Source organism: Burkholderia sp. Bp9016 (assembly GCF_003857765.1).
Taxonomy (GTDB): Bacteria; Pseudomonadota; Gammaproteobacteria; order Burkholderiales; family Burkholderiaceae; genus Burkholderia.
On the sequence record NZ_QTPY01000004.1, the window covers coordinates 170,970 to 226,263 of the forward strand.

Here is a 55,294-nt window from a genome sequence, read left to right on the forward strand (position 1 = left end):
GCGCTCGGCCATCGCGAGGATGTCGGCGATCGTCGTCGGGCACGCGGAAATTGCCATCACCATGTGGCGCAGGCCGTCCTCGATCCGCTTCGCGATCTCGATTTCGCCTTCGCGCGTGAGCAGCTCGACCGTACCCATTTCACGCATGTACATCCGGACCGGATCGGTCGTGCGACCGAATTCCGAATCGACGGTGGACAGCGCGACTTCCGCTTCCTCTTCGACTTCATCGTCGGACGACGCGGCCGGCGCGTTGTCGTTCAGGAGCAGCGTTTCCGCGTCCGGCGCCTGCTCGTAAACCGCCACGCCCATGTCGTTGAACGTGCCGATGATGCCTTCGAGGGCTTCAGTCTCGGTGAAGTTGTCCGGCAGGTGGTCGTTGATTTCGGCATACGTGAGGAAGCCGCGCTCCTTGCCGAGCTTGATCAGCGCGCGCAGCTTCACGCGGCGCTCTTCGAGCTCCTCGGCCGTGCCGGGCGTGCTCGTCGCGAACGCTTCCTTCAGCAGCGCCTTTTCCTTGGCGCGACGATCACGCACCTTGGATTTGCCCGGAGCAGCCGCGGCTGCGGGCTGCTCGTCGCTCTGATTTGCGTCGTCATCGACGGATACTTCGTTCAGCTTTTTGGTCATGGAGTTCGCCGTACCGGCTATATCGACTCGCGGCTGCTGGACGACAGCCGGTTGAACCGTTGGTGCATGAGTAGTACGTACTGCCGTTTCGTCCGCGGCGGCAGTCGTGTCCCTTGCGCTTTTCGCACTTGCCCGCTTCGCCGCCGGCTGGGCCGGCCCGGAGTCGGGTCTAGCGGCAGCCCGTGTTCTGGCTGCCGGCGCCGGCGCAGCCTGAGCAGTGCCGGCCGCGGTTTTTTTTCCTGCAGGGGCTGACGTGGCTGAAGACGCTGTCCTGATGGAAGAAGCAGACTTGGCCGCTGTGACCTTTGTGGTCGGCTCCGTCGAGCCCTTGCCTGTTGCTTTCTTTCCGCCTGTCGTCTTTGCCATCGCGAATTTCGCCTCTGCTTAGAAAACAAACCGCTGGAAACCTTATATTATAGCACGCTGGGGAACCCTCTCCTGGCGCCCCGGCCGCCTACAGCCCGAGCCGACGCTTCATGTCGGTTCGCTGCTGGTTCAATTCCGTCAATTCCGCCAGTTCCTCGGGTGTGAAAGTGGATTGCCGCGCCAGCCTGTCGAGCCGGTCGCAGCAAGCGTCATAGCGCATCTTGAGCACCGCTGCCTGCAGTTCCTCCCCCGCGATCCGTTCCTGTTCACGCTGCCGCTCGGGCACCGTCTCGTCTTCCGGATTCTGTAACAGCAAGTCGCGGACGTTTTCATCATAGTCCAGAATTTCGCGGAAGATTTCCTCGTAAGTCGCCCCATTAGAGGACGTCCGCAGGACATCCGACAGCAGCCGGAACTCGGCACCGTCGCCCAGCGCGCGCGCATGATCGACGACCTCCGCGAACAACTCGCCGATGCGCGGCAGCGTACGCAGGGTCGCAATCTGATCGTCGTCGAGTTGCGATGCGATCCGCGGATGCATGACGAGCGTGCGCAATGCCCGCTTTTCGCTGTCGGTCACGCGTCGCCGCTCGCTGCGCGGGGGTGCCTGGCGCGGCGGCGCGGCGATCCGCGAATCGACGTCGGACAGCGCGGCCACTTCTTCGAACGGGATATCGAGCCGGTCGGCGAACATGTGCATGATCTGCGCGCGCAACGCGTTCGCCGGCAGCGCCTGCAGCAGCGGCTTCGCATCGAACAGCGCCTTCGCACGGCCTTCCGGCTGATCGAGCGCCTTGCCGGCAATTGCTTCGTTCAACAGAAATTGCGACAACGGCATCGCGCGCTCGACCTGTTCGGAGAACGCATCCGCGCCGAATTCACGTACGTAGCTGTCCGGATCATGCTCGGACGGCAGGAAAAGGAATCGGATCGTGCGATTGTCCGCCGCATGCGGCAGGCATGCCTCGAGCGCGCGGCGTGCCGCACGCCGGCCGGCCGAGTCGCCGTCGAAGCTGAAGATGACCGTGTCGGTCTGGCGCAGCAGCTTCTGTACGTGAATCGGCGTGCACGCCGTGCCGAGCGTCGCGACCGCGTTCGGGAATCCGAGCTGCGCGAGCGCGACGACGTCCATGTAGCCTTCGACGACCAGCACGTACTTGCGCTCGCGAATCGCGAGACGCGCCTCGAACAGCCCGTACAGTTCGCTGCCCTTGTTGAACAGCGGCGTTTCGGGCGAGTTCAGGTACTTCGGCTCGCCGCTGCCGAGCACGCGGCCGCCGAACCCGATCACCTGCCCCTTCACGTTGCGGATCGGGAACATGATTCGCTCGCGGAACCGGTCATAGCGTCGAGCGACACCTTGCCCGTCGGTCTTCTCGCTGACGATCACGAGCCCCGATTCGACGAGCGAATCGTCACGGTAGTCCGGGAACGCGGCTTCGAGGTTCTGCCAGCCGTCCGGTGCATAGCCGAGCCCGAAGCGCGCAGCGATCTCGCCGGTCAGGCCCCGGTTCTTCAGATACTGGATCGCGACGGTCGCGCCGCGCAATTGCTTGCGGTAGTAGTCGCACGCGGCCGACATCACGTCGGACAACGCAGTCGCGACCGACTTCGATACGGGCGCCGGATAATCGCCACCGCCCCCACCGCCACCGCGCATCGACGGCTCGTGCGGCACGGTCAACCCGACCGATTGCGCGAGTTCCTGGACCGCTTCCGGGAACGTGAGGCCGGCGTGCTCCATCAGGAAGCCGATCGCCGTGCCGTGCGCGCCGCAGCCGAAGCAGTGATAGAACTGCTTGGTCGGACTGACGGTAAACGACGGGCTTTTCTCGTTGTGGAACGGGCACAGCCCCATGAAGTTCGCGCCGCCCTTCTTGAGCTGCACGTACCGGCCCACCACGTCGACGATATCGACGCGGTTCAGCAAATCCTGCAGGAACGAATGCGGAATCACCGTGGGATCGAGCGAAAAAAACGATACGACGCCCCGGCGCACGCGCATGCGGCGCGCCGGGAAGCGGGATTTACTTAGAAAGCGCGGCCTTGACCTGCGCGGAAACGGCCGTCATGTCGGCACGGCCGGCGAGCTTGCCCTTCAGCACGCCCATCACCTTGCCCATGTCCTGCGGGCCCGCCGCGCCCGTTGCCGCGACCGCGGCCTGGACTTCGGCAGCCACTTCGGCGTCCGACAGCTGCGCGGGCATGTAGGCGCCCAGCACGGTCAGCTCGGCCTGTTCCTTCGCGACGAGATCGTCGCGGCCAGCGGCCTCGAACTGGCTGATCGAATCCTTGCGCTGCTTGATCATCTTGTCGATCACGGCCGTGATGCCCGCGTCGTCGAGGGTCACGCGATCGTCGACCTCGCGTTGCTTGATCGCGGCCATCAGCAGGCGAATCGTCGCCAGACGCTCGCTTTCCTTCGCGCGCATCGCGGCCTTCATGTCTTCGCTGATCTGCTCTTTCAAACTCATCTTGCACCCGGGATGGAAGTGTGACTTCGACGCCCACAAAAGGGCGTCAACACAAAAACCCGCTTGGGACTATGTCTCAAGCGGGTTGCTCGAATCCGGCATCGGCGACTCGCCCCGCAATCGTGACCGACCGTGCGGAATCGCCGGTGCGCCGCTCGGTGAATCGCGCGGCGCTCAATCGTTCAGTACAGCTTCTTCGGCAACGTCTGGCTGCGGATCCGCTTGTAATGACGCTTCACCGCGGCAGCCTTCTTGCGCTTGCGTTCGGCCGTCGGCTTCTCGTAAAACTCGCGCGCACGAAGCTCGGTCAACAGACCGTTCTTCTCGATCGTGCGCTTGAAGCGACGCATGGCGACTTCGAACGGCTCGTTCTCTTTAACGCGAATGATCGTCATGATCCGACACGAATAAAGGTTTGCAGGGAAGATTTACGAGTATAGCAGAGCACCGCACAAAGACATAAGGGCCGGGTCCCGCATACACGGGCAGGCCGCGGGCCGTCACGCGCCGCGCGCGAACTCCGCCGCCGCCTGCCCGGCCGCCGTGCCGGACGCCCATGCCCACTGGAAGTTGTAGCCGCCGAGCCAGCCCGTCACGTCCACGGCTTCGCCGATGAAGAACAGCCCCGGCACCCGCGCGCTCATCATCGTCGCCGACGACAGTTCGCGCGTATCGACACCGCCCTTCGTCACCTCGGCCTTCTTGTAGCCCTCGGTGCCGTTCGGCGTCAGCGTCCAGCCGGACAGCGCATCGCCGATCTGGCGCAGCGTCTTGTCGGGCAGGTCCGCGAGCCGCGCATCGGCCGTGACGCGGTGCGTGTCGAGCCACACGTGCGCGAGACGCGACGGCACCCAGTCCGCGAGCAACGAGCCGATCTGGCGCTTCGACGAGCGCTTCGCGTCCAGTAGTTCGGCCACCGCGTCGCGCTGCGGCAGCAGGTCGATGCGAATCGGATCGCCGGACTGCCAGTAGCTGGATATCTGCAGAATGCCGGGCCCCGACAGGCCGCGATGAGTCAGCAGCAGATCCTCGACGAATTCGCCGCCGCGCTTCTTGTCGCCGGTCGACACGCGCACCTCGAGCGACACGCCGGACAGCGCCGCGAACGGCTCCCAGTCCTGCTGCGCGAACGTGAGCGGCACGAGCGCGGGCCGCGTATCGACGAGTTTGTGGCCGAACTGCTTCGCGAGCCGGTAGCCGAAGTCCGTCGCGCCGATCTTCGGGATCGACAGGCCTCCCGTCGCAACGACCAGCGCGCGCGCGCGGATCGGCCCCGCCTGCTGCGTGTCGAGCGTGAAGCCGTCCTCCGGCGCGTGGCGCACCGCGTCCACGACCACGGGCCGGCGCCACGCGACGCCGCCCGCGTCGCACTCATGCTTCAGCACGTCGATGATCGCGTCGCTGCCGTGGTCGCAAAAGAGCTGGCCCTTGTGCTTTTCGTGCCAGGTGACATGATGGCGCTTGAGCAGCCCGAGGAAGTCGCGCGGCGTATAGCGCGCGAGCGCCGAGCGCGCGAAATGAGGATTCGACGACAGGTAGTTGTCGGGGCCAGCGTACAGATTCGTGAAGTTGCAGCGGCCGCCGCCCGAGATGCGGATTTTCTCTGCGAGCCGCGGCGCGTGGTCGATCAGCACCACACGGCGGCCGAGTTGCCCGGCGACCGCGGCGCTCATCATCCCGGCGGCGCCCGCGCCGATCACGGCGATGTCATAAGTTTCCATGGCGCGGATTGTACCTGCCCAGCCCGGGACCGGGCCGCCCGCGGCGGCGGCCAGCCCTCGCCTGCTATAATTTAAGGTTACGTTGACCTTCCTGCGGCACGTCCGATACGGCGCGCCCTGCCCGCACCCATGCTCGTTCTCGGCATCGAAAGCTCCTGCGACGAAACCGGCCTCGCGCTCTACGACACGCAGCGCGGCCTGCTCGCGCACGCGCTCCATTCGCAGATCGCGATGCATCGCGAATACGGCGGCGTCGTGCCCGAGCTCGCCTCGCGCGACCACATCCGCCGCGCGCTGCCGCTGCTCGAGGAAGTGATGACCCAAAGCGGCACGCACCGCGACGACATCGACGCGATCGCCTTCACACAGGGCCCCGGCCTCGCCGGCGCACTGCTGGTCGGCGCGAGCATCGCGAATGCGCTCGCGCTCGCGTGGAACAAGCCGACCGTCGGCATCCATCACCTCGAAGGCCATCTGCTGTCGCCGCTGCTCGTCGACGCGCCGCCGCCGTTCCCGTTCATCGCGCTGCTCGTGTCGGGCGGCCATACGCAACTGATGCGTGTGACCGACGTCGGCGTGTACGAGACACTGGGCGAGACGCTCGACGATGCGGCCGGCGAAGCGTTCGACAAGACCGCGAAGCTGATCGGCCTCGGCTACCCGGGCGGCCCGGAAGTCTCGAAGCTCGCGGAAACGGGCACGCCGGGCGCCGTCGTGCTGCCGCGTCCGATGCTGCATTCCGGCGATCTCGACTTCAGCTTCAGCGGCCTGAAGACGGCCGTGCTCACGCAGATGAAGAAATTCGAGGCCGCGAAGCTCGAAGGCGAGGCGCTGGAGCGCGCGAAGGCCGACCTCGCGCGCGGCTTCGTCGATGCGGCCGTCGACGTGCTCGTCGCGAAGTCGCTCGCCGCGCTCAAGAAAACGAAGCTCAAGCGGCTCGTGGTCGCCGGCGGCGTCGGCGCGAATCGCCAGTTGCGCGCGGCGCTATCGGCCGCCGCGGCCAAGCGCGGCTTCGACGTGCACTACCCCGACCTCGCGCTCTGCACCGACAACGGCGCAATGATCGCGCTCGCCGGCGCGCTGCGACTCGGCCGCTGGCCCGAGCAAGCAAGCGCCGACTACGCGTTCACGGTCAAACCGCGCTGGGATCTCGCGTCGCTCGCACGCTGAGCCGCACAACGCGATAACCCCGCGCCGGCCGGCACGCTCCGAAAAAAAGCCGCTCAATTCGAGCGGCCTTCTTCATTGCAGCGGCGAATCGACGCAGCGTTACGCGGCGTGGCGCTTGTCGCGCTCGATCAGCGCATACGCGCTGTGATTGTGGATCGACTCGAAGTTCTCGGCTTCGAGCACATACGCGATCACGCGCGCATCCGCATCGAGACGCTGCGCGACGTCGCGCACCAGATCCTCGACGAACTTCGGGTTTTCGTACGCACGCTCCGTGACGAACTTCTCGTCCGGACGCTTCAGCAGGCCCCACAGCTCGCACGACGCCTCTTCTTCCGCGATGCGGATCAGCGCTTCGACCGGCAGGTCGGCCGCGAGCTCGGCGTCGATCGTCACGTGCGAGCGCTGGTTGTGCGCGCCGTACTGCGAGATCTTCTTCGAGCACGGGCACAGGCTCGTCACCGGCACGAGCACCTTCAGGAACAGGCGCGTCTCGCCGTCGCGGCTTTCGCCCGCGAGCGTCACTTCATAGTCGAGCAGGCTCTGCACCCCCGACACCGGCGCCGTCTTGTTCACGAAATACGGAAACGTGACCTCGATGCGGCCGGCCTCGGCTTCGAGCTTCTCGAGCATCGATGCAAGCATCGCGCGGAAGCGTTCGACCGTCAGCGGCGCACGGTTGTCTTCGAGCAGCGCGACGAAGCGCGACATGTGCGTGCCCTTCTGATCGGCGGGCAGACGCACGTCGAGGTTCCAGACGCCGACGGTCGGCTGCACGTCGCCGCTCTCGGTGCACACCGTCAACGGATGCCGGACCGCCTTCACGCCCACGCGCTGAATCGGAATCTGGCGGGTATCCACCGTGCTCTGCACGTCGGGCATCACGAAGGCGGGATTCATCTGGTTCATCTTGTTCAATCCTTGTAAGCCGCGCGTTCGACGACGCGCACGCCGCGTCATGCGGCAGCCGGAAAAGCAACATGGGCCCGCAGGCCCATGTTTTCCGAATCAATGAAGACCGGTTATGCCAGTCGCACCGACGCCGCCCGCGGGCGGCGCCAGCTTACGCGACGCGCTTCGCCTGACCGGCGACATCGGCCGCCGGGCTCAGGAAGCGTTCGCGAATCGATTTCGCGATGCCCGCGCCGTCGAGGCCGCATTGCGACAGCAGCTTCGCGGGGTCGCCGTGATCGATGAACTGGTCAGGGAGGCCCAATTGTATTACGGGTCGGATAACCCCACTCTCCATCAGGGCTTCGACGCAGGCCGAGCCCGCACCGCCCATCACGCAGCCTTCCTCGACCGTGACGAGGTAGTCGTGCGTCTCGGCGAGTTCACGCACGAGCGCCGCATCGACCGGCTTCACGAAGCGCATGTTCGCGACCGTTGCGTCGAGCTCTTCACCCGCCACGAGCGACGGCGCGACCATCGTGCCGAACGCGAGGATTGCGACGCGCTTGCCTTCCGGCTGCGACGTACGGCGACGCACTTCGCCCTTGCCGAGCGGGATCCCGGTGAGTTCCTTCACCGTCGCCACGCCCGTGCCCGCGCCGCGCGGATAACGCACCGCGGTCGGGTTCGGCTGCTGAAGCGCCGTGTGCAGCATCTGGCGGCACTCGTTCTCGTCGGACGCAGCCATGACCGTCATGTTCGGGATGCAGCGCATGAACGCGAGATCGTACGCGCCGGCGTGCGTCGCGCCGTCAGCACCGACGAGGCCCGCACGGTCGATGGCGAACACGACCGGCAGATTCTGCAGCGCGACGTCGTGAATCAGTTGATCGTAGGCACGCTGCAGGAACGTCGAGTAGATCGCGACGACGGGCTTCAACCCCTCGGTTGCGAGGCCGCCCGCGAACGTCACCGCGTGCTGCTCGGCGATGCCGACGTCGTAGTAGCGATCCTTGAAGCGCTTCTCGAATTCGACCATGCCCGAACCTTCGCGCATCGCGGGCGTGATGCCGACGACGCGCGAATCGCGCTCGGCTTCGTCGCACAGCCATTCGCCGAACACCTGCGTGTATGTCTTCTTCGCGGGCGTGGTCGACGGCTTGATGCCTTCTGCCGGGTTGAACTTGCCGGGACCGTGATAGAGCACGGGATCGGCTTCGGCGAGCTTGTAGCCCTGGCCTTTCTTCGTCACCACGTGCAGGAACTGCGGGCCGCGCAGTTCGCGGATGTTCTGCAGCGTCGGGATCAGCGAATCGAGATCGTGACCGTCGATCGGGCCGATGTAGTTGAAGCCGAACTCTTCGAACAGCGTAGCCGGTACGACCATGCCCTTCGCATGCTCCTCGAGCTTGCGCGCGAGTTCGAGCACGGGGGGCGCGACGCTCAGCACGCGCTCGACGCCTGCGCGCGCGGCCGCGTAGAAGCGGCCCGACATCAGGCGTGCGAGATGGCGATTCAGCGCGCCGACCGGCGGCGAAATCGACATGTCGTTGTCGTTGAGGATCACGAGCAGCTTCGCATCCTCCGACACGCCCGCGTTGTTCATCGCCTCGAACGCCATGCCGGCCGTCATCGCACCGTCGCCGATCACCGCGATCGAGAAGCGATCGTCGCCGTTCAGCTGGCTGCCGATCGCCATGCCGAGCGCCGCCGAGATCGACGTGCTCGAGTGTGCGGTGCCGAACGTGTCGTATTCGGATTCACTGCGACGCGGAAAACCCGAGATGCCGCCGTACTGGCGCAGCGAATGCATCTGGTCGCGGCGCCCCGTCAGGATCTTGTGCGGGTAGGTCTGGTGACCCACGTCCCAGACGATCCGGTCGTTCGGCGTGTTGAACACGTAGTGCAACGCGATCGTCAGCTCGACCGTCCCGAGGTTGGACGACAGATGGCCGCCCGTCTTCGACACGCTGTCGAGCACGAACGCGCGCAGTTCGTCCGCGAGCGGTTGGAGTTGGCGACGATCGAGGCGGCGCAAATCCGCCGGGTCGTCGATGGTTTTCAGCAAGTCGTACATCGTCGTTCCATTGTAGGAAATCAAACGCGCCCGCATTCTATTGCACGCACCGTAGCGTGTGCGCAGCGGCGGGCTTTCGCGTCAGCTGACCCGGTTCACCACCAGGTCGGCAAGTTCGGCGAGACGCTGTGCGCGTGCGCCGAACGGTTTCAGCGCGTCGTGCGCTTCGGCGCGCAGCTGGGCTGCGAGCTCGCGCGACGCGTCGAGGCCGAGGATCGATACGTAGGTCGGCTTGTCGTTCGCCGCGTCCTTGCCGGCCGTCTTGCCGAGCGTCGCCGAATCGGTCGTGACGTCGAGAATATCGTCGACGACCTGAAAGGCCAGACCCACGGCCCCCGCGTATACATCGAGCGCAGCCATCGCTTCCGCCGACGGCGCCTCGCCAGCCAGTGCCCCCATCCGCACGGCCGCACGCAGCAGCGCGCCCGTCTTCATCCGGTGCATCGTCTCGAGCTGTTCACGCGTCAGCTTGAGGCCGACGCTCGCCAGGTCGATCGCCTGACCGCCGGCCATGCCGATCGAGCCGCTCGCGAGCGCAAGCTCGCGCACGAGCGCGGCCTGCTGCACCGGCGACAGCGCAGCGGCGTCGGTCAGCGCGACGAATGCCTGCGACTGCAGCGCATCGCCGACCAGCAGCGCCGTCGGCTCGTCGTACTGCACGTGCACGGTCGGCTTGCCGCGTCGCAGCGCGTCGTCGTCCATGCACGGCATGTCGTCGTGCACGAGCGAGTAGACGTGGATCATCTCCAGCGCCGCCGCCGCCGCGTTGCGCGCCGCTTCCGTCGCGCCGGTCAGTTCGCCTGCCGCATGGCACAGCAGCGGGCGAACGCGCTTGCCGCCGCCGAGGACCGCGTAGCGCATCGCTTCGTGGAGCTGCGTGGGCACCACGTTTTCAGCCGGCAAATAGTGGCCGAGTGCGTCCTCGACGCGGTCGAGCACGGACCGCATCCATTGTTCGAATGTCATAGATCGTCGTCTTCGCCGTCCGTGGCGGCCGTTCCGGACGAAAGCGGCTTCAGCGTCGCGCCGTCGAGCACGCGGACCTGCTGCTCCACCTTCTCGAGTTGCTGTTGGCAAAATGCAACGAGGGTCGCACCGCGGCGATACGCCGCCAGCGAATCCTCGAGGCTCAGTGCGCCGCCTTCCATCCGGGCAACCAGCGTCTCGAGTTCCGCGAGCGCCGCTTCGTAATTATCCGGCAACGGCTCGGTGCCATTACCGGGCGGGGTAGCGCCTTGGGATGCGGTTTTCGCCATGGACGAGGGTGTCAAATTTCAAAACAAGTCGGACATTCTACGGCAAAAGAGAATTTTCCGACCTGCCGACTTGGGCACCCTGGCCCGGCTTCGGGCCCCTTCTGTTGCACACATTGTGCACCCGGCGATCGTCGCCCGACAAAAAATTGACACAAATCAGGCACTTAATCCTAGCCTTGCGAGGCGAACCGGGTATAATTCCCCGTTTCCCTAAATCGATTTTTCGATGGTTGGGTTGTTCACTGCTTTCACGCTAACACCGGGAGTGGGAATGTCCAATCTGAGCGATGCGCTTCAGTTGAAGTCGGCTCACAGCCAGCTTCCAGTCACTGCATATTTCGATGAGGCGCTGCTCGAGCGCGAGATCGAAACCCTCTTCAAGAAAGGACCTCGTTACGTCGGGCACGAGTTGATGGTGCCCGAGGCGGGGGATTATTTTGCGCTGCCGTCCGAGAAGGAAGGCCGCGTGCTGGTCCGCAATCCGGCGAACCAGATCGAACTGCTGTCGAACGTGTGCCGCCACCGGCAGGCGATCATGCTCAACGGGCGCGGCCACGCACAGAACATCGTGTGCCCGCTGCACCGCTGGACGTACGATCTGGAAGGCCAGTTGCTCGGCGCACCGCACTTCCCCGACAAGCCGTGCCTGAACCTCGGCAAGAGCCCGCTGCAGAACTGGCAGGGGCTGCTGTTCGAGGCCGAAGGCCGCAACGTCGCGCGCGACCTGGCGAACCTCGGCACGAAGCATCACTTCGACTTCTCCGAGTACCAGTTCGATCACGTCGAAGTGCACGAGTGCGATTACAACTGGAAGACGTTCATCGAGGTCTACCTCGAGGATTACCACGTCGTTCCGTTCCACCCGGGCCTCGGCAGCTTCGTGTCGTGCGACGATCTCAACTGGGAGTTCGGCGACTGGTACAGCGTGCAGACGGTCGGCGTGCACAACGCGCTCGCCAAGCCGGGCAGCGCGACCTACCAGAAGTGGCACGAGCAGGTGCTCAAGTTCCGCAACGGCGTGCCGCCGGAGTTCGGCGCGATCTGGATGGTCTACTACCCGGGCCTGATGATCGAGTGGTATCCGCACGTGCTCGTCGTGTCGTGGCTGATCCCGCGCGGCCCGCAGAAGACGACGAACATCGTCGAGTTCTATTACCCCGAGGAAATCGCGCTGTTCGAGCGCGATTTCGTCGAGGCCGAGCGCGCCGCTTATATGGAGACGGCCGTCGAGGACGACGAAATCGCGATGCGGATGGACGCAGGCCGGCGTGCGTTGATGGCGCGCGGCGAGTCGCAGGTCGGTCCATACCAGAGCCCGATGGAAGACGGCATGCAGCACTTCCACGAGTTCCTGCGCCGCCATCTCGGCGATATCTGACGGCCTCCGCGGCGCTCCGGCGCCGCACGGCATTCGGCATATGAAAAGACGGGTTTCGGCCCGTCTTTTTTTGTTTAGACTTGGAGTACCAGGCCGTTTGCACTCCAGGGAGCCGTCATGCCACACACCCACTACACCACGCTCATCTCCGCAGCCAATCTCGCCGAGCGCCTGGCAGCCGCGCCCGGCAGCGTCGCCGTGTTCGACTGCCGCTTCGATCTCGTCGATCCGAACGCGGGTGAAGCCGCCTATGCGGCCGGCCATATCGCAGGCGCCCAGTACCTTCATCTCGATCGCGACCTGTCCGGACGCAAGACGGGCACCAACGGCCGCCATCCGCTGCCGACCCGGGACGCGCTCGCCACCCTGCTCGCGAGCCGCGGCGTCAAACAGGGCCAGCAGGTCGTGGCCTATGACGCACAAGGCGGCGCCTATGCAGCGCGCCTGTGGTGGCTGCTGCGCTGGCTCGGGCACGATTCGGTCGCCGTGCTCGACGGCGGCCTGCAGGCATGGGAAGCGGCCGGCCAGCCGCTGACGACCGACGTGCCGCACCCCGCCGCCGGCGATTTCCGTACGGGGGCGCCGCTCGAATCGACGGTCGATGCGGCAACCGTGCTCGCGAACGTGACGTCGCCCGCGCGTGTCGTGATCGACGCGCGCGCACCGGACCGCTATCGCGGCGAAAACGAAACGATCGATCGTGTGGGCGGCCACATTCCGGGCGCACGCAACCGGTTCTTCAAGGACAACCTGAACGCCGACGGCCGCTTCAAGACCGGCCACGAGCTGCGCGAGACGTTCACGACACTGCTGGCCGGCACCGAACCGAATCGCGCGATCCTGCAGTGCGGCTCGGGTGTCACCGCATGCCACAACGCGCTCGCGCTAGAGATCGCGGGGCTGCACGGCGCGTCGCTGTATCCGGGCTCGTGGAGCGAGTGGAGCGCCGATCCGTCGCGACCGGTCGCGACCGGCCCGACGCCGTAAGCATCGGCGCGGCACGATGACGAAGCGGCGGCCCCGGCCGCCGCTTGCTGTTTACATCACGCCATACTTGTGGAACCACGCGATCGCGCGCTTCCAGCCGTCCTCGGCGTCACCCTTCACGTAGCTCGGCCGATAGTCGGCGAAAAACGCGTGGCCAGCATCCGGATAGACGACGATCTCAGACTCGCGGGCGAGCTTCGAATCGCTTGTCTGGATCGCCTTACGCATGTCCGCGAGCGACGCCTGCGTGATGTTCTGATCCTTCTCGCCGTACAGCCCGAGCACCGGCACCTTCAGCGACGACGCACGATCGACCGGATTGAACGGCGTCATCTCGTCGGTCTTGCCTTCGACGAACCCGTACCACGCCACCGCGGCGCGCACGTGCGGATTGTGCTCCGCATACAGCCACGCCTGACGACCGCCCCAGCAGAACCCGGTCACGCCGAGACGCGACAGGTCGCCGCCGTTCTTCCCGGCCCATGCGACGGTCGCATCGAGATCCTCGGTGACCTGCCGGTCAGGGACCTTGCTGATGATGTGGTCGTACAGTTCCTTCATCGTCGGATACTTCGCCGCGTTGCCCTGCCGTGCGAACAGATCCGGCGCGATCGCGAGATAGCCGAGCTTCGCGAAGCGGCGACAGACGTCGGCGATATGCGCATGCACGCCGAAGATCTCGTGAATTACGATGACGACCGGCAAGTTCGTCTTGTCGACCGGTTGCGCGCGATACGCGGGGATGCTCGCATCGCCCGAGCGGATCTCGATGGTGTCGACGTCCAGCCCGGCGCTGTCGGTCGTGACCGTCTGCGCCGACACGGGCAGCACCGCTGCCGCGAAAGTACCGCCCAGCGCGGCCTGCATGAACTTGCGGCGCGAGAACGGAACGTGGGGAACCAGGCTGTCGACTTCGGGTTTCAACATGAATGCACTCCTCGATTGGGCGCCGCCGTCACGGTCACGGATTCGATCTGACGGGGCATCGCGCCGGCGGACGGCGCGGTTGTTGCGGCGGTTGGCACCCCGCCGCAAACGGAAACCCGGACAAGATGCCCAATAATCCGTTGCCACGTCAACTGTCAGATGTGTAAGACTCGATTACGACGACTCGATCGAGCGGTGTCGATGGCGATGTCGATGCGCGCCGACGGGACCGGAAATCCACACGCAGCAGGTATGCTGCGACACGCCGCTGCGTAATCGAATGCTTGCCGATCGAAACACAAAAAGACGTTGCAGCCAGCGGTGCGCTGGCAAGCGCAGCGTGCGGCGACGCTTCCCGCAACTGAAGCAACGACGGGCAGGAACCCGTTCCCTGCCCGCTTCATGCGCGATCCGTGCGCTCAGTGCAACTTGACGCGCGGCAACGTCGTGCGCCGCAGCCAGTGCGCGAACGTGTCGAGCACCATGCGCGGATAGCCGTGCAGCGCCGCGATATGCAGCCGGTACAGCGACATGTACATGAACCGCGCGAACAGCCCTTCGATCAGCATGTTGCCGCCGATCAGCCCGCCCATCAGGTTGCCGACCGCGCTGAAGTGACCGAGCGACACGAGCGAACCGAAATCGCGATACGTGAACTCGGGCAGCGGACGCCCGTCGAGCCGGCAGCCGATCGCCTTCAGCAGGAAGCTCGCCTGCTGGTGCGCGGCCTGCGCGCGCGGCGGCACGTTGCGCTCGTTGCCCGGCCACACGCATGCGGCACAATCGCCGAGCGCGAACACGTTGTCGTCGGTGAAAGTTTGCAGCGTGCGACGCACGTCGAGCTGGCCAAGCTTGTTGACCTGAAGGCCGTCGAGATGCGACAGCACCGACGGCGCCTTGATGCCGGCCGCCCAGACCGTGAGGTCCGCGCGCACCGCCTTGCCGCTCGCGGTATGCACGACACCCGGCGCGACCTCGGTCACGCGCTCGGCAAGCATCAGCCGCACGCCGAGCTTCTCGAGCAGTTCAGCCGTCGCCGCGGACACGCGCTCCTGCAATGCCGGGAGAATCCGCGGCCCCGATTCGATCAGCACGATGCCGACGTCGTGCCGCGGATCGAGCTTGTGCAGACCGTACACGGACAGCACCTGGGCAGTATTGCGCAACTCCGCGGACAACTCGACGCCCGTCGCACCGCCACCGACGATCACGACCTGGATGCGTGGCTCGGCCGCCGCACCGGGCACGGGTTCGGTAGGCGCCTGATGTTCGGCGCGCATGCACGCAGCGATCAGCCGCTTGCGGAAACGCTCGGCCTCGCCGACGGTATCCAGCGCGATCGTGTTTTCCGCCGCGCCCTGCACGCCGAAGAAGTGCGTCGTGCTGCCGATCGCGATCACGAGCGTGTCGTATTCGAGGTCACGCGCCGGCAGCAGCTCCTCGCCATCGCTGTCGTTGACGGGCGACAGCGTGATGCGCTTCGCGGCACGGTCGAGCGCGCTCAGTTCGCCCTGCTGGAACTCGAACCCGTGCCAGCGCGCCTGCGCCGCGTATTCGAGCTCCTGCGTGAACGGGTCCATGCTGCCGGCCGCGACTTCGTGCAGCAATGGTTTCCAGATGTGGGTCGGATTGCGGTCGACGAGCGTGACGAGCGCACGCGCAGGACGATTGCCGCGCGCGCCGTAACGGTCGCCGAGCCGCGTCGCCAGTTCCAGGCCGCCCGCGCCTCCGCCTACGATGATGATCCGATGCATCTGACTCCCCCTTTGCGATTCGAAACTGCTGCCGCCGGACGATACAGACGCGATGCGTTCGCATCGCCCGCTGGATTAACCAGTTCGGACATCATCGATGTGCAGTTCGAAGCACTTCGATGCGTCCGATCCCGGAACGCGGGGCACGCAGCCCCCGCGACAATGACCTGACTGACATGCATTGTCCGGGAGCTTGCGCGTTGACCACAAGCAAACCATCTCGATATTCAACATCTCCGCAACAATATGCCGCGGGAATGCGGGAATCAGGCAGCGATGCGTCAGTGCGCCTCTTCCCAGTTCGCACCGGCGCCGACTTCGGCGACGAGCGGGACCTTCAGCTTCGCGACGCCGCACATCATTTCCGGCAACTTCTCGCGCACGAGCGACAGTTCGCCGTCGGGCACCTCGAGCACCAGTTCATCGTGCACCTGCATGATCATCCGCGACGCAAGCCCGTCGCGCGTGAGCCAGTCGTCCACCGCGATCATCGACAGCTTGATCAGGTCGGCCGCCGTGCCCTGCATCGGTGCATTGATGGCCGCGCGTTCGGCCGCCTGACGGCGCGGGCCGTTGCCGCCGTTGATTTCCGGCAGCCACAGACGACGGCCGAAAACGGTCTCAACGTAGCCCTTTTCCTTCGCCACGGCGCGCGTATTTTCCATGTACTGCGCAACACCGGGGTAACGCGCGAAGTAGCGGTCGATATAGAGCTTCGCCGCATCGCGCGTGATGCCGAGGTTCGACGCGAGGCCGAACGCGCTCATCCCGTAGATGAGCCCGAAGTTGATCACCTTCGCGATCCGGCGCTGGTCGGAATTGACTTCCAGCGGGGTCACGCCGAACACTTCAGCGGCGGTGGCACGGTGAATGTCCTCGCCCTGCGAGAACGCACGCAAGAGCGACGCGTCGCCCGAGATGTGCGCCATGATCCGCAGTTCGATCTGCGAATAGTCGGCCGACACGATCCGATGGCCCGGTGACGCGATGAATGCCTCGCGAATTCGCCGGCCTTCGGCCGTGCGCACCGGAATGTTCTGAAGATTGGGATCGTTCGACGCGAGGCGGCCCGTGACGGCGACGGCCTGCGCATAGTTCGTATGCACGCGGCCCGTTTCGGGATTCACCATGCGCGGCAGCTTGTCGGTGTACGTCGACTTCAGCTTCGACAGTCCTCGATGTTCGAGCAGCAGCTTCGGCAGCGGATAATCCTCGGCCAGCTTCTGCAACACTTCTTCGTCGGTCGACGGTGCGCCGCTCGGCGTTTTCTTCACGACCGGCAACTGCAGCTTCTCGAAGAAGATCTGCCCGATCTGCTTCGGCGAGCCGAGATTGAATTCGCCGCCGGCCAGTTCGTACGCCTGCCCTTCGAGCTCGATGAGCCGCGTGGCGATCTCGCTGCTTTGCGCCTGCAACAGCGCATCGTCGATCAGCACGCCGGTACGCTCCATCTTGCGCAACACGAGCGACACCGGCATCTCGATGTCGCGATACACGTGCTCGAGGCCGGGCTCGCGCGCGACCTGCGGATACAACACCTGATGAAGCTGCAACGTGATGTCGGCATCTTCAGCCGCGTACGCAGCGGCCTGCTCGAGCGCGACTTCATCGAAGCCGATCTGCTTCGCGCCCTTGCCAGCCACGTCTTCGTACTTGATCGTCTTGACGCCCAGATGACGCAGCGCGAGGCTGTCCATATCGTGTGTGCGATGCGATTCGAGCACGTATGATTCGAGCAGCGTGTCGTGCTCGATGCCGTTCAGCGCGATACCGTAATTCGCGAGCACCTGCGCGTCGTACTTCAGGTGCTGGCCGACCTTCTTTCGATCGGCCGATTCGAGCCACGGCTTCAGGCGTGCGAGCACGTCGTCGAACGGAAGCTGCTCGGGCAGATCGGGGCCGCGATGCGCAACCGGCAGATAGGCAGCCTTGCCCGGCTCGATCGAGAACGACAGCCCGACGAGTCGCGCCACCATCGGATCGAGCGACGTGGTTTCGGTATCGAATGCGGTCAGTGCGGCCGCATCGATCTTCGCGAACCATGCGTCGAACTGCTCCCACGTCTGGATCGTGTCGTATTCGCGGACGATGTCGGCCATCACCACCGGCGCCGGCTCGCCTTCCGGCGCATCGGCACCGCCTCCTTCGGCGGGCGCGCTCTCGACTTCGCGCAGCCACGTCTTGAAGCCGTAGCGCGCGAAGATGTCGCGCAGCAGGTCGCGCGCTTCGCCATCGGATTTCAGCGACGCCTCGATCGATTCGAGATGCGGCGCGAGATCGCAGGCCGTCTCGACGGTTACGAGCTTGCGGCCGAGCGGCAGGAAGTCGAGTGCGCGGCGCAGATTGTCGCCGACCACGCCCTTGATCTCGCCCGCGTGTTCGATCACGCCGTCGAGGCTGTCGTATTGCGACAGCCACTTGACGGCCGTCTTCGGCCCGCACTTCTCGACGCCCGGCACGTTGTCGACGGTGTCGCCGATCAGCGACAGGTAGTCGATGATCCGCTCGGGCGGCACGCCGAACTTCGCGATCACGCCGTCTCGATCGAGCGTCTCGTTGGTCATCGTATTGACGAGCGTGACGCGATCGGTAACAAGCTGCGCGAGATCCTTGTCGCCGGTCGACACGATCACGTTCATGCCGTGCCGCTCGGCTTCGCGCGCAAGCGTGCCGATCACGTCGTCGGCTTCGACACCCTCGACCATCAACAACGGCCAGCCGAGTGCACGCACCGCGCCGTGAATCGGTTCGACCTGCAATGCAAGATCGGACGGCATCGACGGACGGTTTGCCTTATAGTCGGCATAAAGGTCATCGCGGAACGTCTTGCCCTTTGCATCGAACACGCAAGCGCTATACTCTGCACTGACTTCCTTGCGCATACGGCGCAGCATGTTGATGATTCCGTAGAGCGCTCCGGTCGGCTCCCCGCCAGGGCCACGCAAATCAGGCATCGCATGGTAAGCCCGATACAGATAGCTCGAACCGTCAACCAATAGCAGGGTCTTACCTTCCAGATTTCGTTCTTCAGGCATTATGAACAAGAGAAAAGTGATTCCGAGTCTGCGTTCGCTCGCAGATCAAGAACGCGCGACGGCCAAGAAGGCACGCGCATCGTGGCAGATGTTCACGATTATGGCAGAGTTTATCGAGGCGACCGAGTACCTGTCGGAGATCCGCCCTGCCGTCAGCATCTACGGTTCTGCCCGCCTCAAACCCGACACGCCGCACTACAAGCTCGCCGTGCAGATCGCACGCAAGCTCTCCGACGCCGGCTTCGCCGTGATCTCCGGCGGCGGCCCCGGCATCATGGAAGCCGCGAACAAGGGCGCGCACGCCGGCAAGGCGCCGTCGGTCGGCCTGAACATCGAGTTGCCGCATGAGCAGGCCGGCAACCACTATCAGGACATCTCGCTGCGCTTCCGTCACTTCTTCACGCGCAAGGTCACGTTCGTGAAGAACTCCGATGCGGTGATCGTGATGCCGGGCGGCTTCGGCACGCTCGACGAACTGTCCGAAGTGCTCACGCTGATCCAGACGAAAAAGTCGCGCCTCGTGCCGATCATTCTCGTCGGCAGCGAGTTCTGGAAGGGCCTGCTGCAGTGGTTCCGCGATCAGCTGATTCCGATGGGGCTCATCAATCCGGAAGACATGAACCTGATGCAGGTGATCGACGATCCCGACCAGGTGCTCGACGCCGTGCTCGCGTTCTACGAGGACAGCGGCGAAGAGGAGGGCTCGGACGATACCGAAGGTCATCCGCCGGGGCCCGAAGAAGACCGCATGTTCTACCTGTAAATCCGTCAATCGATCGATGTCGATGGCCGGCCTCATGGCCGGCGTATCGCTTCACGCGCGGCAGGCATGGCCATTCGGCCTCCTGCCGCGCATGACTTTGTAACGCCGCGTTAATCCGGTTTCACGGCCGCGTGCCGTCGAATGTCAAATCCCGGCAGCCCGCACCGCGCAATGCGCGGCAACGTCCCGTGCGTGCGGCTCGTCATTGTCAAATCACGCTGCGCGCGCGCCATTCGGTCGCGCTGCGTCACGCCAATCCGCCGTAACAAGCGCGCCTCGCCTTTTCCACGCCGCGCCCGCACACTGCAGTCGTCGGCGTGGCGACCCCCCGGTGGAACGATTCCCCCTCGCGTCCATCGCGTCGCGCCGACCTCTCAACAACGACATCACGGAAACAAACATGCAACGCTCGCTGATCGCCCTCGCCTTCGCCGGCCTCGGCCTCTCGCTGTCCGGCCTCGCCCACGCCGTCAACGTCGATGTCAACATCGGCACGCCCGCGCCGGTCGTCGTCGCGCCGGCACCCGTGGCGGTGGTCGGCTGGCACGGCGACCGCTACTGGGACGGCCATCGCTACTGGGAACGCCGCGAATGGGAAGACCATCAGCGCCACCATGGCCACGATGGCCGCGACGGGTACCACTGCCCGCCGGGACACATGAAGAAAGGCGAGTGCTGAACGCCCGGGCGCAGGGCCTTCGAGGCCGCGCACTGACGTAAAAAAACAAGGCCGCACGCGAACGAAGGTTCGCGTGCGGCCTTTGTCATTGCAGGCGCGGCTGCGCCGCGCGCGTTACTGAAACGCCACTTCCGCAAAGCTCCGCAGCTTGCGGCTATGCAGCTTGTCAAGCCCGTTCGTGCGCAGGATCTCCATCGCCTTCACGCCAATCTGCAGATGCTGGTCGACCTGCCCGCGATAGAACGTGTCGGCCATGCCCGGCAGTTTCAGCTCGCCGTGCAGCGGCTTGTCCGATACGCACAGCAGCGTGCCGTACGGTACGCGGAAGCGGAACCCGTTCGCGGCGATCGTCGCGCTTTCCATGTCGAGCGCGATCGCCCGGCTCTGCGACAGTCGCTGCACGGGCTCGCGGTGATCGCGCAACTCCCAGTTGCGATTGTCGACACTCGCGACCGTCCCCGTGCGCATCACGCGCTTCAGTTCGACGCCTTCGAGCTGCGTGACTTCGGCCACGCCGCGCTCGAGTGCGAGTTGCACTTCGGCGAGCGCCGGGATAGGCACCCACAGCGGCAGGTCGGCGTCGAGCACGTGATCCTCGCGCACGTAACCGTGTGCGAGCACGTAGTCGCCGAGACGCTGCGTGTTGCGCAGGCCCGCGCAGTGACCGAGCATCACCCATGCATGCGGACGCAGCACCGCGATGTGGTCGGTGATCGTCTTCGCATTCGACGGGCCGACGCCGATGTTGACCATCGTGATCCCGCTGCCGTCCGCGCGCTTCAGGTGATACGCGGGCATCTGCGGCAACCGCGGCGGTGCGGCGCCTTCGGCCGCCTCGCTGCCGAGATTCGCGTTGTACGTGATGACGTCGCCCGGCTCGACGAACGCGCTGTACTCGCTGCGGTACGCACGCACCTCCGGATCGCTGCTTTCGGTCATCAGCGTGCGGCCCAGCTTCACGAACTCGTCGATGTAGAACTGATAGTTCGTATAGAGCACGTAGTTCTGGAAGTGCGTGGGCGACGTCGCCGTGTAGTGACGCAGCCGGTGCAGCGAAAAGTCGACGCGTGCGGCGGTAAACAGCGCGAGCGGATGCGGCTCGCCATGCTCGGGCTCGAACGTGCCGTTGACGATGCGGTCGTCGAGATACGACAGATCGGGCGTATCGAAGATGTCGCGCATCGCGAGCAGGCGGTCGCGGTCGAGTTCGCCTTCGAGGTGGATCCCTTCGGGGAACGCGAAGTGAATTGGAATCGGCTGCGACGACACGCCGACCTCGATCTTCACATGGTGGTTCTTCGACAGCAGACGCAGTTGCTCGCGATAGTAGTTCGCGAAGAGATCGGGACGCGTGACGGTGGTCTCGAACACGCCCGGGCCCGCGACGAAACCGTACGAGCGGCGCGAATCGACATGCGTGTTGACTTCGGTGCGGATCCGTACAAACGGATAGCACGCACGCACGTGCTCGGTGATCGGTTCGTGGCGGCGATAGCGCGCGAATGCATCGCGCAGGAAACCGGTATTCGTGTCGTAGATCGCCGACAGCCGCGCGACGGCGGCGATCGGGTCGTCGAATGCTTCGACGGGCGGGCTCTCGGGCGTCAGCACCCGGTGCCGGCGGCTCAAATCGTTCTTCATTTTCATCACCTCGTCTGATCCGACGACATTACCACGGAACCCGGTCACGATCATGGCCGCCCGCTTGCAGGCCGCCTGCACGTGAAGGCCGGGCGACGCGCAGTATTTGCTAAAATCGGAAGGTTCACTGGAGACTCATCATGAAGCCGCTCATTCTCGTCGCCGCTGCCGCCGCGTTCGCTGGCGTGTTTGCCACTGCCGGCGCCGCCTACGCCGCCGGCAGCACGCCGGCCGCCGACGCGCAGGCCCAGGCCGAGGCCAACGAAGCCGCCGGCCTGCCCGATCTCCGCAAGATCAACCGGCCGGGCGCCGAAGTCACGTCGAAAGTAGACTTCGCCGACATCCGCCGCACGCCGAGCTTCCATGAAAAAAGCAAGAACGGCACCGAGGTCACCGAGTATCGCGATCGCGGCAAGCCGGTCGAGATCGACGTGAAGTCGAACTTCGGCACGCGCTACCAGATGAGCTCGACGCTCGACACGTCGCCGAAGCCGCACGACGCGGGCGTCCCGATCACGCGCCTGCCGTCGGTCAACCTGCGCTACTGATTTCCTGCCGCGCCGCATCGATCCCGACGCGGCACGCCAGTTCCCCCTTCACCTCCTGTCGCGCTGCACGCCCCGCGCGGGCCGACAACTGACCAGACGCATCCCGCATGGCCGTTTTCACCGCTGTTTCCGACTCCGATCTCGCGCAATGGATGCGCCACTATGAACTGGGCGACGTGCTGGCGTTCCGCGGCATTCCGTCCGGCATCGAAAACAGCAATTTCTTCCTGACGACGACGCGCGGCGAATACGTCCTCACGATCTTCGAAAAGCTGACGGCGGAGCAACTTCCGTTCTACCTGGACCTGATGCGCCATCTGGCCGGCCACGGCGTGCCGGTGCCGGATCCGATCCCGCGCGACGACGGCGCGCTGTTCGGCGAGCTGCACGGCAAGCCGGCGGCGATCGTCACGAAGCTCGACGGGGCCGCCGAGCTCGCACCGGGGGTCGAACACTGCATCGAGGTCGGGCAGATGCTCGCCCGCCTGCACCTGGCAGGGCGCGACTACCCGCGCTACCAGCCGAACCTGCGCAGCCTGCCGTGGTGGCAGGAGAACGTGCCGGCAATCGTCCCGTTCATCTCGGACGCGCAGCGCACACTGCTCGAGGGCGAACTGGCGCACCAGGCCACCTTCTTCGCGTCGGACGACTACGCGGCGCTGCCGAGCGGCCCGTGCCACTGCGACCTGTTCCGCGACAACGTGCTGTTTGCGCACGCGGCGCCCGATACCGGCCATGACGTCCGGCTCGGCGGGTTCTTCGACTTCTATTTCGCCGGCTGCGACAAATGGCTGTTCGACGTCGCGGTCACCGTCAACGACTGGTGCGTCGACCTCGCGACCGGCGTGCTCGACGTCGCGCGCGCGGACGCACTGCTGCGCGCGTACCAGACGGTGCGCCCGTTCACGGCCGAGGAACGCCGCCACTGGAGCGACATGCTGCGCGCCGGCGCGTACCGCTTCTGGGTATCGCGCCTGTACGACTTCTACCTGCCGCGCGCGGCCGAAATGCTCAAACCGCACGACCCCGGCCATTTCGAACGCATCCTGCGTGAGCGTATTGCCCATACGCCCGCGCTTCCCGAGATCCACACCGCATGCAACTGATCGAAGTGCCCGCGAAAGCGGGCTATGTCTGGTTCCGTCAAGGCATCTGGCTGTTCCGCCGGAACCCGCTCGCGTTCATCACGCTGTTTTTCACGTACCTGCTGGCGATCACGCTGGTGTCGATGGTGCCGGTGGTCGGCGCGGCGCTGCCGCTGCTGTTCATCCCCGGCATCGCGGTCGGCTTCATGGCCGCGTGCCGCGACACGGTGGCCGGCAAACCGGTGATGCCGACGATCCTCATCGACGGCTTCCGCTCGTACGGCCCGGCCACGACGCAACGGCTGCTCGTGCTCGGCGTCGTCTATGTCGCGCTGATGGTGCTGGTGTTCGCCGCTTCGTCGATCGTGGACGGCGGCGCACTGCTCCACATGATGCTGGGCACGACGGGCGACACGAGCACCACGCCGGAAGCGCTCGCCGCGCAAGGCACGCTCGGCGCCCTGCTCCTCGCGACGCTGCTCTACGCGCCGGTCGCGATGCTGTTCTGGTTCGCTCCCGTGCTCACCGCGTGGCATGACATTCCACCCGCCAAGGCGCTGTTCTTCAGCATCGTCAGCTGCTGGCGCAATCGCGGCGCGTTCGTCGTGTACGGCCTGCTGTGGTTCGGCGTGGCGCTCGGCACGTCGTTCGGCCTGTCGCTGCTGCTGCAGGCGCTCGGCGCCGGCGCCTACGGGCTGACGATCATGATGCCGGTGACGATCATCATCGTCACGATGATGTACTGCTCGTTCTACGCGACCTATCGCGGCTGCTTCGGCGTGCAGGAACCGGGCGCCCCGACGCCCGCGTCGGGCCGCTGAACCCGGATCGGCCGGCGCGCATCGCCGGCCGCCTCCCCCCGCCAGGGCCGGACATCGCCGCCGGCCCGTCCAGCCCGCCGCCGCTTGCCCAGCTCCCCTGTTCAACCCAATCATTTGCGCGCAAAATAATTTGCGTGCAAATCGTTAGCGCGTCCGCCGCGCCGCCTGAATCATGGACCGTCTGCCCCAGTTGCCCCAGACGCTCGACGAGCAACTCTGCTTCGCGCTGTACGCCACTTCGCATGCGATGACGAAGGCGTACAAGCCGTTGCTCGACAAGCTGTCACTGACCTATCCCCAATATCTGGCAATGCTCGTGCTGTGGGAACGCGACGACATCGCGGTGAAGGACATCGCCGGCCGGCTCGACCTCGACCCGGCCACCGTCACGCCGCTGCTGAAACGGCTCGAGGCACTCGGCTATGTCGAGCGCGTGCGCAGCGCGACCGACGAGCGCGTCGTGAACGTGCGCGTGACAGCAGAGGGACGCGCGCTGAAGGACAAGGCACGCTCGGTACCCGCCGATCTCTTTTGCGCGATGCAGCAAACACCCGAGTTCCTGGTGCGGCTGCGCGCGGATCTCCAGCAACTGCGCAGCGCGCTGTCGGACGCCAACGAAAGCTGACGCACCGCTCCGCCAGCGGGCCCGGCACCGCCGGGCCTTTTCTTTGAAATTTCATTTGCACACAAATCATTTGTGTTCTATATTTTCTTCGTGGCCGGCGACACCCCGTCCGACCGGGCCGCTTTCCTCCCTTTCTTTCGACAGGAGCTGCACGATGAACATTCTGTACAAGACGAGCGCCACAAGCACGGGCGGCCGCGACGGCCGCGCGGTGTCCGCCGACAACAAGCTGGAAGTAAAGCTGGCCGCGCCGCGCGAGCTCGGCGGCACGGGCGCCGAAGGCACGAATCCGGAGCAGCTCTTTGCCGCAGGCTACTCGGCCTGTTTCCTGAGCGCGATGAAATTCGTCGCCGGCCAGAACAAGCAGACGCTGCCGGCCGACACGCAGGTCACGGCAGAAGTGGGCATCGGCCCGAACGATGCAGGCGGCTTCGGGCTGGACATCGAGCTGCGCGTGTCGCTGCCCGGTCTCGACAAGGCCGACGCGCAGGCGCTGGTCGACAAGGCGCACCACGTGTGCCCGTACTCGAACGCCACGCGCAACAACGTGCCGGTGCGACTGACGGTCGTCTGACGCGACGCGCGACGTCAAATGCAAAAAGGGCGTGTGCGGCTTGTGCCGCACACGCCCTTTTGCGTGATTCGCAGGACCGACTGACGAGCCGGCCCGAGCTGCGCTGCTTAACGCGAGCCGAACGAGAACGGACGGCTCATCGCCGCTTCGCGATCGATCTTGCGCATACGGAATTCGAGATCGTAGATGTCGGTCGCTTCGGACAGGTACGCTTCGGCGCGCTCTTTCGAGGCCTTCTCGGCGTTTTTGGTCAGCATCAGGAAGAGGTGGCTCAGCAGGTACATGTTCGATCTCGCAATCCAAAGGTTCTTCGACTAGGGTTTTCCCGAATTATAGGGAAAACCCTAAATCTTGGCTAGCGTCGATCAGACGGTGCGTCGCTCGGTCGCCACAGTTCGACGATTCTGTTCGAAAAAGGACCAGATCATGGCGCTCGCATCGGGGCCGACGGCCGCGTGAAACGGCACGGCTTCGTCCCCGCCCGCCCACGCATGATCGAGCCCTTTCACGTGGCAAAGCCGCACAACCGGTTCGCCGTCGCGACGCACGTCGGTGATCTGCGCGCCCGCCTCGCGCGTCTCCGCGCGGTCGCCGCCGCGCAGCGCGCCGCGGCTGTCCGCGAGCCCGTTCAGGCGCATGAACTGGACGGTCAACTGATCGGCGTTCTTCGGCGCGACGACATGGTCGCCGTCGCCCTGCACGATCAGCGCGGGCATGCCCGGATGCGAACCGGGGTCGACCAGCGCATCGACGGCCACGGCCGGGTTCTGCCGCAGACCGCGCCGCATCACGTCCATCGCGCTGATCCCGGAATTCGCCTCGCCGAGCGCCGGGCCCGAATGCAGCGCGACCGCCGCGAAGCGGTCGGGATGGTGCAGCGCGAGCAGCGACGCGAGGCCCGCGCCGGCCGACAGACCCGCGACGTACACGCGCGACGCATCGAAACCGTGCTCGTCGACGAGCGCGTCGACGAGCGATGCGACCGCATCCGCTTCGCCGCGGCCCGCGCGGTCGGTGTCTTCGTACCAGTGCCAGCAGCCGTGCGCATGCGCACGCAGCGATTGCTCCGGGTACAGCACCGCGAAACCGTGCTTATCGGCCAGCAGGTTCATCCGGGTACCCTGCGCAAACTCGTCGGCCGATTGCTGGCAGCCGTGCAGCATCACAACGAGCGGCATCGCGCCACGTCGACGGCCTGGTGGCACATAGAGGCCATATGCAAGTTGCTGGACCAGGCGCCCGAGCGCCGGCGCCATCGGATGCTCGCCGCGCGTCCATTCGCCGGCCGCCCACGCAGCCGCGCGGGGTCGCACGCGCGATTCTCGCGGCGGGGACAGATCAGCAGCAGCGGACGACGCTGCGGCCTCGAGCGTATCTCGCGTGATCCGCTGGGCATCGCGCGCCGCACGTTTGGCAGCCGGAGACAGCATGCGTTTCACGCCGCCCAGCCATACCTTCGTCAGACTTTTGGTCATCGATCGGGCTCGCAGTCAGGGAAAATGGGGGACACCACACAGGGGGCATCGTTCACGTTTGTGCAATGCACCATAACACTGTTTCTGGGATTTTTCCTGCATGGGGATAGTTCCCCGCGCCGCGAAAAACGGGCCTCGAGCACACGCGGCGCTATACTCGGGTTTGGCCGCTTGTATCCGTTGTAGTCGTTCTTTCCGGCTCGCGCGTTGATTTAAGCATTCGTCCCGCCTCTGCCTGTCCCCTTCCCGATGTTCGACCTGTCGTCTCACCTGTGGATCATGATCACCGCATTCGGCGGCGCCGGCCTGACGTTGCCGCTCGCGGTCACGATCGCCGTCTGGCTGGCGCTCGGCTATTCGTGGCAGCGTTCGGCCGCATGGCTGGGGGTGCTCGCGGCCGCGATCGCGATCGTCGCGCTCACGAAGATCGCGTTCCTCGGCTGGGGCATCGGCATCCGCTCATGGGACTTCACAGGCTTCAGCGGCCACGCGATGCTGTCGACGTCGGTGTATCCCGTCGCGATCTTCCTCGCGCTGATCCGCACGCGCGCGCCGATCCGGATCGCCGGCATCGCGCTCGGGCTCGCGGCCGGCATCGCGGTCGGCGTATCGCGCGTCGCGCTGGATGCCCATTCGCCGTCCGAATCGATCACCGGCTGCATCGTCGGCGCGATCGCCGCGCTCGCGTTCATCGCCGGTTCGTGGCGCGCCGTGCCGCACCGCTGGTCGGTGCCGGCCGTGGTCGCCAGCCTCGCCCTCGTCACGGTCGCACTGCACGGCATCACGGTCCCGTCGCACCGCTGGGTCACGAAGGTCGCGCTGGAATTGTCGGGGCACAAGCGCCCGTTCGTTCGCGCACGCTGGAAAGCCAATCCGAACTACCGGCCGGCGTCGCAGCCGTCGTCGCTGCAGCGCAGCGAATCGTCGGCGGCATTGCTGCACGCGTAACGGGCCACGCGAGCGTCATTCCCGCCCGCTCTCACGTCTGACAATTTCATGTGCACCGTCACATGAGCGGTATGTCGAGCGTTATAACCTGCCCTATATTACGATTACGGTTTTCCACCATTCAAACGATCAGACCATGCGCTCAACCGTTCGCCCGCTTCGCCGCACTCTGCTCCGCTTTCTGCCAATCGCCACGCTTGCCGCCGGGATCGCGTTCAGCGCACCGGCTTCCGCTGCCGACGAACTGGTCGTTTCGGCAGCCGCGAGCCTGACGAACGCGTTCAAGGCCGTCGGCGATGCATACCAGAAGCAGCATCCGGACACCAAGGTGCTGTTCAACTTCGGCGCGTCGGACGTGCTGATGCAGCAGATCGCCAAAGGCGCACCGGCCGACGTGTTCGCGTCCGCCGACCAGAAGGCGATGGATCGCGCGGTCAGCGAAAACGTCATCGTGCCCGGCACGCGCCGCGATTTCGCCGCGAACTCGCTCGTGCTGATCGTGCCGGCTGACAGCCACGCGGCAGCACCGACGTCGCTGAACGACCTGACGGCGCCGGGCGTGAAGCGTGTCGCGTACGGCGACCCGGCGTCGGTGCCGGTCGGCCGCTACACCGAAGGCGCGCTGCGCGCGGCCGGCGTGTGGGACGCGATCAGCGCGAAGGGCGTGCTGGCGGCGAACGTGCGCCAGAGCCTCGATTACGTCGCGCGCGGCGAAGTCGACGCGGGCTTCGTGTTCGGCACCGACGCGGCGATCATGCCGGGCCGCGTGAAAGTCGCACTGACCGTGCCGACGCAAACAGCCATCACCTATCCGATCGCGGTGGTCAAGGACAGCCGCCATGCCGCGCAGGCGCAGTCGTTCATCGACTTCGTCGCGTCGCCGCAGGGCCAGGCCGTGCTGTCGACGTTCGGCTTCAAGCCCGCGGGCAAGTGAGCGTAGCGTGATGCAGGACGCCTGGGTACCGCTGCTGTTGTCGCTGAAGGTCGCCGGCTGGGCGACCGCGCTCGACATCGTGCTCGGCGTCGCGGCCGCCTTCGTACTCGCACGCTGGCGCTCGCCGATGCGCGACGTCGTCGATTCGCTGCTGACGCTGCCGCTCGTGCTGCCGCCGACGGTGCTCGGCTACTACCTGCTCGTGCTGCTCGGCAGGCGCGGCGTGTTCGGCGCATGGCTCGACAAGCTCGGCATCGAGCTCGTCTTCACGTGGCAGGGCGCGGTGGTCGCATCGATGGTCGTCGCGTTCCCGCTGGTCCTGAAGTCGGCGCGCACCGCGTTCGAGAGCGTCGATCCGCATCTCGAGCGCGCGGCGCGCACGCTCGGGCTCGGCGAAGCCGCGGTGTTCTTCCGCGTGACGCTGCCGCTCGCCACGCGCGGCATCCTCGCCGGTGCGCTGCTCGCGTTCGCGCGCGCGCTCGGCGAATTCGGCGCGACGCTGATGATCGCCGGCAACCTGCCCGGCCGCACGCAGACGCTGTCGGTCGCGATCTATGCCGCCGTGCAGGCCGGCGACGACAACACGGCCAACTTCCTCGTGCTCGTGACGTCGATCACCTGCGTGCTCGTGTTGCTCGCGACCGGCTGGCTTGTGCCGTCGCGGGCCGGCCGGAACCAGTTGACATGACGCGCGCGTCACATCCGCGTCGTCCGGCTGCGCGCCGCATGACGATCCGCCTTTCCGCCACGCGCCGCGCTGCACGACGGAGGCCCGCGTGAGCGTCTCCGTCGATATCCGCAAGACCTACGCGAACGCCGAGCGCCGCTTCACGCTCGACGTGTCGTTTACCGCCACCACGCAGCGCGTCGTGCTGTTCGGGCCGTCCGGCGCGGGCAAGAGCATGACGCTGCAGGCAATCGCCGGCCTGCTGTCGCCCGACGAAGGCACGATCACGCTGAGCGGCGAACCGCTGTTCGATGCCGCACGCGGCATCGACGTGCCGACGCGCGCACGCCGCGTCGCATACCTGTTCCAGGACTACGCGCTGTTTCCGCACCTGAACGTGCGCCAGAACATCGCATTCGGGCTCACGCCGGGCCTGCGCAATCCGCGCGCGAAGACAGTGCCGCCCGAAGTCGCGTACTGGCTGCACGCGTTCGAACTCGACAAGCTTGCGGGGCAATTTCCGTCGCAGTTGTCGGGCGGACAGAAGCAGCGCGTCGCGCTTGCGCGCGCGCTGGTCGCGCAACCGCGCATCCTGCTGCTCGACGAGCCGTTCGCGGCACTCGACGGCGCGATGCGCCAGCGCATGCGTCATGAGCTCGCGGAACTGCAGGCACGGCTCGACATCCCGATGGTACTCATCTCGCACGACCCCGACGACGTCGCCGCGTTCGGCGATCAGGTCGTGCAATTGAGCGAAGGGCGCGTGCAGGCGACGACACCGCACGCCGAGTGGCCGACGCGCGTAACCTGAGCGCGCGAAGGCAGTGGCTCTGGCAGCCACGTTGGAGCCTGAGAGAAGCCGCACTGGCGGCATAAGTCGAAACGGGACCGAAGCCGGCGCCTCGCCCCCTGGGCGGTGCCGGTTTCGCCTCGGTCCGTACGCGCCGACGGCAAAGGCCCGCGCCACCGCCGCGTGTTGTCAGCCCGTCACCGCCAGAATCACGCTCGATGCCTTGAACAGCGCGATCGCGCGCCGGCCCGCGTCGAGCCGCAGCGCATCGACGCTGCCGTTCGTGACGACGGCCGTGAGCGTCCCGCCGCCATCGAGCGCAAGCGTCACCTCGCTGTTCACCGCACCGGCTGCAACGTCTTCGACCATGCCGCGCAACTGGTTGCGCGCCGACACCTTCAATGCTGCTTCGGCATCTGCATCGCCGTCATCGTCGACGGCCAGCACGATCCACGACGCCTTCACGAGCGCGCACGCATCCGCACCGGGCTGCAAGCCGAGCACGTCGGCGCTTTCGTGCGTGAGCACCACGACGATCGCCTGCCCGCCGGGCAGCACGAGCGTCACTTCGTCATTGACCGTGCCGCGCACGATCGACTCGACCTTGCCGAACAACTGGTTGCGCGCGCTCGTCTTCATCCCGATCCGGCCGATCAGCGCCCAGTCGACGTCGAAACCGGCCACGGCCGCGCTGGCGGCCTCGATGAAGCGGCGATGCTCGCGCTCGATCGCGCGGAACGCGGCGATCAGCGACGTCGCGCGCGGCGTCAGCGTCGTGCCGCCGCCGCCCTTGCCGCCCGTCGAACGCATCACGAGCGGTTCGCCGGCGAGATTATTCATCGTATCGATCGCATCCCATGCCGCCTTGTAGCTGAGGCCGACGGCCTTTGCCGCGCGCGTGATCGAACCGGTGTCGCCAACCGCCGCGAGCAGCGCGATGCGGGTGGCGCCGCCGAGCGTCTGCTCGCCCGCGCGCAACCACAGTTCGCCGCCCAGTTCGAGCGGTTCAACAGAAGAGGCAGGAGGCGACGCGTCGGTCATCGGTCTGGTCGAAGGAAACGGGTGGTCATTATAGTGAGCACGCTCCGCTCAACCCGACTTCCCGTCGAGCCTCGGCGGACGCAGGCTCGCGAGCAGCACTTCAGCGTCGCGCGCCGCGCGTTGCTCGAGTGCGGCCCCGTAGCCGCGCACGAAACCGAGTTGGTACGCGGGCGCCGCCAGTTGTTCGAGATGATGCAGCGCGACGATTGTGTCGTTCGCCTCGCCCAGCACGCTCTGCACGCGCGCGAGGGTCTTGACCGTCTCGTTGCGGGTGCGGCGCGACGCCAGCGACGCGAAGAATTCGAGCGCATAGCGCAGCCGCTTCGCATCGATCCGCACCTGGTGCCGCGCGGCCGTATCGAGCGACGTGAGCGACGGCGATGCATACAGATGGCCGAACAACCGGCGCACGCGCTTGGTCGCGTGACGCCGCAGCGACAGGGCATCGTCCCCTTCGACGGACGGCAGCGCGAGCGTACTCAGCCATTCGAGCCAGCCGAGCGTCAGTCTCGCATAGCGCGCGGAATGCAGGGCCTGCCGCAATTCGACACGCGCGGTCGTCGCCTGCGCACGTGCGGCGTCGAGCGTGCCGTTCCAGTCGGCGTTGCCGCCGTCGGCCGCGATCAGCGCAGGCAGGCTCTCGGTCGAGAACACGTCCCAGTCGCGCACCGTGCCGAGCAGCGCGGCGATCCAGCGCAGGTCGACGCCGAACGTGTCCTGCCATTGCTCGTCCGCGAAACGCGGAAAGAAGCGCATCAGCGTGCGCAACCGGCGCAGCGCGACGCGCATCTGGTGCACGAATTCGGGATCGTCGCGATCGAGTACGCCGCCTTCGTTGCCGAGCCATTGCGCGGCAATGTCGCCGGACAGCGCAAACAGCGCGCCGCGCTGCGAGCGGATACCGGTCAGGTCGACGAGTTGTGCCTTGACCGGCTCGGCGACGGCGGATTCGCCCGCGCACGCGCGATCGATGACGCTGGTCAGTTGCACGAACGCGGGCCACGCGCCGCTCAGTTCGCGCGCGGCGGCGAACAGCGCATGCAATGCGGCTGCACGCGCGGGCGGCGTTTCCCAGTCGGGCGCCGCGAGACGCAGTTCGACGTGACGGCGCGGCGGCTCGACGCCGCCATGCAGCGCGATGTCGTCGAGCGTCATCTCGACCACCACGCCGCTGTCGTCCGCCCATCGCCCGCGCCGCCGCTCGCTCACGAGTTGCAACGGCAGCGGCCCGGACGACGCGGCGACCGCCGCTTCGTCCACCGCACCGTTGCTCGCGCGATCGCGCTCGCCCGTTGCTTCTGCCGATTCGGTATCTGCCTGCGTCGCCGGCTCCGGCATCGCGACGACGATGCCCGCATGCTCGGCGTCGAACAGCTCGCGCTCCACGACCCCCGGCGCAAATGCCTTCGTGCGGGACGCGACGACCCGGCGCCCCTGCGCATTCGACTCGACCCACGTCCACCAGCTCTCGCCGGGATTCGGCTCGGCCTCCTCGATCTGGCACGGCTCGATCGTCACGCGCTCCTGGCCGCGGCGCATGCGCACCTGCGGGCAGATCCGCCACGCGCGGACGAGTTCGGCACCGAAGTCGCGCTGCGCGCCTCGAGCCCGGCTCCCCGCCTTGACCGGCCAACCTTCCAGCGACAGGCACAACACGATTTCCAGCACACGCGACATGGAGGCTCCTGCACATGAAGAATCGCCGGCGCATGCCCGGTGCCGACGTCGACCGTGAAGCAGCTTCCATAGTACACGGCGCAAAAGCGCGCGGGCGACGATCCGGCCCCTGTCGCCCTGTCGCGCATCAAACGACGTATTGCGCGAGCCCGTTGCCGAACGACCAGCCCTCCTTCAGCACCTCGACGAGGCTGATGAAGACGTCCTGCTGCCGCACGCCGGGCTGCCGCGCGAGGTTTTCCGCGATCGTCCGGTACAGCGCCTGTTTCTGCTCGAGCGTGCGCGTGTTGTTCGCGGTGATCTGGATCATCACGAGATCGTCGCTGCGTTCGATGTCGAGGTAATGGCGGCCGAATACGAAGTTCTCGGCCGAATGCTCGGACACGACCATGAAGATGTCGTCCTCGGGCACGTTGAACGCGTGCATCAGCGCGCGATGCACGCCGTCGACGAGCGCCGCGCGGTAGGCGGCCGGTTTGCCTTCGCGCACTGCGATACGGGTGAATGGCATGGTCCTGCTCCTTTCGATGACGTTGAAAAAACGAGAACGGCACGTCAGGTTAGGCACGCCTGACTATAATGAACAGTCATCGATCAATATTTCATTCATTTACATCTGAAATGAAAGTCCTCGACCTCGATGCGGTTCGCGCGTTCGTGCTGGTCGCCGATCTCGCCAGCTTCACGCGCGCCGCCGATGCGCTCGGCACCACCCAGTCGGCCGTCAGCCTGAAACTGAAGCGGCTGGAAACGCACCTCGGCAAGCCGCTGCTCGCACGCACGCCGCGCGTCGTCAAGCTCGCGGCCGACGGCGAGAACTTCCTGCCGGCCGCGCGAGCGCTGCTCGACGCGCACGATCACGCGCTCGGCACGATTTCCAGCGGCACGCATCGCCTGTCGCTCGGCGTCAGCGAACACGTCGCGGTGCCCGATCTGCCGGCCGTGCTGACCAGCCTGCACCGGCAGGATCCGGGGCTATCGCTCGAAATGCATCTGGGAACGTCGTCGAACCTGCTCGTGCAGTACGACGAGCGGCGGCTCGACGCGGTGATCGTACGGCACGAACCAGGCGAGGATCCGCCGCGCGACGACGGCACGCTGCTGTTTACCGAGCCGCTCGCATGGCTCGCCGCGCCCGACTGGGCGCCGCGCGCGGGCGAGCCGCTGCCGCTCGCGGTGCTGGCCGGCCCGTGCGGCGTGCGTGCCGCCGCGCTGCGCGCGCTCGACCACGCAGGGTGGCTGTGGCGCGAGCGCTTCACGGGCGGCGGCATCGCGGCGGTCACGGCCGCCGCCGCGGCCGGGCTCGCGGTCTGTCCGCTGGCCCGGCGCGTCGCACCGCGCACGCTGGTCGATGTCGGCGCGAAATTCGGCTTGCCGCCGCTGCCGCATTCGCAGGTCGTGCTGTATTCGCGGGTACGCGACGCGCGCGCGGCGGCCGCGCTGCGAAGGTTTTCCGACAGCCTTGCAATCTCGGCGTAAACTTGAGGGTTTCGCCGCCCGCAATCCCCTGAAGAATTCCAATGAAGCCCGAATCCCGCAAGCACCTCCGCGCCAACCTGCTGATGCTCGTCGCCGCCGCGATCTGGGGTTCGGCTTTCGTCGCGCAACGACTGAGCCTCGACGTGATCGGCCCGTTCCTGTTTACGGGGCTGCGCTTCCTGCTCGGCGCACTGGTGCTGATCCCGCTGCTGACACTCAACGCCGCGTCGCGCGCGCAGTTCGCGGCAATTCGCCGCGCGCCGGCGTTGCTGCTGCCGGGCCTCTCGCTCGGCGGGCTGCTCGCCGTGGCGATCTCGCTGCAGCAGTTCGGCCTGCAATACACGCGCGTTGCGAATGCAGGCTTCATCAGCTCGCTGTATGTCGTGATCGTGCCGCTGATGGGCGTGTTCGTCCGTCACCGGATCGGCGCCGGCACATGGTTCGGCGCGCTGCTCGCGGCGATCGGCCTGTATTTCCTCAGCATCGACGAACATTTCTCGGTGCTCTACGGCGACTGGTTCCAGCTCGGGGGCGCGGTCATCATCGCCGCACACGTGATGGCCGTCGGCCATTTCGCGCGGCGTCACGACCCGCTCGTGCTCGCGTTCCTGCAGTTCGTCGCGTGTGGCGTGCTGTGCCTCACGGTCGGCCTCGTCGTCGAGCCGGTCAGCGTCGCGATGCTGCACGACGCACTGCCGACGCTGCTGTACGGCGGGCTGCTGTCGGTGGGCGTCGGCTATACGCTGCAGGTCGTCGCGCAGCGCGACGCGGCGCCTGCGCACGCGGCCGTGATCTTCAGCATGGAAGGCGTGTTCGCGGCCGTCGCGGGCTGGGCCGCGCTCGGCGAGACGCTGACGCTGCGTGCGCTGGTCGGCTGTGCGCTGATGCTGGCCGGCCTGCTCGCCTGCCAGTTGCTGCCGAACGGCGACGCACGAAAGAAGGACGAGGACGCGCTGCCGGCGTGATCCGCGCCGCTGTCCCTATAATGGCGGTTCGTATGTTCACCATGCCAACCGCTTCCGACAGGCCTGCTCCGTGACGCCCCTTTCCGCCGATCCCGCCGCCGACCTGCTGCGCGAACGCGCAGCGCACTATGCCGCCCAGGCGGCGCTGTTCTTGCGCGACCAGGCGCTTTCCACCGCATCGCACGACCTGCGCAGCCCGCTGAACGCCATGCACAGCTGGGCATACGTGCTCGAGCGCCAGCTCGCCGGCAGCGACCCGAACCAGCAGCGCGCGCTTGCCGGTATCCGCGCGGGGATCGACCAGCAGGTCGCGCTGATCGACGACGTGCTCGACGCGCCGCGCGCGGAAACCCGCTCGCTCACGATCGCGCCGCAGCCGTTCGCGCTGCGCCCGCTGCTCGACGACACGCTCGCGCTGGCGCGCTTCGCGCTCGCCGACGCGCGGCAAGTGAGCATCGACGCGACGCTGCCCGACGGCGAGCCGTCGCTGTCGGCCGATCGCCTGCGCGTCGCACAGGCGCTGTGGACGATGCTGACGACCGCCGTCGAGGCCAGCGCCGCCGGCTCGCGCGTGACGTTCGCCTGCACGCGCGACGGCGCGCAATGTGTCGCACGCGTCACCTGCGGCGTCGATGCCGATGCGCTCGCCGATCCAGCGCTGCCACACGTATTCGAACCGTTCGCGCGCCGCGAAATGCTGCGCACGCGCGACGCGAAAAAGGTTTCGTGGACGCTCGCGCTGTGTCAGCGCGTCGCGCTCGCGCACGGCGGCACGTTCACACACGACCCGTTCGCCGACCGCGCAACCGTCACCCTCACGCTCTCCGTCCCCGGCGAGGCGCCGGTGTAAGCAATCGGCCGCCCAATTCATTACATTTTCCTTTCTGGCTCTATACTGATGAGCCTGTCATGACTGGAGCGATTCTTTGTTACAGATCTTCGCGCTCATCGGCGCGTTGTTCCTGGTGGCCCTGAACGGGTTTTTCGTCGCAGCCGAATTCGGCCTCGTCAAACTGCGCGCAACGCGCGTCAAGACACTCGCCCGCAAGCACGGCCTGCGCGGGCGCATCCTCGCCCTCGTCCATGGCCGGCTGGACGCGTATCTTTCCGCGTGTCAGCTCGGCATCACGCTCGCCTCGCTCGGCCTCGGCTGGGTCGGCGAGCCGGCGTTCGCGCAACTGATCGGCCCGCTGCTCGACCTGATCGGCGTGCAGTCCGAACGTATCGTGCACCTGATTTCGCTCGTGTTCGCATTCTCGCTGATCTCGTTCCTGCACATCGTGGTCGGCGAGCTGGCACCGAAATCGATGGCGATCCGCCAGTCGGAAAAGGTCGGCCTGTGGGTCGCGCTACCGCTCTACGCGTTCTACTGGGCGATGTATCCGGCGATCTGGGTGCTCAACAGCAGCGCCAACGCGGTGCTGCGGCTCGCGGGGCTGTCGGCCGACCACGGCGGCGACGCGCACTACTCGACCGACGAACTGAAGCTGATCCTGCGCAGCCGCCGCAGCGCGGCCGGCAACGCGGCGCAGCCGGCCCGCGGCACGTACACCAACGACGAGTGGAACACGCTCGCGCATTCGCTCGATTTTTCGTCGATGACGGTGTCGGACCTGATGCGGCCCGCCCATGAAATGATCGGCCTGCGGCGCGACCTGCCGCTGCCCGACAACATGGAGATCGTCGCGCGGCACCGCTTCAGCCGCTATCCGCTGTTCGAGGATGCGTCGCGCGAGCAGGTAAGCGGGCTGATCCACCTCAAGGACCTGCTGCTCGCGCGCCACGCCGGCGCGGCGCTCGAGGATCTGTCCGACTACGTGCGTCCGGTGCAGTACGTGAAGCCCGATACGCCGGCGCTGGAACTGTTCCGCCGCTTCCGCAAGGGTGCACCGCACTTCGCGCTGGTCGGCAACAAGGGCGCGAAGCCGATCGGCTTCCTGACGCTCGACAACCTGCTCGGCGCGCTGGTCGGTCAGATTCACGACGAGTTCCGCCAGGGCGACGCCGACTGGAGCCGCCTCGACGACGGCACGCTGATGGGCAAGGGCAGCCTGCCCGTCGTGTCGCTCGAGCAGGCGCTCGGCATCGACATCGACGAAGGGCGTGCGGAATCGGTCGGCGGCCTGGTGATCCAGGCCCTGAACGATCTGCCGACCGAAGGGCAGCGCGTGTCGTTCGACCGCTTCGACGTCGTCGTGAAGAAGATGAACGGGCCGCGCATCGTGCTGGTGCGCGTCTATCCGAAGGTCGCGAAGGAAGCCGACGAATGATGGCTTCCGCGCACCGCGCGCGATGAACGCGATGCTGCCGCGCTGCTGCGTGATCACGCCCGAGCCGGCGTCCTCGTCGGCCGCCGATTGCCGCGCATTCCTCGATCGCTTGTCGGACGTGCTCGCGCGCGGCGAGGCGCTCGTGCAGTTGCGCGTGAAGTCGTTCGATTCGGCCGCGTTTGCACGGCTGGCCGCCGATGCGCTCGCGCGCTGCGACGCGGCCGGCGCGCAACTGATGCTCAACGGCCCGATCGATGCAGCCGGCGTGATGCGGCTGGAAGGCGCTGGATGGCACCTCGACGGCGTCGCGCTGCGCGCCGCCGCACCACGGCCGTTGCCGGCCGCGCGCCGTGTGTCGGCCGCCTGTCATGATGCCGGCGATCTCTCGCTGGCCGCGCGCGTCGGCGCGGATTTCGTCACGCTGTCGCCCGTGTTGCCGACGCTCAGCCACCCCGGCGCGCCGACGCTCGGCTGGGCCCGGTTCGCCGAACTGGCCGCGCAGGCCACGATGCCCGTCTATGCGCTCGGCGGGATGACGCGCGCGCATCTCGACGACGCGCGCCGGCATGGCGCACACGGCATCGCAGGCATTCGAAGCTTCTGGTAGAGACGGCCGGGCGCGCCAGCGCCCGACCTTGCGCACGTCACGCGTTCAGGTCCGGGCGCATTGCGCGCCATGCGCCGTCGTCGATCCGGCGCACGTCGTGCGTGAGCGCATAGTGGTTCACGTCGCCCGTCAGCCACGCGACGAGCGAATACGGCGGCAACACCCCTTCATCGACGCGGTCGCGTGCGCGGGCCGGCGTCTCGAACACGACCTGCCCGCGCGGCGCATCGAACGGCACCGCGTCCGGCGACAGGTTCAACGCGATGGTCAACGTCTCTTCATCGGCAAGCCGCCACGATGCGAGCAACGCGTCGGCATCGCCGTCGCCGCCGGCCGTCAGCATATGCGCGTCCTGCGGCCGGCAATCCGACAACCGAGGCGAGATCAGCTTCGCGCGCACCGCGAGCGCCGATTGCACGAAATGCGCACGATCGGCGTCGCGCGCGGTTTCATCGAATATCAGCGGAATCTGCGGCGTGAGCAGCGACAGCGCGAGCGCCGCAAGCCCCGGATCGGGATCGTGATCGCCATGCCTGCCGTGGTCGCTCTCGCGCCATGCGCCGTCGGACAGCACCAGCGACGTCAGCGACAAGCCTTCATTCGCGCAGGCGCCATCGGCCGACGTGGCCGGCTGAAACGCAGTACCGGTCGCGGTCAGTGCGCGCGCGAGCGTGTGGATCGATTGATGCATCGAAATGCCTTCGTGGGCCGCCCCGTCGCGGCCGGTCAGCCGATGCAGCGCGCGTTCGCCGCACCCGTTCCACTGCGCATCGAAATGGGTATCGGCGAGATGCACCGGATGGCGTTCGCTGCCGAGCACGAGATGAATGAACCGGTCGGCCGGCACGGCCGCGCGCACGCGGTCGGCAATCTCGCGCAGCCACGACACGCCGATCCGGTCGGCTTCGCGCAGCCGCAGCCCGTCGCAGCGGTATTCGTCGATCCAGTACAGCGCGTTGTCGCAGAAGAAGTCGCACACCTCCGGATGATCGAGTGCGAGCGGCGGCGGCTGCAGCGGATCGTCGCGCATATGGAAGAACGGCGTCGCATAGTGACGCAGCGCGTCGGTACCGCTGCCGAAGCGCGCGTAATCGAGCTCCAGGATCACGCCGAGGCCATGGCCGTGCGCTTCGTCGATCAGCGCCTTCAGCGCGTCGGGGCCGCCCTCGGCAGCGAGCGGCGCGAACGGCAGGCTGTCGTGCGGCGACGCGAGCAATTCGAGCGCGGTCACGCCCAGGCGCGCGAGCTCCGGCAGCCGGCGGCGCACGCCGTCGAAGCCGCCCACCGCGTGCGGACGAATCGCGTAAAGCGCGATGTCTTCCCACGGACGCCCATGCCAGAACGTGTTGCGCCACGTGAATGCGCGCGGATCGATGACCTCGCTCGCGCCATTAAGTCCATCGGGTTGCGAGCGCGACGCGGGGTCGGGAATCGACACCGCGCCGTCGAGCCGGTAACGGTAACGCGCACCGGCACCGCATTCGACGAAGACTTCGAACCAGTTCGGGCCGGCCGGCGCCATCGGCACGAGCGTCGGGCCGTTGCCGGTATCGAGTTCGAGCTGGACCTGCGTGCTGCCCGGCGCCCACACGCGGAAATGCGTGCGCGGCGCCGCGCAGAGCGCGCCGCAGGGCTGCGCGCCGGACGACAGGCAGTGAATGAAGTGCTGCGCATACGGATCGTGCGAACAATCGGACATCATGCGCTCCTCGTGCATGCCGAGCGGCATGGCCGCGCAGGCAGCGCGGCGCATCGGAGCCCGGCATGCAACGGCCAGGCAGGGGGAGAGGAAAAAGTATGCGCCAGTTTGGCAAGGGTGACGCACCGGTTCTCACCATTTTTAAATGCGAATCGACCCCGCCCCCTGCGCGCAACAGGCGCCGAGACGGGTAGTCCGCATACCGGAATGGCCGCTCGCCTTGTTGCGTCGGCGTCCCGCGCTTACGCTCGGTTCGATGCGTGGACGTGTCGTCCGCGCCCCGACCCGAGGAATCCGTCATGTCGCTCCCCGCCAGCGCCGCGAAATTCGATCCGGCACGCGCGCACGAATACGCCGAACAATCCCGCATCGCGCTTGCCGGCTACGACGCGTGTCACGAACTCGCCGCGTGCATGCTGGCGTCGTCGATCGCTGCGGCCGACGCGCGGCTCCTCGTGGTGGGCGCGGGCGGCACCGGGCAGGAAATCTGCGTGCCCGCCGCGCTCGAGCCGGGCTGGCAATTCACGGCGGTCGATCCGTCCGCCCCGATGCTGTCGCTCGCGCGTGCGAACGTCGACGCTGCCGGTTTCGGCGCGCGCACGCAATTCGTCGAGGCCGGTGTCGATACGCTGCCCGACGCACCGGCCTTCGACGGCGCGACGCTGATCGGCGTGCTGCACCACGTGCCCGGCGACGATGCGAAGGCCGCGCTGCTGGACGCGATCGCACGGCGCCTGAAGCCCGGCGCACCTCTGGTGATCGCGGGCAACTACCGCCGCTATGCGGACCACCCTCGCCTGCTCGACGCGTGGCAGCAGCGCTGGCGCATGAAAGGCGCCACGCCCGACGCCGTGCGCGCGCAACTCGCGAAGATCCTGCAGGGCGCGGACCCGCCGGCCGCCGAGGAGACCGTCTTCGCATTGCTGCACGACGCGGGCTTCGATGCGCCGCTGCGCTTTTTTTCGAGCCTGTTCTGGGGTGCGTGGATCGCGGTGCGGCGCGGCGCTCGAGCGAACGAACGGTGGAGCGGCACGACGCATGCACGTTGAATCGCGGCGAAGACATCGCACGTTCGTCCCTGCGTGCGCGCCGTCGTTCGCGACCGGTATGATGTCGTTCCCGCCCCTCTTCCGGCCTCGACATGCTGACCGTCCACCACCTGAACAACTCGCGTTCGCAGCGCGTGCTCTGGCTGCTCGAAGAACTCGATGTGCCGTACGAGATCGTGCGCTACGAGCGCGATCCGAAGACGATGCTCGCGCCGCCCGCGCTGCGCGCGATCCATCCGCTCGGCAAGTCGCCGGTCGTCACCGACGACGGTCGCACGTACGCGGAGTCGGGCGCGATCATCGAGTATCTGGTCGAACGCTACGGGAACGGGCGTCTCGCGCCGCCGCCCGGTACGCCCGGGCGGCACGACTACACGTACTGGCTGCACTATGCGGAAGGTTCGGCGATGCCGCCATTGCTGCTGAAACTGGTCGCGTTGCGGATCGCGCACGCGCCGATGCCGTTCTTCGCGCGGCCCATCGCACGCAAGATCGCCGCGACGCTGCAGTCGAGCTTCGTCGATCCGCAGATCGCGCTGCACCTCGGCTATATCGACGACACGCTGAAACGCACGGGCTGGTTCGTCGGCGACGGCTTCAGCGCGGCCGACATCCAAATGAGCTTCCCGCTCGAAGCCGCCATGGCGCGCGGCGACGGCGGCAAGCATCCCGCGATCGCGCGCTTTCTCGAAACGATCCACGCGCGCCCGGCCTATCGTCGCGCGCTCGAGCGCGGCGGCCCGTACGACCTGCTCAAATAAGCCGCATCAGCTCAGCAAACCCGCCGCGACGTTGATCGACAGGCCGAGCACGGCCATGTTGAAGTAGAACGACAAGATCGACTGCGCGAGCACCGAGCGGCGCGCGGAGCGGTTGGCAAGCGACACGTCGGCCGTCTGCGACGCGACCGCGAGCGTGAACGCGAAATACAGGAAATCCCAGTAGTCGGGTTCGGGGTTGCGGTCCGGAAAGCGCAGCGCGCGATCGCTGCTCGGCGAGCCGTAATAGAGCCGCGCGTAGTGCAGCGTGAAGATCGTCGGGATCAGGAACCATGCGCCGAACAGCGTCGCGCCGGTGATCGCGTAATGACCGAGCCCCATGCGGAAACCGACGCTCTTCGCGGTGGCGAGTTCGATCGCGATCGCGGCCACGCTCGCGACCGTCGCCACGCATACGACGGTCAGCACCGTCGTCGCGCTTTCGTCCTCGCGGATCGCGATTTCGCGCACCTTGTGATGATGCGCGGTGATCATGCGTCCCCACATCAATGCAAGATACAGCCAGATCGCGCAATCCCAGCCGATCAGCGCGCGCGCCGCCGGACGCAGCGGAAACGGCAGCAACACCGCGCACAGCACGCCCGCGACGAAGGCCGAGACCATGCGTGGCCGGTTACGCAATACCTGCGGATAAAACGTCATCATGTCATTCCGAAAGCGGATGGAAAGGGTTCGGCCGGCGCGCAAACTGCCCGCAACGCCATGCCGGCGGGTACCGCCCCGATTATCGCCATTCCTGCATGACGTTGCGATGGGCACGAGCGCCTAAGATATCGGGATGACTCCTTCCCTCTGCCACCATCCCGCGAACACGGCCGGCCGCGACTTCGTCGTCGGCGACCTGCACGGTTGCGTGGATGTGCTGCGCGCGCTGCTGCACGACGTGCGCTTCGATCCGGCGCGCGACCGGCTGTTTTCGGTTGGCGATCTCGTCGACCGCGGCCCCGCGTCGGAAACGGCGCTCGATCTGCTCGATCGCCCGTGGTGCCACGTCGTGCGCGGCAATCACGAAGAGGTGCTGAGCCTCGTGTCGCGCGGCAAGCTGCCGCCCGACGCGTGGCGCGGGATCGGCGGCGACTGGGGCGCCGACCTGCCGCCCGAGCGGCTGCACGCGCATGCGGCACGTGTGGACGCGCTGCCGCTCGTGCGCGTGATCGGCGACGGCGCCGCGCGCTTCAACGTGCTGCATGCGGAGTTCTTCGGCCCGGACGCCGAGCTCGATACGGGCAGCTATTCGCACGACGTGCGCGAGCGGCTGATCTGGGGGCGCGATCTCGTCCAGGGGCTCGTCGATCCGGCCCGGCAAGCCGGACTGTCGCTGACCTGCACCGGCCATACGCCCGTACGCGCACCGCAACGCATCGGCGCGCAATGGTTCATCGATACGGGAGCATTCGCACCGTCCGGATGCCTGACGATCGTCGAACCGCGCACCGGCGATACGTGGTCGCTCACGCAGGCCGAGGCACGCGCACGCCATGCAGGCGACCTGCCGCTGCCCTGAGGCCGTCGACGCCGACAGCGGACACGCCACCTACCCGACCTGATTCAGTTCGAACACGGCATCGACCGCGGAGCCGTTCCAGTTGTATTCGAGATAAGCCGCGTGATGACAGTCGCGCAGCAACGTCGTGCGAAACGCCGCGAGACATTCGCCGCGCGAGTCGCGCACCGACGGATAGACGATCCCCGCGCCGCCGGCATGACGCACCGCGCGGCCGAACGCCTGGCCCGCGCTGTAGTCGAGCGGATCGAGCAGGCCGGGACTGCGCTGCGGCCACGTGCGCACGTCGGCCACGTCGCCCTGCGCGAACACCGTGTAGAGCCGCATCTGCTGACGCATCGGCGCCTCTTTCGTCGCGGCCAGGAACAGCCCGCTGTGATAACGCGTTTCGGCGATCGCCGTATCGCGCGAACGCGCGCAGTAGAACACGCCGTAGCTGCCGTCGGAAAAGCGGCTGCCCTGCGGATTCAGGTGCGTGAACGCGGCCATGATCGGTCCCCAGCCCTGGCCGTAGCGGCGCTCGGCCGGAGGCACGAGTTCGAGCGTGCCGACTTCGTGGCGAATGCGGTCGTTGGTCAGCGATTCGAGCGCATAGAGCGCGTCGAAATCTTCGGCGGACGCAACGCGGTCGAACAGGTTGATGGCAGGAAAGCGGGTAGGAATCACACGATAGGCAGGTGCCCAGTCGACGACGGTCGTGGGCCAGTGTTGCGTCTCGGTCGGCATCGTCACGCCCAGCCACCCCGCATCGCGTCGAGATATTGACGCACGGCGACCAGGTCGCCGACGTTGCCGGCCAGCATCCGGTCGAGCGCGCGCTTGCCGCCGAACGGCGCCGCATCGTTGGGACGCTTGACCCACGTGTCGGCGGCCGACGGCTGCGGCAGCAGGATCTGCAACGCCTTGTAGATGCCGAGCAGCAGCGATAGCCGCTCGAGCGTATCGCGCGACAGGCGTGCCGATTCGGGCGAGGCCTTCCACTTGAAGAACGTCGAGCGGCCGGGCGAGCCGAGCAGCACGATCTGCTCGTCGATCGTCAGCTCCCAGTCGCGCGCGATGTTGAAAAACGCGCGCAGGCCGGCCGCCGACATGTGTGCGACCGAGGCCTGCCGCGGGGCGGAATGCGGATCGAACGCGAGCTGTGACATGATCGTTAGTCTCGAAACGAATTTACTAACAAGATTAGTCCATTTTCGTATTTTTGCAAGGGTCGGCACCCTCCGTCCGGTCATTGCATCCGATGAATCGATATTTTTTGTCCATTCTGGACTGTGATTTTATTTTCTGCGTTAATGGCCGTACGGACAGCGCCGGAACGCGGCGCCCGTCCGCGCCAACCGAGTCGCCCAGAACCGGAATGACCACGCCAAGGAACGCACCATGAAGAGACTGATTGCCGCCGCTTCGATCGCCCTGCTCGCCGTATCCGCAGGCCCCGCCGTCGCGAAGGACTGGACCACGCTGCGCTTCGGCACCGACGCCAGCTATGCGCCGTTCGAATCGAAAGCGCCCGACGGCAAGCTCGTCGGCTTCGACATCGACCTCGGCAACGAGATCTGCGCGCGGCTGAAAGCGAAGTGCGTATGGCTCGAGAACGACTTCGACGGGATGATCCCCGCGCTGAAGGCGAAGAAGTTCGACGCGGTGCTGTCGTCGATGTCGATCACGCCGCAGCGCGCGGAGCAGATCGGCTTCACGACGAAGATCTACAACCAGCCGACGCGGCTCGTCGTGAAGAAGGGCTCGCCGCTGCTGCCTGTGCCCGAATCGCTGAAGGGCAAGTCGATCGGCGTCGAACAGGGCACGACCCAGGAAGCGTATGCGAAGGCGTACTGGGCGAAGCAAGGCGCGAACGTCGTGTCGTACCAGAACCAGGACGGCGTATACGCGGATCTCACGTCCGGCCGCCTCGACGCCGCGCTGCAGGACGAAGTGCAGGCCGAGATCGGGTTCCTGAAATCGCCGCGCGGCGCGGGCTATCAGTTCGTCGGGCCCGAGCTCGTCGACGAGAAGGTGCTCGGCGTCGGCGCCGGCATCGGGCTGCGCAAGGAAGACACGGACCTGAAGGCGAAGATCGATCGCGCGATCCACGACATGGTCAAGGACGGCACGTACAAGCGGCTCGCGTCGAAGTACTTCGACTTCGACATCTACGGCAGCTGAAGCGGCTGCGCGTGCGTAAGGGCGCAATGCCCGTCGTGCGCGGCCGGATCGCGTTGCCGCTTGCTCGCCGGGCGGCCGCGCGCCGGCTGCATCGTCCGCAGCACGGCAGCACGCGAATCCACATCATTCGGATTGCGAATGAATTGCGCCGCATGCAACCGTCGGTGACGCCTCAATACGCGAAGACCGGGCGCCGGGGAACCGGTGCCCGGGTACACATGCCCTTGCGGATCGTGTTGGCTGGCGGGAAAGCACCGAGCCGGCGCGGATGACCGGGAATCAACCGGATCCGCCTCGCACCGGGCGCACTGAGATGGCCTGTCGAAGCATGCCGGCCGGCTGCAAGGCGCGCGGTCGACCGGCGATGCGTCGAATCACTGCGATCGCGGCCTGCCGGCCGCGGCGTGTGGCGATCGTTCATTTTTCTACCCCGTTTCGGTCTGTTGCTTGGTTCGGCAACCGGACGACGCCGGTGCTCCGACGATCCGCCGACGACGGTCCGTGCCGAGCGGAACGCGGTCGTGTTGCCCCGCTCCGCCACGCATCCCCGCGGACTGCGTCCTTGCCGGCCCTCGCATGCTTCACTGCCGAACCGGCCGGACGCCACGTCGTCGACTTTCGCACGCTCCTATCCGCAAGGAGCGGGCCAGCTTCGCGCGAGGCCGTCGGCACAAGGGTTTCGTCGGACGGTAGCGGGACCGGAGCGGGCGGGACGCCCGGGAGGTTGCGAAACTGAAACATCGCGTGAGCGGACCGCTTCAGCCGTGCAACGGCAGCGCCTTGCAGGACAAGGCACGCGGACGATGCGGAAAATTTTCCCGGCGCGCACGCCACACTTCTGCCCGTGTTTGCCGCCCGGATTCACGCGTGCGCCGACGCGAAACGTTTCACGTCCTTTACATGGGCGCGGGCATCCGCGCGCAGGCCGGCCGCATACGCTTCGCGGCCGCGGTTCAGCCCACCCGTTGATGGTCCTCGTCGCCCGACGGCGCGCCGTCCTTCCCGCCGTTGTTGTCGTGATCGTTGAGCCCGTGCTCGATCATCATCCGGTAAAGCGTGACGCGCGAAATGCCGAGCTCGGCGGCGGCCTTGTTGATCCGGTGATCGTTGCGCAACAGCGCGTTTTCGATCGCGGTGCGCTCGGCAAGCGAGCGCGCCTGTTCGAGCGTCACCGGCTCCGTTTCGCCCGGTGTCTCGAGTCCGAGATCGTGCGGCGTCAGCAGCCGGCTCTCGGCCATCACGATCGCGCGGCGCACGCGGTTGATCAGCTCGCGCACGTTGCCCGGCCACTCATAGCGGCGCATCGCATCGAGCGCCGCCGACGTGAAACCGCTGATCTTGCGGCCGCTGTCGGCCTTGTACTTTTGCAGCACGTAATGCGCGAGGATGTCGATGTCCTTGCCGCGCGCGCGCAGCGGCGGCTCGTGAATGCGCAGCACGCAGAGCCGATGATAGAGGTCCGCGCGAAAACGCCCGGCTTCGACCGCGCCGTCGAGATCGACGTGCGTCGCCGAGATGATCCGTACGTCGACCGGAATCGACTCCTGGCCGCCGAGCCGCTCGATCTTCCCTTCCTGCAGGAAACGCAGCAGGCTCGCCTGGCTTTCGACCGGCATGTCGCCGATTTCGTCGAGAAACAGCGTGCCGCCGTTCGCCGATTCGATCCGGCCCGCGCGCCGCTGGTTCGCACCGGTGAACGCGCCGCGCTCGAAGCCGAACAGTTCCGACTGCAGCAGGTGATGTGGAATCGCGCCGCAGTTGATCGCGACGAACGGCCCCTTGCCGCGCCCCGAACGCTCGTGGATCGCGAGCGCGGTGAGTTCCTTGCCGGTACCCGATTCGCCGGAGATGAACACGCTCGCGTCGGTCTTCGCGACCTTGCGGATCGTGCTGAACAACTGCTGCATCGCTTCGCAGTTGCCGATCATCCCGTGCTCGCCGATCGACGCCGCATACGCCGCCCCGTCGACGCGATCGAGCGCGGCCATCCCGCGCGCGTGACCGAGCACGTGCGAAATCCATTCATGCGGCAACGGCAGCGTCACGTAGTCGAAACAGTAGCTGCGGATCAGTTCGCGCACGGCCGTGCCAATCATGTTGCCGGCCTGCGCGATGGAAATCCAGCCGATCGCCGGCTGGCTCAGGCACGTCTTCAGCGCGGGGTAATCGCGCGACGTAAAGCCCGTGAAATCGATGAGCCCGGCGGCGACGCTCACGCCGGACGTCATGTTCTGCGCGGCACCAGCCGTCTTCGCGACCGCGATCTCCCAGCCGAGTTCGCGCAGTTGCGCCAGCAGCGACTCGTCCGGCGAACGCATGATCACGAACAGTTTGCGCCCAGCCTCGGGGGCGGTGACGGACACGAACGGCATCTCGGGCGCCGCCGTCCCGTTTGCGTCGGGTGACCTTGCAACCATCGTTGTTCCCCGCTTGGCGTTGGTATCGTGCGCCGGCTCGCCGCCGCGTACGACGGACCTCGATCGAACCGACATATTGGCCGCATTTCCGTTTGAATAAAATCCCCCCGCGCCATAATCGCACGCACGGACGAATGCTTTCCCCAAGGTATATCGACGCCGCCGACGCGCGGCTAGATGGGTGTTATCCCGGTGGCGCGGCGGGCGCGACGCGGGATCGGATCGGCGCCGAACGCGCGAAGCCGCGCCAGTGCTGGCGCACCGGCTCGTGCGGGCGGTCGGGCACACGGAATCGGCCAGGTGGCTGGCAGCAATGCGACCGGTGAAAGCGCGCGGCTGCCAGCTCGCGCAACCGTTTCCGCTTGATGTCGGTCAATCGTCAGAGGAAGCGCGTTGATGCATGAACGCAACACGCGCCACGGGGTGTGCGGGCGGCTACGTCAGCGTCCCGACGCGAGCGGCGCGAGCGCGTTCGCACGGCCGCGGCCGGCCGGTGCGTGGTCGTGATCGCCATACGCGGCGACAAGCGCCTCGACACGCGCGAGATGATGGCGGTTGTCGTGGTCCCACGGGTGAAAGCCCGGCCGCAGGAAGCTCAGCCATTCGCCTGCGATGCGCGGAAACAGCCCGCGCCGCGGCCCGTACAGGAACGCGAGCATGCGCAGCATCCCGCGCATGTGATGGCCGGCACGACGGTCGCGCCACAACAGCGTGGCGTGCATCAGGAATACGGTCGGCCAGAACGTCAGCGTCGTCAGCAGATACACGCCGACGCGGATCAGATAGCGGCCCGGGCCCGGTTTCATCACGGCATTCCACACGTCGTAGGACACGGCCTTGTGCTCGGTTTCCTCGAGCGCGTGCCATATCCACATCTGCCGGTAGCCCTCGACCGAGCCGTCGAGACGCGTCGGGTCGCGCAGGAGCCAGTCAGCGAGCATCGCCGTGTAGTGCTCGGCCGCGACCGTATGTGCCAGTTGCACCGACTGCGGCAGCACGCGCTTCATGACGCCGAGCACCGCCCACACGCGCTTGTCGAGCTTGCGCGCGGGTAGCCGGTTGGCCTGCATCAGCTCGTTGTATTCGACGTGCTCGCGCGTGTGCATCGCTTCCTGGCCGATGAAACCGAGCACCTGCCGCTTCAGCACGGGATCGTCGATCCGGTCGCGATAGTTGCGCACCGAATCCATGAAAAAGCGTTCGCCGGCCGGAAACAGCAGCGACAGCGCGTTGAAGAAGTGGGTCACGTGCGGGCCGAGCCCATGCCAGTCCTTTGCACGTTCGACCGGCAGGTCGAAGCGCAGGTCGCGACGCACCGGCATCACGTCGGCTGCGGTGGCGAGAGCGGCTGACTTCATGTTGGTCGTTCTCCTTGTTTTCGGGCGGCCCGGCATCCGTTGCGGCCGTGCCGGCGCGGCCCGAGCGCCGCATCGCGCGGCGCCTAAATCCTGACATCGACAGATGTAACGATAGGCCGCGGCCGGCAACGCGCGCAAGCCGCGCGGTAGACGCGCGCTTCCAAACAGGGCACGGTCGAAAGCGCCCGAAAAACGGCGTGCGAACGTTGTCCGGCGCTGCGGCAATTCGAACGCACGGGTCGGTTCGCGGGCCGCCAACGAGCGTCGCCGCCGCGACTCGCAACCGGCGTGACATCCCCACCCCACCGGCGTTTCAGCGATTTTCACGGCGGCACGTGGCGCGCCGCCGACCGGACCGGGTAGCACCGATTCATACGCGCGAGCGGCACACGCGGTGCAACCGCGCTTATCCGGTCCGTGAAAAATTCAAACGCGCGTTCCATCCGCGTTTCGGGCATCACCCCGCGCACCGTCTCGACGGACCTGCCGGCGGGCCCTCGCCGCGTGCGGCGGCCCTCTGCGCGCTCGCCTACAATAGCGGTTTTACCCAACCCTTTTTCAGGAGAAGTCATGTCTGTCACCACGACCGCATCGGGCCTCAAAATCGAAGACCTGACCGAAGGCACCGGCGCGGAAGCGCAAGCCGGCAAGACCGTCAGCGTTCACTACACGGGCTGGCTGACCGACGGTCAGAAATTCGACTCGAGCAAGGACCGCAACGACCCGTTCGCGTTCGTGCTCGGTGGCGGCATGGTCATCAAGGGCTGGGACGAAGGCGTGCAGGGCATGAAGGTCGGCGGCGTGCGTCGCCTGACGATCCCGCCGCAACTCGGCTACGGCCCGCGCGGCGCAGGCGGCGTGATTCCGCCGAACGCGACGCTCGTGTTCGAAGTCGAACTGCTGGCCGTCTGACGACGCCGCCGGCCGACGTCCCGCCGATGCAACGCATCCCGTCTCCCGCCATCGCGCTGCGCCGTTACGACACGTGCGAAGCGTCGGACGTCCACGACTTTCATCAGGTCGTGCTCGGCGTCGACGGCGCGATGGTGATGGCGGTGGACGGGGTCGGCCAGCGCATCGACCGGCACGCGGCCTGGCTGATTCCGGCCGGCTCGCGCCACGATTACGCAGGCCTCGGCGACAATCGCCAGCTCGTGCTGGATCTCCCTGCCGCGTCGCTCGCGGTGCCGCAGCGGCTGTTCGACAGCGCGCGCGCCGTGGCGATCGACCCGGCGCTGACCTCGCTGGTCGCGCAGGTCGCGGCGGCAGCCGCGCAACTCGACGGCCCGGCCAGCGCCGCGCCGCAGGCGCACCGTTTCCAGTGGCAGGCGGCCGCGCGGCTGTGCGATGCGCTGCTCGGCGACGCCGGTGTTGCCGGGCCCGCCGCGGGCCTCGATTTCGCGCGGATCGACCGCTGGCTGCGCGCGCGGCTCGCGGAGCCGCTGCGCATCGCCGACCTCGCCGCGCACTGCGGCTACGGCATGCGCCGCTTTCACCAACTGTTCGTCGACGCTTTCGGCGAAACGCCGCATCGCTACCTGCAGCGGCTGCGGCTCGACACGGCCGTGGTGCTGCTCGCCGACGGCCGTCATTCACTCGTCGACGTTGCCGGCATGGTCGGCTTCGCCGATCAGAGCACCTTCACGCACGCATTCACGAAGCGCTTCGGCGTCGCGCCCGGGCGCTGGCGCGGCGAGCGGCACTGAGCGGCCGGGCAACGCCCGTTCCGGCCCGGGGCCGACTGCGACGTGCCGGGTCGCGCCGTTACGATCCGACCGTTTTCGAGAGCCGCTGCCCGTCGCGCGCAAAGCCGTGCCGCGCGTAAAAGCGGTGTGCATCGGGCCGATGGTCGCCGCTCGTCACCTCCAGCTTCACGCACCGCGCCTGCTCGAACCAGCACTGCGCCGCAGCCATCAGCGAGTTGCCGACGCCGCGTAAGCGACAGCCTTCATCGACGACCAGGCTGGTAATGCGCCCGAGATTGCCGTCCGCGTGAAACAGCGGCAGCGCATGCAGGCTGATGCAGCCGACTATCCGGCCGTCCACCACGGCAACCACGATCCGGTCGGCCGCGCTCGGCAACAGCGCGGCCAGCTTGCTGCGCCTCATCGCGGGCGTCGCATCGTAGCCGAGCTGCCGCAGCAGTCTCGCGATATCCGCGTATTCGTCGATCTGCGCTTCACGCGTTGTCAGGTTCGATGAGGTCATCCGGATTGGCGTATTGAACGAGGCGGGTTGCGGCTGCCCGCATGGCAAGCAGCCGCTGCCTTGTTAATCGCCGCGCGTGCCTTCCGCCCCTCGCCTGCCCGTATATCGATGCTTCACGTCCGCCTGAAACATCGCGTGTCCGTCGCGACCTACGATGCGTACATGGACACGACACCCCCCACCCCCGCCTTCCCGCCCGCGCTCGCCCGCATCGTCGCGACCGTCAGCATCGGCTTCGTCGTCACGCAGCTCGACGTGACGATCGTCAACATCGCGCTCGCGCATCTGGCCGCCGACCTGCATCTGCCGGTCGCCGGCCTGCAGTGGGTCGTCGATGCCTATACGCTCGCGTTCGCGGTGCTGATGCTGTCGGGCGGCGCACTCGGCGATCGCTTCGGCGCGCGCCGGATATACGTCGCCGGCCTCGTGCTGTTCGCACTCGCGTCGCTCGCCTGCGGCGGCGCCGTCGCGCCCGCGCTGCTGATCGCGGCCCGCGCGCTGCAGGGCGTCGGCGCCGCGGCGATGCTGCCGAATTCGCTCGCGCTGCTCAACGACGCATGCCGGCACGATCCGCGCCTGCGTGCACGCGCCGTCGGCTGGTGGACGGCTGCGGGCTCGATCTCGATCGCGGCAGGCCCGGTCGTCGGCGGCCTGCTGATCGCGGCGTGGGGCTGGCGCGGCATCTTTCTCGTGAACCTGCCGCTGTGCGCGGCAGGGCTTGCAGCCGCGTTCGCATGGGTGCCCGCATGCCGCGCCGCGGCGGCACCGGAAGGACCGGTGCGTTCCGTGCGAGCGCTCGACCTGCGCGGCCAGTTCATCGCGATCGCGATGCTGACCGCGCTGACGGGGGCCGTGATCGAATGGCGGCCGCTCGGCTTCATGCACCCGATCGTCGGCGGCGGCTTCGCGCTCGCGGCGCTGGCCGCGCTCGCGTTCGTCGCGGTCGAGTCGCGCACGGCGACGCCGATGCTGCCGCTGTCGCTGTTCCGCCGCCGCACGTTCAGCGCGGCCGTGCTGTTCGGGATCTGCGTGAACCTCACGTATTACGGTACGGTGTTCGTGCTCGCGCTGTACCTGCAGCGCGTGCGCGGCGAATCGGCGCTGCAGGCGGGGCTCGCGTTCCTGCCGCTGACGGGCGGTTTCCTGTTGGCGAACCTGGCGAGCGGCCGCGTGGTCGCCCGTCACGGCCCGCGCGCGCCGATGCTCGCCGGCGCGCTCGTCGCCGCCATCGGCTACGGATCGCTGCATTTCATCGATGCGTCGACGCCGCTGCCGCTGCTGCTGGTGCCATTCCTGCTGATTCCGACCGGTATGGGATTCGCGGTGCCGGCGATGACGACGGCCGTGCTCGCATCGGTCGAACATGACCGCGCGGGCATCGCGTCGGCGGTGCTGAACACCGCGCGTCAGGCCGGCGGTGCGATGGGCGTGGCCGCGTTCGGCGCGCTCGCGGGTGGCGGCAGCGCGTGGCAGGCCGTGGGCGGCCTGCATATCGAAACCGCCGTGTCGGTCGTGCTGCTGATCGCGGCCGCGCTGATCGCGACGCTGGTACGGCCGGATGCGCATCGCGGTGCGGCTGGTGCGCGCCAGGCGGTATCGGCGGCCGATTGAGCGGAACGATCACGCGTCGCCGGGATCGCCCTGGATCAGGTGGCGCCACGGAAAGACGTTGCGCCCGAAGTGGCTGACATACCCGCCCCGGCCGGCCTGGATCACCATGAATTGCAGTCGCGGATGCAGCGCCTGCAGCGTTTCCAGCTCGTCGAGGTTCAGGCAGGTATTTCGCAGGTACAGCGTATGCAGCCGCCGGCCAGCCTTGCTCTTCAGCAATCGCTCGTAGGACTCGAATGTCGTCACCGCGCCCGCGACGCGCTTGCCTCGCCACGTCGCGTGCAATTCCGTCGACTCCGAGAAGTCGAGCGTACCGAGCGACGACAGGTTGTCGCTGTCGGCGAAACGATCGATGAACTGTTGCGTGTCGTATCCTCCGCCGATACGCAACCGGCTGAGGTGGCCGAGCGCCACCTCGAAGAAGCGCTCGTCAGGTGCATTGGGCACCGTCAGTTCGGTGAGAAACGGTGCTTTCGCAGCGAAGCGGGCGATCTCGCCGCCCTCCTGCATGATCAAGTCGCGGCGAACGATCATCGACGCATTGTGATCGGCCGGCCCGGTCGGCCTGACATACAGCGAACGGAGCATCGGAAAGCGCGCATCCGAATCGAGCAGCACGCCGAAATCCCATTCACGCGTACCGTTCGCCCCTTCGTCCGGGCCGCTGAATGCCAGATCGGCCACGACATCGGCGACCTGTCGTTCCGCAAGGCACCGCAGCGTCCATTCGAACGGACCGTCCCACGCTTCGCCGAAATACCTGACATGCAGCCCCGCCCGCAGCGGCGCGACGGCGACATGGTTGAGCGGGGTCTGCCACAGCGGTGCCGCCGGGTCCGCATGGTCGACGCCGTTCTCGGCTCCCTCGCGCTCGTCGCGCGCGTGGATGCGGCGTTGCAGGTCAACCAGACGCCGATAACCGGCGCAATCCAGCGGATGAGACATGGCGATGCGCCTCCCGTCAACGATGATCGCAGCAGTCTATCCGACGGCACGATCATCGCGCATGGCACTCATTCCCGCGTCGCAGCCGCCTGGTCACCGACCTTGCGCACCATCGTCTCCGCCGCCTTCACCGGCCGGCCGTCGTCGTGCCGCAGCGCGAGCTTGCGGATCGCGCGGCCCGTCTTGCGGTCCACCAGCACCGAATGCGGCTCGCCGCGCGCGAACAGGTTCGCCTCGCCCCACTGGCGCAGCATCACGATGATCGGGAACAGCCCCTCGCCCTTCTTCGTCAGCGCGTACTCCTGATACGCGCTGCCATCCGACGCGGGCACCACGTCGAATACGCCGGCATCCACCAGCATCCGCAACCGGTCCGACAGGATGTTGCTCGCGACGCCGAGGCTCGTGCGGAAATCGCCGAACCGGCGCACGCCGTCGAACGCATCGCGCACGATCAGCAACGCCCAGCGATCGCCGACGATATCGGTCGCCCGCGCCACCGGGCACGGCGAATCCGCAAGACTTTTCTGCCTGGCCATGTTCCTCTCCGCTGTTGCACCGGCCGCCTTCGCAGGCGCCGGCCGTCATGCACGGGCCCGTCGCCCGCCGCTTCACAGGTTGCATTTTAAAACTACTTTCCCTACACTCACACTAGTTTCAATTTGCAACTAGATAGTGCGAGGAAGAACCATGGAATCGTCCTGCCATTCAGGCCCCGTCGCAGTGAACGCGACATCGTGCACGGATCGTCCGGCCGACGACGCATGCGCATCGACGGCGCTGGTCGCGCTGCTCGCCGTCTGCTGCGCGGCGAGCGTCGCCAACGTGTACTACGCGCAACCGCTGCTGGATTCGATCGCGCACGACTTCGGCGTATCGCAGGCGGCAGTCGGCGGCGTCATCACTGCGACGCAGCTCGGCTGCGCACTCGCGCTGCTGTTCGTCGTGCCGCTCGGCGATCTGCTGAACCGCAAGCGCCTGATCGCCGTTCAGCTGTTGCTGCTGACGGCAGCGTGCATCGGCGTGGCCGCATCGTCGACCCGCGTCGCACTGCTCGCGGGAATGGTGGCGGTCGGCCTGCTCGGCACCGCGATGACGCAAGGACTGATCGCCTGCTCGGCCGCACTGGCCGGCGCCGGCGAGCGCGGACGCGTGGTGGGCGCCGCGCAGGGCGGCGTCGTGATCGGCTTGCTGGCCGCGCGTTCATTGGCGGGTGTCGTCACCGACGTCGCCGGATGGCGCGCGGTCTATCTCGTGTCGGGCGCGCTCGCGATCGCGATGCTCGTCGCGCTGTCGCGGCTGTTGC

Annotated in this window: 53 protein-coding genes and 1 pseudogene (2 of these 54 only partly in view); 27 read left to right on the forward strand and 27 right to left on the reverse strand. The window is 66.9% G+C overall.

Features of this window, described 5'->3' with window-relative positions:
• From rpoD to DIE13_RS06920, 5 genes and pseudogenes are all read right to left on the reverse strand, one after another.
• Nucleotides 1-996, reverse strand: partial view of an RNA polymerase sigma factor RpoD gene (gene rpoD, locus DIE13_RS06900; protein WP_124826439.1) — the beginning only. The gene continues 1,422 nt to the left of window position 1, outside the view; the window shows 996 of its 2,418 coding nt (coding positions 1-996); the start codon lies at nucleotides 994-996; its stop codon lies off the left edge, out of view.
• An 88-nt stretch (nucleotides 997-1,084) separates the two neighbouring features.
• Nucleotides 1,085-2,953, reverse strand: coding sequence for a DNA primase (gene dnaG, locus DIE13_RS06905; protein WP_124826591.1), 1,869 nt, complete (start codon nucleotides 2,951-2,953; stop codon nucleotides 1,085-1,087).
• A gap of 70 nt (nucleotides 2,954-3,023) precedes the next feature.
• The gene (locus DIE13_RS06910; RefSeq protein ID WP_059524656.1) at nucleotides 3,024-3,470 is read right to left on the reverse strand and encodes a GatB/YqeY domain-containing protein; all 447 of its coding nucleotides are present in this window, start codon (nucleotides 3,468-3,470) and stop codon (nucleotides 3,024-3,026) included.
• 182 nt (nucleotides 3,471-3,652) lie between these two features.
• Nucleotides 3,653-3,865, reverse strand: coding sequence for a 30S ribosomal protein S21 (gene rpsU / locus DIE13_RS06915; protein ID WP_006479415.1), 213 nt, complete (start codon nucleotides 3,863-3,865; stop codon nucleotides 3,653-3,655).
• A gap of 105 nt (nucleotides 3,866-3,970) precedes the next feature.
• A pseudogene (locus DIE13_RS06920) lies at nucleotides 3,971-5,287 on the reverse strand (NAD(P)/FAD-dependent oxidoreductase); the annotation flags it as partial.
• Between the two features lie 33 nt (nucleotides 5,288-5,320).
• Between DIE13_RS06920 and tsaD the strand changes: the two are divergent.
• On the forward strand, nucleotides 5,321-6,361 hold the full coding sequence (gene tsaD / locus DIE13_RS06925; protein WP_124826441.1) for a tRNA (adenosine(37)-N6)-threonylcarbamoyltransferase complex transferase subunit TsaD: 1,041 nt from the start codon (nucleotides 5,321-5,323) through the stop codon (nucleotides 6,359-6,361).
• 99 nt (nucleotides 6,362-6,460) lie between these two features.
• Here the strand turns inward: tsaD and folE2 are convergent, their stop codons facing one another.
• From folE2 to DIE13_RS06945, 4 genes are all read right to left on the reverse strand, one after another.
• Nucleotides 6,461-7,270, reverse strand: coding sequence for a GTP cyclohydrolase FolE2 (gene folE2 / locus DIE13_RS06930; RefSeq protein WP_124826442.1), 810 nt, complete (start codon nucleotides 7,268-7,270; stop codon nucleotides 6,461-6,463).
• A 154-nt stretch (nucleotides 7,271-7,424) separates the two neighbouring features.
• Complete coding sequence (dxs, locus tag DIE13_RS06935) at nucleotides 7,425-9,329, reverse strand: 1-deoxy-D-xylulose-5-phosphate synthase (protein WP_124826443.1); 1,905 nt, start codon at nucleotides 9,327-9,329, stop codon at nucleotides 7,425-7,427.
• Between the two features lie 81 nt (nucleotides 9,330-9,410).
• Complete coding sequence (locus DIE13_RS06940) at nucleotides 9,411-10,295, reverse strand: polyprenyl synthetase family protein (protein WP_124826444.1); 885 nt, start codon at nucleotides 10,293-10,295, stop codon at nucleotides 9,411-9,413.
• The gene (locus tag DIE13_RS06945; RefSeq protein WP_124826445.1) at nucleotides 10,292-10,585 is read right to left on the reverse strand and encodes an exodeoxyribonuclease VII small subunit; all 294 of its coding nucleotides are present in this window, start codon (nucleotides 10,583-10,585) and stop codon (nucleotides 10,292-10,294) included. The genes DIE13_RS06940 and DIE13_RS06945 overlap by 4 nt, the downstream gene beginning before the upstream one ends.
• Nucleotides 10,586-10,856: 271 nt before the next feature.
• On the opposite strand from DIE13_RS06945, the gene DIE13_RS06950 reads away from it, so the two are divergent.
• A complete protein-coding gene (locus DIE13_RS06950) occupies nucleotides 10,857-11,963 on the forward strand; it encodes an aromatic ring-hydroxylating oxygenase subunit alpha (protein WP_124826446.1) in 1,107 nt (368 codons plus the stop codon).
• Between the two features lie 117 nt (nucleotides 11,964-12,080).
• Nucleotides 12,081-12,950 (forward strand): sulfurtransferase, encoded by an 870-nt coding sequence (locus DIE13_RS06955; RefSeq protein ID WP_124826447.1) that lies wholly within the window; start codon nucleotides 12,081-12,083, stop codon nucleotides 12,948-12,950.
• Between the two features lie 51 nt (nucleotides 12,951-13,001).
• Here the strand turns inward: DIE13_RS06955 and DIE13_RS06960 are convergent, their stop codons facing one another.
• The 3 genes from DIE13_RS06960 to polA all read right to left on the reverse strand — a co-directional run bounded on the left by DIE13_RS06960 (nucleotide 13,002) and on the right by polA (nucleotide 18,666).
• Complete coding sequence (locus tag DIE13_RS06960) at nucleotides 13,002-13,877, reverse strand: dienelactone hydrolase family protein (protein WP_124826448.1); 876 nt, start codon at nucleotides 13,875-13,877, stop codon at nucleotides 13,002-13,004.
• Between the two features lie 419 nt (nucleotides 13,878-14,296).
• A complete protein-coding gene (locus tag DIE13_RS06965) occupies nucleotides 14,297-15,631 on the reverse strand; it encodes an NAD(P)/FAD-dependent oxidoreductase (protein WP_124826449.1) in 1,335 nt (444 codons plus the stop codon).
• A gap of 281 nt (nucleotides 15,632-15,912) precedes the next feature.
• Nucleotides 15,913-18,666, reverse strand: a complete 2,754-nt coding sequence (polA, locus tag DIE13_RS06970) for a DNA polymerase I (RefSeq protein WP_124826450.1) — start codon at nucleotides 18,664-18,666, stop codon at nucleotides 15,913-15,915.
• A gap of 1 nt (nucleotide 18,667) precedes the next feature.
• On the opposite strand from polA, the gene DIE13_RS06975 reads away from it, so the two are divergent.
• Both DIE13_RS06975 and DIE13_RS06980 read left to right on the forward strand, forming a co-directional pair.
• Nucleotides 18,668-19,429 carry a TIGR00730 family Rossman fold protein gene (locus DIE13_RS06975; protein WP_124826451.1) on the forward strand — a complete coding sequence of 254 codons (762 nt, stop codon included), beginning with the start codon at nucleotides 18,668-18,670 and terminating at the stop codon, nucleotides 19,427-19,429.
• 400 nt (nucleotides 19,430-19,829) lie between these two features.
• On the forward strand, nucleotides 19,830-20,108 hold the full coding sequence (locus DIE13_RS06980) for a hypothetical protein (RefSeq protein WP_124826452.1): 279 nt from the start codon (nucleotides 19,830-19,832) through the stop codon (nucleotides 20,106-20,108).
• Between the two features lie 114 nt (nucleotides 20,109-20,222).
• On the opposite strand, the gene DIE13_RS06985 is transcribed toward DIE13_RS06980, so the two are convergent.
• Complete coding sequence (locus tag DIE13_RS06985) at nucleotides 20,223-21,749, reverse strand: AMP nucleosidase (protein WP_124826453.1); 1,527 nt, start codon at nucleotides 21,747-21,749, stop codon at nucleotides 20,223-20,225.
• Nucleotides 21,750-21,889: 140 nt separating this feature from the next.
• Here DIE13_RS06985 and DIE13_RS06990 point away from each other — a divergent pair, with 140 nt between their 5' ends.
• From DIE13_RS06990 to DIE13_RS07010, 5 genes are all read left to right on the forward strand, one after another.
• On the forward strand, nucleotides 21,890-22,297 hold the full coding sequence (locus tag DIE13_RS06990) for a hypothetical protein (protein WP_124826454.1): 408 nt from the start codon (nucleotides 21,890-21,892) through the stop codon (nucleotides 22,295-22,297).
• 107 nt (nucleotides 22,298-22,404) lie between these two features.
• Nucleotides 22,405-23,403 carry a homoserine kinase gene (locus tag DIE13_RS06995; protein ID WP_124826455.1) on the forward strand — a complete coding sequence of 333 codons (999 nt, stop codon included), beginning with the start codon at nucleotides 22,405-22,407 and terminating at the stop codon, nucleotides 23,401-23,403.
• On the forward strand, nucleotides 23,394-24,203 hold the full coding sequence (locus tag DIE13_RS07000; RefSeq protein ID WP_124826456.1) for a BPSS1780 family membrane protein: 810 nt from the start codon (nucleotides 23,394-23,396) through the stop codon (nucleotides 24,201-24,203). The genes DIE13_RS06995 and DIE13_RS07000 overlap by 10 nt, the downstream gene beginning before the upstream one ends.
• A 172-nt stretch (nucleotides 24,204-24,375) precedes the next feature.
• Nucleotides 24,376-24,828, forward strand: coding sequence for a MarR family winged helix-turn-helix transcriptional regulator (locus DIE13_RS07005; protein ID WP_124826457.1), 453 nt, complete (start codon nucleotides 24,376-24,378; stop codon nucleotides 24,826-24,828).
• A gap of 154 nt (nucleotides 24,829-24,982) precedes the next feature.
• Nucleotides 24,983-25,402 (forward strand): organic hydroperoxide resistance protein, encoded by a 420-nt coding sequence (locus DIE13_RS07010; protein ID WP_011658280.1) that lies wholly within the window; start codon nucleotides 24,983-24,985, stop codon nucleotides 25,400-25,402.
• A gap of 107 nt (nucleotides 25,403-25,509) precedes the next feature.
• Here the strand turns inward: DIE13_RS07010 and DIE13_RS07015 are convergent, their stop codons facing one another.
• Nucleotides 25,510-25,686, reverse strand: a complete 177-nt coding sequence (locus DIE13_RS07015) for a DUF3563 family protein (RefSeq protein WP_124826458.1) — start codon at nucleotides 25,684-25,686, stop codon at nucleotides 25,510-25,512.
• Between the two features lie 81 nt (nucleotides 25,687-25,767).
• A complete protein-coding gene (locus tag DIE13_RS07020) occupies nucleotides 25,768-26,877 on the reverse strand; it encodes a PHB depolymerase family esterase (protein WP_124826459.1) in 1,110 nt (369 codons plus the stop codon).
• Nucleotides 26,878-27,126: 249 nt separating this feature from the next.
• Here DIE13_RS07020 and DIE13_RS07025 point away from each other — a divergent pair, with 249 nt between their 5' ends.
• From DIE13_RS07025 to DIE13_RS07040, 4 genes are all read left to right on the forward strand, one after another.
• Nucleotides 27,127-27,825 carry a phosphatase PAP2 family protein gene (locus tag DIE13_RS07025; protein ID WP_124826460.1) on the forward strand — a complete coding sequence of 233 codons (699 nt, stop codon included), beginning with the start codon at nucleotides 27,127-27,129 and terminating at the stop codon, nucleotides 27,823-27,825.
• A gap of 136 nt (nucleotides 27,826-27,961) precedes the next feature.
• Entirely contained in the window at nucleotides 27,962-28,759 is a 798-nt protein-coding gene (modA, locus tag DIE13_RS07030; protein WP_124826461.1) for a molybdate ABC transporter substrate-binding protein, read from the forward strand.
• Nucleotides 28,760-28,769: 10 nt separating this feature from the next.
• Nucleotides 28,770-29,447 (forward strand): molybdate ABC transporter permease subunit, encoded by a 678-nt coding sequence (gene modB / locus DIE13_RS07035; protein ID WP_124826592.1) that lies wholly within the window; start codon nucleotides 28,770-28,772, stop codon nucleotides 29,445-29,447.
• Between the two features lie 88 nt (nucleotides 29,448-29,535).
• Nucleotides 29,536-30,237: a sulfate/molybdate ABC transporter ATP-binding protein gene (locus DIE13_RS07040; protein WP_124826462.1), complete on the forward strand. Its 702-nt coding sequence runs from the start codon at nucleotides 29,536-29,538 to the stop codon at nucleotides 30,235-30,237.
• A 168-nt stretch (nucleotides 30,238-30,405) separates the two neighbouring features.
• Here the strand turns inward: DIE13_RS07040 and DIE13_RS07045 are convergent, their stop codons facing one another.
• From DIE13_RS07045 to DIE13_RS07055, 3 genes are all read right to left on the reverse strand, one after another.
• Nucleotides 30,406-31,257, reverse strand: coding sequence for a TOBE domain-containing protein (locus DIE13_RS07045; protein ID WP_124826463.1), 852 nt, complete (start codon nucleotides 31,255-31,257; stop codon nucleotides 30,406-30,408).
• A 48-nt stretch (nucleotides 31,258-31,305) separates the two neighbouring features.
• A complete protein-coding gene (locus tag DIE13_RS07050; protein WP_124826464.1) occupies nucleotides 31,306-32,934 on the reverse strand; it encodes a CHAD domain-containing protein in 1,629 nt (542 codons plus the stop codon).
• A gap of 127 nt (nucleotides 32,935-33,061) precedes the next feature.
• Nucleotides 33,062-33,445, reverse strand: coding sequence for a tautomerase family protein (locus tag DIE13_RS07055; RefSeq protein ID WP_124826465.1), 384 nt, complete (start codon nucleotides 33,443-33,445; stop codon nucleotides 33,062-33,064).
• Nucleotides 33,446-33,555: 110 nt separating this feature from the next.
• Between DIE13_RS07055 and DIE13_RS07060 the strand changes: the two genes are divergently transcribed.
• The 5 genes from DIE13_RS07060 to DIE13_RS07080 all read left to right on the forward strand — a co-directional run bounded on the left by DIE13_RS07060 (nucleotide 33,556) and on the right by DIE13_RS07080 (nucleotide 38,255).
• Nucleotides 33,556-34,413 (forward strand): LysR family transcriptional regulator, encoded by an 858-nt coding sequence (locus tag DIE13_RS07060; protein WP_124826466.1) that lies wholly within the window; start codon nucleotides 33,556-33,558, stop codon nucleotides 34,411-34,413.
• A gap of 41 nt (nucleotides 34,414-34,454) precedes the next feature.
• Complete coding sequence (locus tag DIE13_RS07065) at nucleotides 34,455-35,378, forward strand: DMT family transporter (RefSeq protein WP_124826467.1); 924 nt, start codon at nucleotides 34,455-34,457, stop codon at nucleotides 35,376-35,378.
• A gap of 70 nt (nucleotides 35,379-35,448) precedes the next feature.
• Nucleotides 35,449-36,228 carry a sensor histidine kinase KdpD gene (locus tag DIE13_RS07070; RefSeq protein WP_124826468.1) on the forward strand — a complete coding sequence of 260 codons (780 nt, stop codon included), beginning with the start codon at nucleotides 35,449-35,451 and terminating at the stop codon, nucleotides 36,226-36,228.
• A 76-nt stretch (nucleotides 36,229-36,304) separates the two neighbouring features.
• Nucleotides 36,305-37,648, forward strand: coding sequence for a hemolysin family protein (locus tag DIE13_RS07075; RefSeq protein ID WP_124826469.1), 1,344 nt, complete (start codon nucleotides 36,305-36,307; stop codon nucleotides 37,646-37,648).
• A gap of 22 nt (nucleotides 37,649-37,670) precedes the next feature.
• The gene (locus DIE13_RS07080) at nucleotides 37,671-38,255 is read left to right on the forward strand and encodes a thiamine phosphate synthase (protein WP_124826470.1); all 585 of its coding nucleotides are present in this window, start codon (nucleotides 37,671-37,673) and stop codon (nucleotides 38,253-38,255) included.
• Between the two features lie 37 nt (nucleotides 38,256-38,292).
• Here DIE13_RS07080 and DIE13_RS07085 read toward each other — a convergent pair whose 3' ends face one another.
• Nucleotides 38,293-39,954, reverse strand: a complete 1,662-nt coding sequence (locus DIE13_RS07085; RefSeq protein ID WP_124826471.1) for a DUF3459 domain-containing protein — start codon at nucleotides 39,952-39,954, stop codon at nucleotides 38,293-38,295.
• A gap of 299 nt (nucleotides 39,955-40,253) precedes the next feature.
• Here DIE13_RS07085 and DIE13_RS07090 point away from each other — a divergent pair, with 299 nt between their 5' ends.
• Both DIE13_RS07090 and DIE13_RS07095 read left to right on the forward strand, forming a co-directional pair.
• Nucleotides 40,254-41,003 (forward strand): class I SAM-dependent methyltransferase, encoded by a 750-nt coding sequence (locus DIE13_RS07090; protein ID WP_124826472.1) that lies wholly within the window; start codon nucleotides 40,254-40,256, stop codon nucleotides 41,001-41,003.
• A gap of 92 nt (nucleotides 41,004-41,095) precedes the next feature.
• On the forward strand, nucleotides 41,096-41,764 hold the full coding sequence (locus tag DIE13_RS07095) for a glutathione S-transferase (RefSeq protein WP_124826473.1): 669 nt from the start codon (nucleotides 41,096-41,098) through the stop codon (nucleotides 41,762-41,764).
• Nucleotides 41,765-41,770: 6 nt separating this feature from the next.
• Here the strand turns inward: DIE13_RS07095 and DIE13_RS07100 are convergent, their stop codons facing one another.
• Complete coding sequence (locus DIE13_RS07100; RefSeq protein WP_124826593.1) at nucleotides 41,771-42,424, reverse strand: DUF1345 domain-containing protein; 654 nt, start codon at nucleotides 42,422-42,424, stop codon at nucleotides 41,771-41,773.
• 136 nt (nucleotides 42,425-42,560) lie between these two features.
• On the opposite strand from DIE13_RS07100, the gene DIE13_RS07105 reads away from it, so the two are divergent.
• Nucleotides 42,561-43,286 (forward strand): metallophosphoesterase, encoded by a 726-nt coding sequence (locus tag DIE13_RS07105; protein WP_124826474.1) that lies wholly within the window; start codon nucleotides 42,561-42,563, stop codon nucleotides 43,284-43,286.
• 30 nt (nucleotides 43,287-43,316) lie between these two features.
• Here the strand turns inward: DIE13_RS07105 and DIE13_RS07110 are convergent, their stop codons facing one another.
• Together DIE13_RS07110 and DIE13_RS07115 are read right to left on the reverse strand one after the other, a co-directional pair.
• A complete protein-coding gene (locus DIE13_RS07110) occupies nucleotides 43,317-44,012 on the reverse strand; it encodes an RES family NAD+ phosphorylase (protein ID WP_124826594.1) in 696 nt (231 codons plus the stop codon).
• 2 nt (nucleotides 44,013-44,014) lie between these two features.
• A complete protein-coding gene (locus DIE13_RS07115) occupies nucleotides 44,015-44,434 on the reverse strand; it encodes an MbcA/ParS/Xre antitoxin family protein (RefSeq protein ID WP_124826475.1) in 420 nt (139 codons plus the stop codon).
• 232 nt (nucleotides 44,435-44,666) lie between these two features.
• Between DIE13_RS07115 and DIE13_RS07120 the strand changes: the two genes are divergently transcribed.
• Nucleotides 44,667-45,449 carry an ABC transporter substrate-binding protein gene (locus DIE13_RS07120; protein WP_124826476.1) on the forward strand — a complete coding sequence of 261 codons (783 nt, stop codon included), beginning with the start codon at nucleotides 44,667-44,669 and terminating at the stop codon, nucleotides 45,447-45,449.
• A gap of 953 nt (nucleotides 45,450-46,402) precedes the next feature.
• On the opposite strand, the gene DIE13_RS07135 is transcribed toward DIE13_RS07120, so the two are convergent.
• Entirely contained in the window at nucleotides 46,403-47,866 is a 1,464-nt protein-coding gene (locus DIE13_RS07135) for a sigma-54 dependent transcriptional regulator (protein ID WP_124826477.1), read from the reverse strand.
• A 440-nt stretch (nucleotides 47,867-48,306) separates the two neighbouring features.
• Nucleotides 48,307-49,224: a metal-dependent hydrolase gene (locus DIE13_RS07140; RefSeq protein WP_124826478.1), complete on the reverse strand. Its 918-nt coding sequence runs from the start codon at nucleotides 49,222-49,224 to the stop codon at nucleotides 48,307-48,309.
• Between the two features lie 570 nt (nucleotides 49,225-49,794).
• Between DIE13_RS07140 and DIE13_RS07145 the strand changes: the two genes are divergently transcribed.
• Both DIE13_RS07145 and DIE13_RS07150 read left to right on the forward strand, forming a co-directional pair.
• Nucleotides 49,795-50,136, forward strand: a complete 342-nt coding sequence (locus DIE13_RS07145) for an FKBP-type peptidyl-prolyl cis-trans isomerase (protein WP_124826479.1) — start codon at nucleotides 49,795-49,797, stop codon at nucleotides 50,134-50,136.
• 26 nt (nucleotides 50,137-50,162) lie between these two features.
• A complete protein-coding gene (locus DIE13_RS07150; RefSeq protein ID WP_124826480.1) occupies nucleotides 50,163-50,930 on the forward strand; it encodes an AraC family transcriptional regulator in 768 nt (255 codons plus the stop codon).
• Nucleotides 50,931-50,988: 58 nt separating this feature from the next.
• On the opposite strand, the gene DIE13_RS07155 is transcribed toward DIE13_RS07150, so the two are convergent.
• Nucleotides 50,989-51,432: a GNAT family N-acetyltransferase gene (locus DIE13_RS07155; RefSeq protein ID WP_124826481.1), complete on the reverse strand. Its 444-nt coding sequence runs from the start codon at nucleotides 51,430-51,432 to the stop codon at nucleotides 50,989-50,991.
• Between the two features lie 162 nt (nucleotides 51,433-51,594).
• On the opposite strand from DIE13_RS07155, the gene DIE13_RS07160 reads away from it, so the two are divergent.
• On the forward strand, nucleotides 51,595-53,043 hold the full coding sequence (locus DIE13_RS07160; protein WP_124826482.1) for an MFS transporter: 1,449 nt from the start codon (nucleotides 51,595-51,597) through the stop codon (nucleotides 53,041-53,043).
• 9 nt (nucleotides 53,044-53,052) lie between these two features.
• Here the strand turns inward: DIE13_RS07160 and DIE13_RS07165 are convergent, their stop codons facing one another.
• Together DIE13_RS07165 and DIE13_RS07170 are read right to left on the reverse strand one after the other, a co-directional pair.
• Nucleotides 53,053-53,988, reverse strand: coding sequence for a hypothetical protein (locus DIE13_RS07165; protein WP_124826483.1), 936 nt, complete (start codon nucleotides 53,986-53,988; stop codon nucleotides 53,053-53,055).
• A 68-nt stretch (nucleotides 53,989-54,056) separates the two neighbouring features.
• Nucleotides 54,057-54,527 (reverse strand): helix-turn-helix domain-containing protein, encoded by a 471-nt coding sequence (locus DIE13_RS07170; RefSeq protein WP_124826484.1) that lies wholly within the window; start codon nucleotides 54,525-54,527, stop codon nucleotides 54,057-54,059.
• A 151-nt stretch (nucleotides 54,528-54,678) separates the two neighbouring features.
• On the opposite strand from DIE13_RS07170, the gene DIE13_RS07175 reads away from it, so the two are divergent.
• Nucleotides 54,679-55,294 carry the 5' portion of an MFS transporter gene (locus tag DIE13_RS07175; protein WP_124826485.1) on the forward strand. Its footprint extends 647 nt past the window's final position, so the window shows 616 of its 1,263 coding nt (coding positions 1-616); the start codon lies at nucleotides 54,679-54,681; its stop codon lies off the right edge, out of view.

Excerpts from the sequence above, each read along its gene's own strand:
- DIE13_RS07145 (WP_124826479.1), top strand. The coding sequence starts at position 49,795 with ATGTCTGTCACCACGACCGCATCGGGCCTCAAAATCGAAGACCTGACC.
- DIE13_RS07150 (WP_124826480.1), top strand. The coding sequence starts at position 50,163 with ATGCAACGCATCCCGTCTCCCGCCATCGCGCTGCGCCGTTACGACACG.
- DIE13_RS06985 (WP_124826453.1), bottom strand. The coding sequence starts at position 21,749 with ATGAAGAACGATTTGAGCCGCCGGCACCGGGTGCTGACGCCCGAGAGC.
- DIE13_RS06995 (WP_124826455.1), top strand. The coding sequence starts at position 22,405 with ATGGCCGTTTTCACCGCTGTTTCCGACTCCGATCTCGCGCAATGGATG.
- DIE13_RS07120 (WP_124826476.1), top strand. The coding sequence starts at position 44,667 with ATGAAGAGACTGATTGCCGCCGCTTCGATCGCCCTGCTCGCCGTATCC.
- DIE13_RS06950 (WP_124826446.1), top strand. The coding sequence starts at position 10,857 with ATGTCCAATCTGAGCGATGCGCTTCAGTTGAAGTCGGCTCACAGCCAG.
- tsaD (WP_124826441.1), top strand. The coding sequence starts at position 5,321 with ATGCTCGTTCTCGGCATCGAAAGCTCCTGCGACGAAACCGGCCTCGCG.
- DIE13_RS07110 (WP_124826594.1), bottom strand. The coding sequence starts at position 44,012 with ATGCCGACCGAGACGCAACACTGGCCCACGACCGTCGTCGACTGGGCA.
- DIE13_RS06955 (WP_124826447.1), top strand. The coding sequence starts at position 12,081 with ATGCCACACACCCACTACACCACGCTCATCTCCGCAGCCAATCTCGCC.
- DIE13_RS07095 (WP_124826473.1), top strand. The coding sequence starts at position 41,096 with ATGCTGACCGTCCACCACCTGAACAACTCGCGTTCGCAGCGCGTGCTC.
- DIE13_RS07140 (WP_124826478.1), bottom strand. The coding sequence starts at position 49,224 with ATGAAGTCAGCCGCTCTCGCCACCGCAGCCGACGTGATGCCGGTGCGT.
- DIE13_RS07000 (WP_124826456.1), top strand. The coding sequence starts at position 23,394 with ATGCAACTGATCGAAGTGCCCGCGAAAGCGGGCTATGTCTGGTTCCGT.
- DIE13_RS07050 (WP_124826464.1), bottom strand. The coding sequence starts at position 32,934 with ATGTCGCGTGTGCTGGAAATCGTGTTGTGCCTGTCGCTGGAAGGTTGG.
- polA (WP_124826450.1), bottom strand. The coding sequence starts at position 18,666 with ATGCCTGAAGAACGAAATCTGGAAGGTAAGACCCTGCTATTGGTTGAC.
- DIE13_RS07065 (WP_124826467.1), top strand. The coding sequence starts at position 34,455 with ATGAAGCCCGAATCCCGCAAGCACCTCCGCGCCAACCTGCTGATGCTC.
- folE2 (WP_124826442.1), bottom strand. The coding sequence starts at position 7,270 with ATGAACCAGATGAATCCCGCCTTCGTGATGCCCGACGTGCAGAGCACG.
- DIE13_RS07165 (WP_124826483.1), bottom strand. The coding sequence starts at position 53,988 with ATGTCTCATCCGCTGGATTGCGCCGGTTATCGGCGTCTGGTTGACCTG.
- DIE13_RS06910 (WP_059524656.1), bottom strand. The coding sequence starts at position 3,470 with ATGAGTTTGAAAGAGCAGATCAGCGAAGACATGAAGGCCGCGATGCGC.
- DIE13_RS06965 (WP_124826449.1), bottom strand. The coding sequence starts at position 15,631 with ATGCATCGGATCATCATCGTAGGCGGAGGCGCGGGCGGCCTGGAACTG.
- modA (WP_124826461.1), top strand. The coding sequence starts at position 27,962 with ATGCGCTCAACCGTTCGCCCGCTTCGCCGCACTCTGCTCCGCTTTCTG.
- dxs (WP_124826443.1), bottom strand. The coding sequence starts at position 9,329 with ATGTACGACTTGCTGAAAACCATCGACGACCCGGCGGATTTGCGCCGC.
- DIE13_RS07170 (WP_124826484.1), bottom strand. The coding sequence starts at position 54,527 with ATGGCCAGGCAGAAAAGTCTTGCGGATTCGCCGTGCCCGGTGGCGCGG.
- DIE13_RS06990 (WP_124826454.1), top strand. The coding sequence starts at position 21,890 with ATGAAGCCGCTCATTCTCGTCGCCGCTGCCGCCGCGTTCGCTGGCGTG.
- DIE13_RS06960 (WP_124826448.1), bottom strand. The coding sequence starts at position 13,877 with ATGTTGAAACCCGAAGTCGACAGCCTGGTTCCCCACGTTCCGTTCTCG.
- DIE13_RS07045 (WP_124826463.1), bottom strand. The coding sequence starts at position 31,257 with ATGACCGACGCGTCGCCTCCTGCCTCTTCTGTTGAACCGCTCGAACTG.
- DIE13_RS06940 (WP_124826444.1), bottom strand. The coding sequence starts at position 10,295 with ATGACATTCGAACAATGGATGCGGTCCGTGCTCGACCGCGTCGAGGAC.
- DIE13_RS07115 (WP_124826475.1), bottom strand. The coding sequence starts at position 44,434 with ATGTCACAGCTCGCGTTCGATCCGCATTCCGCCCCGCGGCAGGCCTCG.
- DIE13_RS07155 (WP_124826481.1), bottom strand. The coding sequence starts at position 51,432 with ATGACCTCATCGAACCTGACAACGCGTGAAGCGCAGATCGACGAATAC.
- DIE13_RS07090 (WP_124826472.1), top strand. The coding sequence starts at position 40,254 with ATGTCGCTCCCCGCCAGCGCCGCGAAATTCGATCCGGCACGCGCGCAC.
- DIE13_RS07160 (WP_124826482.1), top strand. The coding sequence starts at position 51,595 with ATGGACACGACACCCCCCACCCCCGCCTTCCCGCCCGCGCTCGCCCGC.
- rpsU (WP_006479415.1), bottom strand. The coding sequence starts at position 3,865 with ATGACGATCATTCGCGTTAAAGAGAACGAGCCGTTCGAAGTCGCCATG.
- DIE13_RS07135 (WP_124826477.1), bottom strand. The coding sequence starts at position 47,866 with ATGGTTGCAAGGTCACCCGACGCAAACGGGACGGCGGCGCCCGAGATG.
- DIE13_RS07100 (WP_124826593.1), bottom strand. The coding sequence starts at position 42,424 with ATGACGTTTTATCCGCAGGTATTGCGTAACCGGCCACGCATGGTCTCG.
- DIE13_RS07105 (WP_124826474.1), top strand. The coding sequence starts at position 42,561 with ATGACTCCTTCCCTCTGCCACCATCCCGCGAACACGGCCGGCCGCGAC.
- DIE13_RS07005 (WP_124826457.1), top strand. The coding sequence starts at position 24,376 with ATGGACCGTCTGCCCCAGTTGCCCCAGACGCTCGACGAGCAACTCTGC.
- DIE13_RS06945 (WP_124826445.1), bottom strand. The coding sequence starts at position 10,585 with ATGGCGAAAACCGCATCCCAAGGCGCTACCCCGCCCGGTAATGGCACC.
- DIE13_RS07080 (WP_124826470.1), top strand. The coding sequence starts at position 37,671 with ATGAACGCGATGCTGCCGCGCTGCTGCGTGATCACGCCCGAGCCGGCG.
- DIE13_RS07010 (WP_011658280.1), top strand. The coding sequence starts at position 24,983 with ATGAACATTCTGTACAAGACGAGCGCCACAAGCACGGGCGGCCGCGAC.
- DIE13_RS06980 (WP_124826452.1), top strand. The coding sequence starts at position 19,830 with ATGCAACGCTCGCTGATCGCCCTCGCCTTCGCCGGCCTCGGCCTCTCG.
- DIE13_RS06975 (WP_124826451.1), top strand. The coding sequence starts at position 18,668 with ATGAACAAGAGAAAAGTGATTCCGAGTCTGCGTTCGCTCGCAGATCAA.
- DIE13_RS07085 (WP_124826471.1), bottom strand. The coding sequence starts at position 39,954 with ATGTCCGATTGTTCGCACGATCCGTATGCGCAGCACTTCATTCACTGC.
- DIE13_RS07015 (WP_124826458.1), bottom strand. The coding sequence starts at position 25,686 with ATGTACCTGCTGAGCCACCTCTTCCTGATGCTGACCAAAAACGCCGAG.
- DIE13_RS07055 (WP_124826465.1), bottom strand. The coding sequence starts at position 33,445 with ATGCCATTCACCCGTATCGCAGTGCGCGAAGGCAAACCGGCCGCCTAC.
- DIE13_RS07025 (WP_124826460.1), top strand. The coding sequence starts at position 27,127 with ATGTTCGACCTGTCGTCTCACCTGTGGATCATGATCACCGCATTCGGC.
- DIE13_RS07060 (WP_124826466.1), top strand. The coding sequence starts at position 33,556 with ATGAAAGTCCTCGACCTCGATGCGGTTCGCGCGTTCGTGCTGGTCGCC.
- DIE13_RS07020 (WP_124826459.1), bottom strand. The coding sequence starts at position 26,877 with ATGACCAAAAGTCTGACGAAGGTATGGCTGGGCGGCGTGAAACGCATG.
- modB (WP_124826592.1), top strand. The coding sequence starts at position 28,770 with ATGCAGGACGCCTGGGTACCGCTGCTGTTGTCGCTGAAGGTCGCCGGC.